Source organism: Fibrobacter sp. UWB3 (assembly GCF_002210405.1).
Taxonomy (GTDB): Bacteria; Fibrobacterota; Fibrobacteria; order Fibrobacterales; family Fibrobacteraceae; genus Fibrobacter.
In genome coordinates this window covers 230,686-288,356 of the sequence record NZ_MWQJ01000001.1, presented here as the reverse complement: position 1 = coordinate 288,356, position 57,671 = coordinate 230,686, and the positions used below count along the sequence as shown (strand labels likewise).

Below are 57,671 nucleotides of genomic sequence, written 5' to 3'. Positions count from 1 at the left end.
TGTCGATAATAGCTGGAATGCCAGCAATTCTGATTTTGAATCTCATGAAGTTTGTAAGAAAAAGGATGATAATGGCTTTTGTGACTTGCTTGGAAATGTGACCGAGTGGGTGAATGACTGGCTTGGATCGTTCCGCGAAGAAATGGTTACGAACTTCATTGGTGCAACCAATGGCGGGAGCCATGATGAACGCGTTATCAAGGGCGGAAGCTTTAATAGTATTCCTCAGACAATCAATCTTTATGCACGTGGTGACGTTTATACGGTCACGGAACAAACGGCTTCTAATTATCTCGGATTCCGCTTGGCGTATGGTAAAATTGAAAATGCCGTTTTGCTGAATACGTCGGGAGATGTCGTTTCTTCGAACGTCTCGGTTGTTGTTGGGAAAAATAAGATTTCGTCTATTTTGGGAACGTCGCGAGCAAAGCTTGCTTTCCGCAATGATGTGACCAAAAAGTTATCCTTTATAGATTTTACGAAAATCACACCGACGGTTGTTGAAATCAAGGATTCGATAGATGTCTATCATCCTGACATTTCGCCAGACGGAAAACGTGTTGCGTTCTGCACAAGCGAAGAAGGTGTCGGCGGAAAATCGGAAGTCTATGTCCGTGACTTGAATGAATCGGGGAGTAATCTTGTAAAGCTTGATGTGAAGTCAGCAGCAATCCCTCGCTGGCGTGTGCTTGACAATGGAGATACGGTTATCGTTTATGTCACCGATGCGGGAAACAACGAAGATAAGTCTTCGTTCTTTGCAAAAAGTACGTGGCAGGTGAAATTTGCAAATGGAAAATTTGATGGAACGCCTGTAAAGCTTTTTGATGGCGCTTATCATGGCGGTATCAGCGATGATTCGAAATTGACGGTGAGTGGAGCCCGTCTGCTCCGTGCTCGTGTTGCTTCGAAAAAATCGACTGTTGAAGAAAACGCTCAAGATACGATTTGGTATGCAAAAGAACAGGCTTGCAATGCTTCTTTGAATAAAACATCCAAGCAGACCTTGTTCCTTGATTTTATGGGTGAACCTGGAATTGAATTTGTTGGTGAAGACTATAACGTGCATGAACGTATGTTTGTTATGGATAGTACTGGCAAATTGCTCAAGTCGGTGAAGGCTCCTAAAAACTGGGCGTTTGACCATAGCGAATGGGTTCTGCATGATGAAAACATGGCTATTGCTACGTTGACTAATGTTGATGGCGCTCACCAGAAAATAGTGCTAGTGAATGTTGACGACAATACGATTACAGAAATTGCTGAAGGCGAAGAACTTTGGCATCCTTGTTTCTGGAAATCTGTTAATAATGCATCAAGTGACCAGAAATGGAGTGCCGATAGTGTTGGTCAATACTTAACTCCTAAAAATCAGACGTATTACTTGCTCGCCAATAAAATGCCGATGTTCTGGCAGTTGAAGGATTCTGTAGAAGTTGTGGGGCTTGGAAATTCACACTTGTGGGTGGGCTTTGCGGCTCCTGAAATGAGCAAGCCTTCGATCAATATGGGGATTATCCCGTGTGATATGCATTGTGCCCATTATCTTTTCTCAAATTATGTTTTGAATCATTGTTCTAAACTTAAATATGTTGTTCTTGGCCTTGGAATTGACTGGTGGTGGAATGGTGATGAGCGCACCGATGTCAATATGAGTATGAATAGTGCGCTTGGCTATGAATACGATAGAAATCACGAGTTCTATCCGGATGGCGTTGACGATGAGTTCTTGAAACTTATTGCAGAAAATGCATCTCCAGAAGCTGATTATGTCAAGTCCAATCTCGGATGGTACCCCACAACGGAAAATAGTGGATGGTATGATGAAAATGGCGTGGCTGGAATGAGCGGCGATTCTACATGGAGTGATTGCTTGTTTAACAAGAGTCTTGCCCAGTGCCTTGTCAATATGGATCAGGAAACTTGTGTTTCTAATTACCATATGGATGTTTGCGTTGCGGATTCGAGCTTGGATAAGTGCCTTGCAAAATCGGAACTGAGCCAGTGCTCTGCACTTTTCTCTGGCGAATTTGAAAAATTGAAGGATGTTGTTCGCCTGGCTAAAGAAAGGGATATTACCGTTGTTGGAGTCTTGTTCCCGATCAGTCCGTATTACAAGAAGACGGGGGCTTATGGCCGCCATGGCTTACGCCGCAGCCATGCCGAAAAGCTGATCGAAGAAATCGAAAATTTGGCTGATATCCATTCGAATTTTTACCTCATGAATGAAAATAATTTTGGCGACCATGATTACCCGACATCAATGGCAAGTGATTTTGACCATTTGAACAAGGATGGCGCCAAGCGTGTCACTGCAAAAATTGATTCTCTGATTAAATCAATAGACGGCAAGTCGAAAAAGTAAATAGTAGGGTAGGTTGCTTGTGCATTTGTCTTTAGTATTGGTTGCTGCTGCGGTCGCGCTTTTTGCGGTATTCCCGTTGACGGATACCGATATTTGGTGGCATCTGGCCTGTGCGCGCGATTGGGTGACGACTTGGACACCTGTGCGCGAACCCGTTGTGAATGTGCACGAGTATTTCCAGCAGATGGTAGCGTTTGTCTATGACATTGGTGAAGCTCCGTTGTTGGTTGCTTTCAAGGCTTTTTTGTGGGGCCTTGTCTTTGTGCTGTTCTTGCTGCCTTCGATGCGCGGTTTTAATTTGAATAAAGAAAACGCAGTTGAGTCTAGTGGAGAGATTTCTCCAGTAACGTTTGCTGGGATTGCGGTCCTTCTCTTTATTTTCCGCTATCAATTTGAAATGCGACCGGTGCTTTTGAGCATGCTCTTCCTTGGCATTTATTGGAACGTGTTGCCTTGGCTCTTTTACGGGTGGCGCGAACGTAAGATGGAACGCAGCTCGGTGTCCAAAAAATTTCATCATGTGTTTCACCTGACATTCCGTGATGTGACGAGCTTGTATAAGTTTTTAGGCGTGCTTTTGGTCCTTTTTATCCAGTGGATTTGGTGCAAATGCCAGGGACTGTATGTCTTGGGATTGGTCTTGGCATTTGGCTTTTTCTCGTATAGCCTCTGGTTTAGGCGCTGGGTGAGGTTTGGAAAGGTAAGGCAATGGAATGGGACTCGAATTCCGCTCAAGACGATTGCGTGGCAGTTGCTTTTTGTCATTTTGCTGTTTGCGATGCCGTTTTTCCATCATGACGGCCTGAATTTGATTCCCTATCCGTTTGAACTGTTGGATCGGTTGCTTGGCCTTTCTCCTTCTGCTATAATTTTTTCGAATGAAATTGCGGAAAACCGTTCGCCGATTACGCTTTTGCTAAATGGTGAAAATGTGTTGCAGTCTGCTTTGATGCTTGTATTTTGCGTGGCCGGAATTGTACTTGCTATAGTCCGGTGGTATTTGCAACCCTCGCCGGATTCTTCGTGGCAGTTGTCTTGGCAGACGAATGAACGTGTCGAGGCCATATTTACCCGCAGGCTGCTTCCATCTTGGCTTTTCATCACTGCGATTCTCGCTCTTGTTGCCGAACGCAACTTTGTGCTCTTTTTGCCGGTTTTTGTGGCTATTGTTGTGCATTTTTCGATGCGCCCGTCGACTTCTAGTTCGAAACTCAGGAATACTAGCCTGAAAATCAAAAATACAGGCTTGAAACTGAAAAAACATCTTGCCGAAAAGTCTCGAAAGATTGGCTCTAAGTTAAAGCTTAAGGGAAAACTGGCTCAAAAAACTCGCAATTGGGGTCATTCGTTTAGCCCGCTTTTGACATCGGAGTTTTTGCTTGCTGCCGTTGTTTTGGCTTTTGTGCTTGGGCATTGGAGCAAGTCGCTCTCATCTTACGATTCCATGATTGCCTACCAGCGTGTGCCTGTGGGGGCTGCGCATTGGATGATGGAAAATCCGCATCCGGGCAGGTTGTTTAACGATGACCGTGCGGGCGGCTATTTGGCGTTTATGAACCCGCTCGATTCGATATACATCGATGGGCGTTTTATCTTGAAAACGGCAGATTTCTTTGAACGTTACCTGACTTATGCGACCATGCCGCGGCTCTTTTTGGTGGATGCCGATTCGCAAGATATCGATCGCGTGGTGCTCCCGCTCCGCTATTATGCCAGATGGGATAAGTTGCTTGCAACCCTTGATTCAAGCGAAAAATGGCACGTAGCGTACCGCGACTCTCTTTTTGTCGTGATGGACCGCACACAGCATTAAAACGTAAGACTAAAAAAATTTAAATTTGGTCGCTAATAATTTATTTTTAGATAGATTTAACGGCCCTGTGTGGGCATTGGAGTTGTGTATGAATCGTTTGGTAAAAATGGGACTTGCCGGTTTGTTCGCTTTCGGGCTTGCCCAGGCTAAGGTCAATTTCCCGTTCCCGCAGATGTCGGATTACGGTGGAAATGCAACGCTTTTGAGCGACAAGGCCAAGGCCTCCGAAGAATTGAAGTCCCAGTTTGCCTACTGGCTCAAAACCATGTACAATGAAAATGGCGATGTTGCTGGTGTCCGTTCTGATCCGGGTTCTGATACGTATTTCTCGGAAGGTGTCGGTTACGGCATGCTTTTGATGGTCTACTTTAGCGATAACACGACGAGCTATCAGCCGCAATTCGACAAGATTTGGAACTTCTACAAGAAGATGATGAACGAAAACGGCCTCATGATTTGGAAGGTTGGTAATCTTTCTCAGTCGTGGGATGCCGGTAACGGTGCAGCACTCGATGGCGATATCGATGCCGCCGCTGCTCTTGCAATGGCTTACTTCCAGTTCGGTGACGAAAAGTACAAGGAAGATGCCAAAAAGCTCATCCAGTCCATGAAAAAGTCCGAGTTCGAATCGAATGGTCTGCATTTGCCGGGCGACAAGTGGGGCGATGCCGCTTTCAACCGCAAGAACCCGGGCTATTTTGACCCTGCCTACATGCCGGTTTTTGCCTTGATCGATACGGACAATGCGGAATTCTGGAACAAGACCGCTTACGATGCCAACATGAAGCTCTACGAAGCTAGCTCTGCAGAAGTTACGACGGGCCTCATTGATGACTGGACTGATAAAAACGGCAAGAGCGAAGATGACTACTATAGTTACGACGCTTCCCGCGCTCCGTGGCGCAATGCCAAGGCTGTTTGCTGGCATGGCGATACGCGAGCTCTCGCTCTCGACAAGAAGATGGCTGAATTTGTTTCTACTGTCAGTGCCGCCAACATGAAGGGCCCAGTCCTCAGATCGTCTGGCAGTCTTGGCAATGATCACAATAGCACGTTCGTGACATCCCTCATGACATCTCTTATCTCTGATGCAAAGTATCAGGCTAAGCTCGATGAATACTGGAAGGAAGCGGTTGCTCTCGGTGACGAAAACTACTTCAATCAGTCCCTCAAGCTTTTGAACGGTTTGCTTGTTTCGGGTAACATGCCGAATCTCGCTGCAGCAACGCCTTCGCAGCCGACTTCTAGCTCTTCGACTCCGGCAAGCTCAAGCTCTGGCGAAGGCACGACGGTTTTGCCGACTCTTGCTGCCAAGGCCCCGGTGATGACGCTTGCTGGCAGAACGCTTCAGCTCGATGTCAAAGGCGATGTCCGCGTAGATTTGATCTCCATGACGGGTAGCGTGTTGAAGTCGTTTGACAAGAATGCAACGGGCTCTGTCTCTGTTTCGCTGAATGGCGTTCCGAGTGGCCTCTATGTTGTGCGTGTCAAGAACGCTGGTGTTACGAGTCTCAAGAAGATTAAGCTCGACTAAGTGGCTTGATTTAGATTTTGAATCATAAAAGTCCGGGAACATGCGTTCTCGGACTTTTTTGTTCCTTCTGTATGAACTAAAGTATTCTTGACGAACTATTTTGTACAATCTTTGCATGTAAAGATTTGTTTGCTTTTTTATGAATAGGTGCTCATAAGTAAACTAAAATTACGTTGTCAAATGGTAAAAATAAAATTACACTTTGTGTGATATTGCTCAAATTTTAAAAATTTAAGCGTTTTGTCCATATAATATATAATTTTTGTATGTTTGGAATTATTTTGTATGATTCATTTACTAAATTTGTACGACCTTAAAAACAAACTAAAAGGTCAAATAAATGAAAACAACCAAAATAACAACCCTCTTCTTGGGCTTTGCCTCTGCAATGGCTTTGGCTCAGGAAGGTTCTGCTTGCATTCCGTTCGTCAACGGAACCGGCGATTATACCAAGAATTGTTATAATGCTGGCCTCCTTGAAATGACTGAAGGCAAGTGCTATGCTCTCAACCCGGATCGTTACCGCGATGTTGAAAACCAGCTTTGGATCAACAACGTTGCTACCCAGGAATGGTGGTGGGTTGAAACTCCTTGCATCGCAGAAGTTTCTAGCTCTAGCGAAGAACCGGAATCCAGCTCCAGCGAAATCGTTGAACCGGAATCTAGCTCTAGTGAAATCGTTGAGCCGGAATCTAGCTCCAGCGAAATCGTCGAACCGGAATCCAGTTCTAGCGAAATTGTTGAACCGGAATCCTCCAGCTCCCACGAAGCGCCGGTTTCTAGCTCCAGTGCTGAACCGATCGTTGTTTCGAACTGCATTGAGTTCGTGAACGGTTCTGGCAACTACACTGAAAACTGCTATAATGCAGGCCTCCTCGAAATGGAAGAAGGCAAGTGCTACGCTATCAACCCGGATCGCTATAACGATGTTAAGAACCAGCTCTGGATCAACAACGTTGCTTCTCAGGTCTGGTGGTGGCAGGAAGTTACGTGCGGTACGGAAATCTCCAGCTCCAGTGCTGAAGAATCTTCCAGCTCTGTCGAAGAATCTAGCTCTAGCGTTGAAGAATCTTCTAGCTCTGTCGAAGAATCCAGCTCTAGCGTTGAAGAATCTTCCAGCTCTGTCGAAGAATCCAGCTCCAGCGAAGAATCCTCTAGCTCTGAAGAAGTTTCTAGCTCTAGCGAAGAATCCTCTAGCTCTGTTGAAGAATCTAGCTCCAGCGTTCAGGTGGAACTCGTTGAACTCTGTGTTGCTTATGGCAAGACAAAGTTGTCTGCCAGTGTTGTTGCTAATAACTGCTACAACGCTGATTTAAGAAACATGAAGGCGGAAACTTGCTACGCCATTAATCCGGAAATCAAGGCTCAATTTGGCTCTTATTCCGGATACACTCGCGATGTTACCGCTTCTAAAACAAGTGGACATGGAAAAAATAAGAAGTCCATCAACTGGTGGATCGAAACTCCGTGCTACGAAGAAATCATCGTCTCTAGCTCCAGCGTCGAAGAATCTTCTAGCTCTGTTGAAGAATCCAGCTCCAGCATCGAAGAATCCTCCAGCTCTGTTGAAGAATCCAGCTCCAGCGAAGAATCTTCTAGCTCTGTTGAAGAATCCAGCTCCAGCGAAGAATCTTCCAGCTCTGTTGAAGAATCTAGCTCCAGCGAAGAATCTTCTAGCTCTGAAGAATCCAGCTCTAGCGAAATCGTTGTCGCTAAGTGCATCGAATTCGTGAACGGCTCTGGCAACTTCACTGAAAACTGCTACAATGCAGGCCTCCTCGAAATGGAAGAAGGCAAGTGCTATGCTCTCAACCCGGATCGCTATAACGATGTCAAGAACCAGCTCTGGATCAACAACGTTGCTTCTCAGGTCTGGTGGTGGCAGGTTGTTCCGTGCGGTGATGTGATTGAATCCAGCTCTAGCGAAGAAAGCTCCAGCTCTGTTGAATCCAGCTCCAGCGAAGAAAGCTCCAGCTCTGTTGAATCCAGCTCTAGTGAAGAATCCTCTAGCTCTGTTGAATCTAGCTCTAGCGAAGAATCCTCTAGCTCCGCAGAATCCAGCTCCAGCGAAGAATCCTCTAGCTCCAGCGAAATCGTCGTGTCTACTTGCATTGAATATGTGAACGGCACTGGCGACTACGATCAGCATTGCTACAACGCTGGCTTGAGAAACATGGCTGAAGGCAAGTGCTACACCATGAATCCGGCTCGTGTTGCTGAAGGTGTCCCGCAGTGGATTAATGACGATGCCACTCAGGATTGGTGGTGGGTCGAAACCTCTTGTGGTGAAGAACCGGTTGTCGAAGAACCGATCGAAATCGTCTGCAAGGGTGATGACTGCGCTGATCTCAAGCCGATTCTCAAGGAACCGAAGCCGGCTCCGTCTTTCTCTGTTGGCCGCGACAACGGTACTTTGGCTATCGCCGAAGCTGTTGCTTCCAAGGCTAGCATGGCTGTTGCCAACAACATGTTGAGCATTGCAACGACCTCCAACGGCGTGAAGTCTGTGAAGGTCTTTAGCGTTCGCGGCGACATGCTCCTCTCTGAAACATTCTCCGGTGCTGCAAAGACCGTTGACATGGCTCAGTTTGCTGGCAAGGGTGCTGTGATTGTTCGCCTCGTCGAAGGCCGCAAGGTCCTCGCCACGAAGCGCATTGCAGTCCGCTAATTCGCTAACGATTTAATGTCAAAGTGAAAAAGGGCTTCCTCGAAAGAGGAAGTCTTTTTTTTATCGTCATGTTGAGGGACAAAGTCCCGATATACGACACTTGCTACTTAAGTAGCTTAGTGGAGTTATGCCCTTTGGGTAAACATCCAGTTAAATCTTGTAATGAGAAAGCTGGATTTAACTGGATCCTTCCGCTTCGCGTCAGGATGACGAGAATGTGGGATGACGATGCAAAAAAAAGGAACCCCGTCGGGGGTTCCTCTTCTAATGTTTAGATCCTTTTACGGAGTTTACCCCGGACTTGTTCCGGGGCTCAGGATGACACTGCTTACTGGCTAGCGACTAACGTTTACCTTATTCGCACGTTCGAGTTCGCGAGCGTTGATGATGAGCATCTGCAAGCGGTTCTCGATGTTAGCAAAGCTGGTATCCGGATCGTAGTCCAAGCTCAGGATTTGCACGTGCGGGCAACGTTCCTTCACAGCCTTCGTGAGGCCACGGCCACTGATGTGGTTCGCGAGGCAGGCGAACGGCTGCACAATGATGAAGCTGTTGATGCCGTGCTTCGAGTTGTAAAGGATTTCTGCCGGGATGAGCCAGCCTTCGCCCGTGTTGTACGTCGGGTCGATAATGCCGTCGATGTAGTTCACGAGTTCGAAGCAGTCGGCGTGGTGTTCGTAGAGCTTGAACGACTGCATGACCTTCTTGGCGGTTTCTGCGGCGTGTGCAAAGAGCTTTGACGTGACGCTTCCTTCGATACGGTCTGCAATCGGGTTTGCCGAGAATCCGCGCTTGATCTTTTCGGCGCGCACAACTTCGTCGACGCGGAAGAAGTCCATCATGCCCGGGAGGTAAACTTCCATGCCGTTGTCCATGAGGTAGTCTTCGACATGTCCGTTTGCGCTCGGGTGGTAGTTCATGAGGATTTCGCCGAGCACGGCAACGCGCGGCTTGCGGATGCCCTTCTGGCGAGCTTCCGTGATTTCGACCTTGTTGAATTCGTCGATGCACTGGCGAAGCATTTCGACAAGGCGCTTAGCAGAGCCGAGTTCCGTCTTCTTGAGCGTGGCTGCCGTCTTCATCAGTTCCGGCATCCACTTGCTGTAAATTTTCTTGGAATCACCCTTGTGGATTTCGTAGGGGCGGAGTGCGCGGTAAGCCGTTTCGATGGCGTCCATGAAGGCGAGGCCCCAGAGCGTATGGAGGCGGAAGTCGAGCCCGAGCTGGAATCCCGGATGCATGCCTTTATAGTCGATGCCGGTCGTGATGATGGAAACGTCCTTGTAACCCGCTTCGTCAAGAGCTTTACGGCCAAGCACGGAGTACTGCACAGCGCGGCAGTTTTCGCAGTTCTTGGCAAGGCACATTGAAACTTCGGTCTGCGGAACGTTCGGGTGTTCTTCGAGCCACTTGAGGCATTCGCCGATGTTGATTTGGCAGGGGAAGCAGATGTCGTTGTGCACGTACTTCTTGCCAAGTTCAATAGCGCGTTTGTCTGCAACCGGGAGGTAATCCGAGAGGTAACCCTTGCCCTGAATGTAGCTACTTGCGAGAATGGCGAAAGCGGGGGAGAGGTTCGGCGTCAAGATGATACGCTTGTTCTTGTCGCTTGCCACGTACGGCGTGTGGAACTGCGGTTCGTTCGAAATCGGCTTTTCCGGGAGGTTTGCCGCACGGCGGGCCTTCACGGTTTCGATAAAGCTCTTGATGCGGATGCCCACCGGGCCTCTTGCGTCGCCTTCGTCGAGCTTGAGCATGAGCATTTCCTTGTTGGAATCGCGGTGCATCATGCGCATCATTTCGTCGGTCAAAACGGAGTCATGTCCGCAGCCGAAGCTCACGATCTGGGCAAGTTCAACATGCGGGTCTCTCGAAGCAATCATCGTTGCGCCGAGCATACGCAAGTGGAACGTGTTCTTGATTTCTACGCGGGTGTGGCTCGGCACATCTTGGTCGTACACGCCCGGGAGCGATTCGGTAGTAAGCACCGGAATGCCCATCGCGGTAAAGTGGCTTGCGATGTTGTGGTTGATGAGCAAGTCGGCATGGTAGGGGCGGCCTGCAATCACAACGGCAAAGCTGTCGTTCGCCTTCACGTCGTCGAGAATCTTTTGGCCTTCTTCGAGGAGTGTGGTGCGGTAATTGTTGAGTGCCTTTTCGCCTTCCGTGACGGCCTTGTCCAAAATCTTCTTGTCGATGTTCCAGTTGTCGTGGAACCAGTCGATCGTCTGGCTTCTGCGGAGCTTGGTGTTTGCCCAGTGGAAAATCGGCTGGTCCATCGGGATGCCGTAATTCTTTTCGGGTTCGTCTGTGTTTTGGCAGATGTTCGGGTAACCTTGCACGACCGGGCAAACGGTTGTTGCGTTAAACTTGGTGTGGTCGCTCGGGAGCGAAATCATCATCGGGAAGAAGATGCGATCGACCTTCTTTTCGATGAGGCTGAGCACGTGGCCGTGGACGAGTTTGGCCGGGAAGCAGACCGTATCCGAAGGCACGCTGTGGAGGCCTGCTTCGAACATCTTGTAGTCGCTCTGGCGGCTCACGACAACGGTATAACCGAGGGCCGTGAAGAATGCTTTCCAGTAGGGGAGGCTGTTCCAGAATTCGAGCACGCGCGGGATACCGATGGTCTTTCCGTTTTGCGGCAAGAGAATCTGCGGAGCGTAGTCCTTGACCAAGAGTTGGTTCGTGCGCTTGATCATGTCCGGCACAGCCTGCATCTTCTTGTTGATTTCGGCAATGAGCTTCTTCGTTGCCGGATCGTTCGGGTCGGCGGTAACTTCGCCACGTTCGCAGCGGTTGCCCGTCACAAAGCTCTGGCCGTCACTGAAGGTGACGATGGTACGGGAGCAATGGTTGGTGCAGTACTGGCAGAGCTGACCCGGCTGGTTGTGCCAGCTGAAAGTCTTCATGGCTTCGAGGCCGATAAACTTACTTTGCACGTTCGGGTCGGCGGCACGCTTTTCTTCCATGAACTTCTTCGTGAGGAGTGCGATACCGATAGCGCCCATTTCGCCCGGTCGTTCCGGACGGATGGCCTTGAGACCCGTGTACTGTTCGAAGGCGCGGAGAACGGCGTTGTTCTTGAACGTACCGCCCTGCACCACAACCTTCTTGCCGAGCGTGTTGAGGTTGCGGATGCGGATGACCTTCGTAAAGACGTTGTTGATGATGGAACGGCAGATGCCAGCGATGATGTCTTCGGGCTGCTTGCCGTCGCGCTGTTCCGTGATGATGGAACTGTTCATGAACACGGTGCAGCGGCTGCCGAGCTGAGACGGGCTCTTGGAGTTGAATGCGAGTTCCGCAATCTTTTCCATCGGGATACCGAGGCTGCGAGCGTACGTTTCGATAAATGAACCGCAACCCGAGGAGCAGGCTTCGTTGAGGATGATGCCCGTGACGACACCGTCTTGCACGGAGATGGCCTTCATGTCCTGACCACCGATGTCCAAGATGAACGAGACGTCGGGGCAGAGGCGCTGGGCGGCATTTGCGTGGGCGACGGTTTCCACAGTGTGGTAGTCGGCGTGCACGGCCTTTGCAAAGAGCTGTTCGCCGTAACCGGTTGTACCCACGCCCAAGATGTTGAGCTTCACGCCGTATTCTTCGTAGCGGTCGGCGAGGTCCACCATGGCACGCTTCAAGACGGCGAGCGGTTCACCGTCGTTACTGGCGTAGAAGCCGTCGATGACCTTTTCGTTTTCGTCGATGAGCACGAACTTCGTGGTGGTAGAACCGGCGTCAATGCCCAAGTAGGCGTTGATGGTCGTGCCGGAAGGCGGCTGCGGGTAATGGTTGTCCGCCATCTTGTGTTCTTCGAGGAACAGCTTGTATTCCGCTTCGCTCTGGAAGAAGAGGTCGGAGGCTGCCTTAGCCTTGTTCTCGGCCTGGCGGATTTCGTTAAAGTGCACGAGAGCGTCGAGAGAACCCTCTTCGCGGTACATGCATTCTTGGTTTGCGAACATGGAGCCGTTAGCGAGAGCGGCGCCCATGGCCACGAGCACTTCGGAATGTTCCGGGACGATCGCCTGTTCGTCGGAGATGCCCAAGCGTTCCTTGAAAGCCTTCACGAGAGTCGGGTTAAATGTGAGCGGGCCACCTTCAAAAATGACAGGCGGCTTGATTTCCATGCCCTGGGCAAGGCCACCGATGGTCTGCTTCGCGATGGCGTGGAAACTTGAAAGGGCGATATCTTCCTTGGCGATGCCGTTGTTGAGCATCGGCTGGATGTCCGTCTTGGCGAACACGCCGCAACGGCCCGAGATTTCATAGACTTTTTGGCCACGCTTGGCGTAGCTTTCGAATACTTCCGTCTTGATGCGGAGGAGCTCCGCGACCTGGTCGATAAATGCACCCGTACCGCCGGCGCAGACACCGTTCATGCGCATGTCGGAGGCGATTAGTTTACCGGTGGTCTTGTCCTTTTCGAAGAAGACGACCTTGGCATCCTGACCGCCGAGTTCGATGGCGACCCTGGAATCGGGGTAGGTGGCACGCACCGCAAGTGCGTTTGCGACTACTTCTTGCACAAAGAAGGCGTGAGTGGCCTCGGCGAACGGCTGACCGCCGCTACCGCAGAACGTGACCCTGAAGTTCTTGCCCGGGAAAAGGGCATGGGCTTCGCGCAGGACCTCGTAGACCTTTTTCGCCTGCATGGCGTTATGACGCTGATATGTATAGTGTAAAAGCTTAGATGTCTCGGGATCGACTACAGCAATTTTCACAGTGGTGGAGCCTACGTCGACACCCACCCATAAATCGTTCATAGAAGTATTCATAGTGAAGCCAAATTTAGTTTTTTTTCATTATTTGAAAATGTTTTTTGGCGTTTAAGGCGATAAAACGCGCAATTTGGCGAATTTTAGGTAATTGCTCGCATGTGCAGATTGTTGTAAGGGACCGCGCAAAACAAAAAGAGGCCTGCAGACCTCTTTTTATATGCACTTCAGGGGTGGATTGAGCTGTTATTTGATAGAAAGCGCCTTGGCAACGCTGTCTTCCGAAACACCTAACGAACGAAGATACTCGGCAATTTTCTTGTCGCGAGCGGCTTTTGCAACTTCATTTTTAGCACGTTCTTGTTCTCGTCCTTTAGCTTCTGCTTTGAGCCAAATTTCGGCTTCGATAGCTTCATCAGCGTGTTTATCGAACATATGTTCCTCCAAGGCTTTAAGCAGTTCAGGGCTTATGCGGCTTACGCGCAAACGGTTGAGCGCATCCCTAAAGATCGGGTCCTTCGATTCGGGAACTTCAAGTGGCCCTTGAGACAAGAGTTTCAGCCAGTAGTCCTCGCGTGAACTGATGCTCTTGCGAATCCTCTTAAAGTTCGGTAAATCAATTACAATATATCTATTTTTACTGAAAATGGGAAGAGCCCGATGTGTTGAGTCGCTGTGGTGAACCTCGTCCTCGCTATAGACGGCCCAAGTATCCTTAAAAATATCCTTTGACTTGAGAATTTGGAAATTACAAAGCCAGATGGAAACCGTTTCGGGAAGTTCATAAAAATGAACCTTACGCTCCTTTTCCTCCATCAATTTGAAATACGTTGACCTGTTATATTCGTACTTGCCACGTAACGTCTGGTAAGAATTGTAGAGTTGGAGACGGTCAAGAAAGAATGGATGGCTCCTATTCTGCATCTCTATGTTGAAATAACGGTGATCCTTTGTAGTTACCCACACGTCAAGTCGCGCGGAATCATCTTCCGGCATGAAAACGTCAATGGGCTTTTCGAACTCGTAGTCGAGATCAATGATTTCATGGTCGCGGTCTAGCCCAAGCAAACAATTGAGAATATCACGAATGGAGTCCTTGTCATCCATCAGCACACGGAACGTTTCGCTGTAATACGGAAGCAAGAATTCTTCTCCCTGCGCGTTCGTGACGATGTAGTAGGCCTTCTTTTCTGAAGTCGTATTATTTTCGGTCATTTACTATTCCTTTAGAGGGTTGGTTATGATTTGCCCCCTATACTATTAACACGCTTCAGCAAGCCTTTTGGTCTAAGAAATCTTTGTAAAATATTTTTAGGCAGGAGCGGGGCATGCGTGGACAATTGCAAATGACGTTACTTTTGTATATTCAACTGTATGAAAAAAATTTTGTTGTTCCTAACGATATGCGTTGCGCTTGCGAATGCACAATTCTATTACGACAAGCATGGAGAATGTCGCGGTGCGTATAAGGACAGCTTGGACTACGCGACGCTTGTTGGGCTTGCAAAAAGATTCCATGGCCCGATTTTGGTGAAAAAGCCGGTTGAAGGTGTCAAGCCGAGAAAGAATTTGGAAAAGATTCCTGAAAGTAAAATTCAAAGAACTTTTGAAGTGAACCGTGATTCGTTGCGCAAGGAACTTTGGCTCGAAGTGGAGAAAAACGAAATCGTCAAAATTTGTGTTGACGCGCCTGTTGTCGCATGGGAAATATCATTAAAGGCGATTATATCTAGCGATTCGTGCCTTGCATTTCAAACGCCGACGCTTATTGGTGTTGAAACACTTAGGGTGCATTTCTATAAAGAATACATGCCTTACTACATCAACTTCTATAACGACATATATTCCTACGATATATCACTAGAAACTACTAACTATTAACTAGTAACTACTTCACAAAATTCTATCTTATCTCCCGTGAATAAGAAATACATTATCCCTGTCGTTATTTTTTCGATTTTGTTGTTGCTCCCGTTTGGCGTGCAGGCGGTTGCCGACCTGCGTGGAGAAAAGCGCTTCCAGCCGTTTGACATTTTCAAGGACGTGGTTTACACTCCGATTGTGCGCGAGAAAAAGGTCGCAGCGGCTGCGGACTCGCTCGATGTGAAGTGGCGTGCGGCCCGTGAGGCGATTGCGGCTGGAACAGAGACGGCTGATGCGTTGGAACCTGTGGTTTCTGCGCTTTCGGACTTGGAAGCGGCGGTGCTTTCGGTGAATACGTATGCTGAACTCGATACGGCTGAAGCTCGTTACAAGAGCCTCAAGTTGGCGGATACGCTCCTCTCGAAGTTGGAGGATGAACCGGAATCTTTCCCGCAAGCGGATTCTTGCATCAAGGCTCTCGTGGCTGACCTTGGTCATGTGTCGCTGTGGCGCGCGTTCTTGGATGTGAAGCATTACGGCGTATGGACGAGCCGCTATTTGCGTGCTTTTGAAAACAAGATTGACGACGAAAGTGCTATTGTGTTGGCGTTGCGTCCGAAGTACCAGCTTGCGGTTTGGAACCTCTTTAGCGATCCAGGCGAGAAGGTCGTTCTCGGCGCTGCAGGCGATTGCATCGGCAAGTCGTGCGGCAGGGAAAATGCCAAGCCCGAAGATAAGTGGCTTTTTTACCGCCAGGATGTGGAATTCCTGGTGCAGCCGTCTCCGCTTGATGTGCGCAGTGCAAAGCTCGACAATCCGGTGAAGGCGATTGAAAAGTTCCGTGATCAGCTCAAGGCGAAGGGCGTGGAACTCTTGGTGGTGATTACTCCGGGCAAGCCGAGCATCTATACCGAACGTTTGACGGGGCTCGATGAAAATGCCGCCGGGCTCCAGTCGCACGGCAAGAATATTTTGGATTCGCTCACGCGTGCTGGCTTTAACACGGTTGATTTGTACACGCCGCTGTTGGCTGCAAAGTCCCGCGATTCCGTTGAAGGTTCGCTCTACCTGAACGATGATACGCACTGGACACCGCGCGGTGCTGAACTTGCGGCGGCTGAAATCGCGGCTGCCGTAAATCGTTTGGAATCCGAGGGTAAAATTAAGTTGAAAAAACTCCAGAAGCATGAGGATGGTAGTTATCCTTTGAGTTTTGTAACAAAGGATTCCGTTGCAGACCGTATGGGCGACGTGGGCGAGATGAGCGGCCTCAATAAGTTTGGTGTGTTCAAGGTGCAGAAGGTGACCGGGCACGTCGTGATGCAACAGAATATCAAGATACGAGATGAGGAACTTCCTGAAGATACCGTATGCATTGATTCTGCATATAAAGAATGTATGAATCGGAAAAAGGCTGATAGAAAGGATGCTGAAACGACTGATGTTTTTTGCCTTTTGACGAGCCAAACTGCTTGTGCGTTTAAAGCTATTAAGTACGACACCACAATCACTCCGTTCAAAGACGATTTCCGCAAGTCCGAAATCTTGATTCTCGGTGACAGCTTCAGCCGCATTTACCAGACCGATTCGCCGGTGAACGCCGGATGGATTGCGCACTTCGCGAAGAACATGAACCGCCCGGTCGCATCCATCGTGAGTGACGGTGGCGCCTCGACGCTCGTCCGTGAAAAGCTCGCCCGCAAAGCAAGCGTGCTCAAAGGCAAGAAACTCTTGATTTGGGAATTCGTGGAACGTGACCTCCGCTTCGGCGCCGAAGGCTGGAAAGACGTAGAATTTTAAAAATCGGACGCAGGAATTAAGATGCTGCTGTACTTAGAATCGATGCATAGTGTCATCCTGAGCGGAATGTAATGGAGTCGAATGATCCAGTAAAATTATTCGCTAGAAATAACTAGATTCTTCGTCCTGACGGACTCAGAATGACATTGTTTGCTTCATTTCTAACTATTAACTATTGACCTTTAACTAGTGACTAAGATATGCCAAGACATGGAACACCGACGCCGGGACAGGCGATTCTCGAAGGTATTGAATGGCTCAAGATCGATAAGCCGGAATTTGCACGCAGGGTGGGCGTTTCTGTAGAAATGCTCGACCAGCTGATTGCGGGTGAAATCAGCATCTCGACCGAGATGGCGAACGCACTTGAATCCGTGACCGGGAGCCCCGCCGCCTACTGGAAAATGCTCGAACGCAAAAGCCGCGCTTCTCGATAAGCCACGCTTCTCGATAAATGGGAGATGCCCGCTCGGAGGCGGGCATGACAAATTAGAGTAGTTTTGCCTGACTATATAATTATTATACTTGCGATATGAATATTAAAGATGCCGTTTCTTTTATGTGTGACCTCGCCAAGGGCGAAGCCGAACAGTTTGATGTCATCGCTTCTAACACCCATTCCGAAGGCTTGTCCGTCTTCCAGGGCCAGGTGCAGAATACCGAAATCTCGGATTCCGTAGGTCTCGGTGTCCGCGTCATCAAGGATGGTCGTCCGGGTTACGCGCATACAGAACGCCTCACTGACGAAGCCTTGCGCCAAACGCTCAAGGACGCTCTTTGCCACACGCAGTGGACCGAAAAAATCGACATTACGCTCCCGCAGGCCGTTGAACTCCCGAAGGGCGAACCGAACTACAATCCGGCGCTCGAATCGCTCGACCTTGCAACGATGAAGGACTTCTGCATCGAGCTTGAAAAGGCGACTTTTGCAAAGTCCAAGGAAATCGAAAATATCCCGTACCTCGGTGGCGATATCGAAAAGGATTATTCCATCGTCGCAAACAACACGGGGCTTTTTTATGAGGCTCGTTCAAACTGCGCTTCTGCGGGTGCCGGTGCAGTCGCAAGCCGGGGTGGCATCAAGAAGCTTGGCAACTTTGTCAAGAATGGCCGCGACTGGAACGAATTCTCTGTTGATGAAATTGCAAGCAAGACTGCCGAATATGCAACGGAACTTTTTGGCGCCCAGAAAATCGAGAGCGGCAAGATTCCGGTGATTCTTTCGGAACGCATTTCCGCACGTTTCCTCGGCATGTACAGCCAGCCGTTCTTTGCCGAGACGATGCAGAAGGGCCAGTCCCGTCTCGACGGCAAGGAAGGCGAAAAAATTGCAAGTGACGTGTTCTCGCTGTGGAACGATCCGACAGGCGAAATGTTTGAACATAAGTTCTATTTCGACTCCGAAGGTTGCCTCACGAAGCGCGTGAAGGTCGTCGAAAACGGTGTCTTCAATTCGGCGCTTTACAACCTTGAAACGGCTGCTAAGGCGGGCCGCGAAACGACAGGCAATGGCGCTCGCAGCTTCGGCAGCAAGATGTCCACGAGCTTCTACAACATGCTCGTGCCGCCTGGAAGCATGACGACCATGGAACTTTTGAAGATCTTCCCGAAGTGCTTGCTTGTTGTACGCCTGGAAGGCAATTCTGGCTGCAATTCCGTGAGCGGTGAACTCAGCATCGGGGCGCACGGCTTCTGGTGCGAGAACGGGGCTATTAAGCATCCGGTCGATGGCGTGACACTCAGCGGAAACTTCTTCGACATCATCAAGAACATTGTTGCTGTCGGTAATGAATACCGTGACCCGTTTGCAAGCTATAAGGTGCCTGCTCTCGCGGTAAGCGAACTCAGCGTAAGCGCTTAAAAATAGAAATGCTGCAAGGTTAAGAATCCGGAGGTGGCCAAATTCGTCCCTTGCAGCACTATGTTTGAGGTGTAAAATCTTTCCCGTATTACGGGGTGTAAACGTCCTCGTAACGGTACAGCATCAGTTTCCCGATAGATTCCGTGTTTGTCGTGTGGCAGTACAAGTCGTTCGGCGTGACGAACATGGCTTGCTGCTTTTTGGCGTTTTCGATTAATTCCTTGACATTCTTGATGGTGATGCCGCAGGCATTCATGAGCGCTTTCAAAAATTCTTCGATGGCGTGGCTCAAGGCATTCCCTTTAACCAGGCTTACGTGTTTTTCTTCTTTGTTCACGAGATTGTCGAGAATTTCGTCGAGCGTTTCCGTAACGGGCTCGTCTTTTTCGGAGGCGAAACTTTCTGTGTTGTAGAGGTATTCTGCGGCGTGTTCTGCGTAAAGGTCGAGTAGCGTTGCTGAACGTTTTGCCTTGTAGTTCGGGTCGAAATCGGCGTCTCCGTTCTTGATGTTGATTTTCAAGTCCGGATTGTTTTTGGAGGCGTCCAGGTAGCACTGGTACACGTAAGACGAGCAGACCATCGTATGCTTGCCGTCATGGAACTTTTCGTCGATGAATTTTTTCAGCTCGGCAGTTACGACCTTCAGCAACTTGATGATGGCCGCCTGTTTGAGGCTTACATCCGAGACGTCCTTGTAAATGAGGATCATCGCAAGGAGGACGAGATCGGAATAGGGGTAGGGAAGGTCTTGGCTGACGTAATCACGGGCAATGTCGAGTACCGGTGATATGGTCTTGTCGAAATCTTCACCGAAGCCGCCTTCTTTTGCGATGCGACGGACATGTACAAAACGAGAGCCATCATGCTCTTCGACCTTGTGCATGTGGATGCCGCCTGTGCCGGCGTCAGCAATGGCAGCTATATCGCCCCCTTGCATGAAGAGAGCGCCGTGGGTGACATTGGAGTGCGTGAATTTTTTGATGAGGAGTGATATGCCGTGATCTTCACCGTCAAAAATCAGGATATCGCCTGGCTTCAAGTCGCTTATTTTAATGGACTTTTCGTTGCTCTCGTCAAAAAAAACACTCTGTTCTATCATTGATCAACCACACTAGAAAATGATAGAACAAAATTATATTTGAATGGAGCTTGAATCAATAGCCCATTTGGGTAGTTTTATGGGTTACTGACAGAAAAAAGATTCTGGAGGTTGTCCATGAACATCTGTTGCATTTGCGGGTTGACGCCCTTCAGGATGTGTTCGACGTAGGGCCTGCCAAAATCCGGGTGTTCTTTGTAGAGTTCCTTGATTTCGGCTTGGCTTTCGGTGAACTTGCCGAGCTTGTTGTAACAGAAAATGATGAACAGGTAGAAAATTGTTGTCTTTGGCGTGTAAAGCAAGATCTGTCTAGAAAGCTTGATGCATTCTTCGTACTTGCCTTGCAAGAGCAATATGAGAGCCTTGCCTTGCTTGATGGAGGCTTGTGCCGCAGTTGCTGGAATCAGGCGCTCGCATTCGTTGATGAGGTTCAACGCGTTTTCGTTCTGGCCAATCAGCATGTAAATCTGGATAAGGATGGTACGTGCGATGATCGTCTGTGGGTTTGCCTCGATGACCTGCTTGAAATAAGCAATTGCTTCGCTCTTGTTGCCGATAACGATGTTGTAAAAGGCCATAATCATTTGCGAGTAAATGGAATATGGCGCATTGAACATGGCCTTGCGGGCGAATTCGGCCAGCTGCAAGGTGTATTCTTTTGTATCGCCCCAGTTGTCTAGAATTGCGATGTAGTAGACAAGTGAAAGTGTATAAAGCGCTTGTTCGCTGTAGATATCGCCAGTGGCAAGAGGCGTGAGCATGTCCTTGCAGTAGTTGAATGTTTCCTTGCTGCGGTTTTCGAACTTGATGTTGCAATGCGCGGTCGCGTACCACCAATAGGGAATGGGACTTTGGGGAGTATACTTTATATTGGCCGTCGCAAGCACGATGTGTCGGAACAAAAGCATTGCCGCTTTCTGGGCAATCTCTAGAATGTTGTCTGAGCTGATTTTGACAGAGGTTGTCCAAAGCATCTCGTGCGTTGAACCGAGCCTTACCGATAAGAATAAAGTTTCGTCTTTGTCTTTGGCCGCCGAAACGTCAATTGAAAAGGCGGGGTCAAAAGAGTTGTCTTCTGTATCTGTAATGCGGAAGATGCGGTATTGGTGAATGGCTTCTACCAGAGAATAGTAGAGACCATTAGCCTTCGGGTATGCGGAAAGGTCTTTCTGTTTGAGAAAAATGATGTTGAGGTCTTTCTTGACGTCGCCTGTGTTGGGGGCTTCTTCGCTATTTCCGTCGATTTTTGCAGATACAGCCTCTGTTCTGTTGGTGACTTCAAGAATTTTGTAGATGTTGGCTAGGTGCGCTTTGACCGTATTTGCCGAAATGTTCAAAGTCTTGCAAATCTCGTTATTCGTTAGCCCCTTGCGCAAAAGGGCTAATATCTCTTTTTGACGAGATGTTAATTCAGACTGACATTTATGCTCAAACATACCTGAAAATTTAATAAAGCATGTTCCATTTATATGGAGAATATTTCTGTTTTTTTTATGTTTTTTTGTGAAAAAATGGCGTTTTTGCGTCTTTTTGGCCGATTTATGTCCTTTTGGGTTGGAAAAAAGAGGTATGATTTGGTGTAACCCTTGAAATGGCGCTTTTTTTTTTACGCTGTATTATAGGGGTGTATCATATCATGATACGTATAGTATTTGCCTATGACTTTTGTCTGTATTGGCAGTTTTTTGTAAGAAAAATAGCATTTTTTGACGTTTTTGGTGTGGAAACTTTTGTTAACGAATTGCTTCCTATTTTATGTACAATGTTTACGAAATTTGTATTTATAAATAAAATTTGCGTAATTTATTCGTCTTTCTACAAACATTTATCTTTAAAAATAACTAAAAATGTGAAAAATAAATTTTACAATTTACAAAATGCTGAACTTATAATTATATTGCCGCGTTGAAAGTTATAATACGAACGAAATAATACATATAAACATATATATGTATTGCAAACAAAGGGTGGGCATCTTTTGTTATGATCGGGGCTTCGTTGCAGTTTTTGGCTATGCAACTAAATCTTCACTTACGACGCACGATGTCGATACGTGAAGATCTTGTTGTCGTGTCTAGAATGCTTGAAAATGACGGGAAAGAATATGAAGGGGCTACGAACAAACTGAACATATTCCTAGTGAATATGGAACGCGATAGTATGGTGCAAAACCATGCTGTTCCAGAATTTAGAGGTGACAGAGCTGTTGTTCCGCAGAAAAAAGTATTCTTGAACTTGTACTTTGTTATTGCTGCCAATTTTAAAGGTGGAAACTACGTAGATTCGTTACGTTATTTGTCCAAAGCTGTCGCTTTTTTCATGGATCATTCGTTCTTTGACCGTTCGACTTCGCCTGACATGCCTGATGGTTTGGAAAAAATTGCCATCGACATGGAAAACTTGAATATGCAGGAACTGAATAATTTGTGGGGGACGATAGGGGCAAAATATGTCCCATCAGTGGTTTATCGTTTAAAGACGGTTGCTCTTGGCGGAAACTACTCGTATTACCAGCCGTATGTTATACGGCTTCCAGAAAACTCAGAATTGGGGTTGCTTTAATGGAATACGCAAGAATTGTAGATGTCTCGCTTTGCCACGAATACTACAACGGGAGTTCTTGTGGCTTTAAGGTCGTACCGTCTGCGGAAACGGCTGAAATCCTGAAGAAAGAAGAAGCTTTATGCCGCATATACGATGGAAAAGTGCGGCTTATGGCGCCTGCGACCTCTTTTGCTCAAGAGGTAACGCTCCTTTTTTATGTCAAGGCGTCAATTGCTGAAGTCTGGAATGTGACAAATTTCGATGGAATTGCCCATGACGAGTTCCCGGTGGCTATAGTTTCCTGTGATGGTGGGGTGCGTTTTGAAGGGCGCAGCAAGGATTCTTTGCCCGAACTGCAGCGTATGTTTGGCGTTGTTTTTGCCCTGGAACTCCATTTGACTCCCAAACAGCCGCTTATGGGCACTGTAAAGGTGCCGACTAAAAAATTGAGGTGGTGCTATTGCGTCTCAGGCATTTATGCTGAACGCGATTTGCAAATTAACGACTCGCTGAAGGTTGATGACCCGGTGCAGTTTGATTGTGTGGAAAAGTCGTCACGTATGTCGCTTTATGTTTCGCGGACCGAAATCCCGATTGTAAGCGGATCGCCTCCTCGTTTCCAACTTTTGGACAGTGCAACTTCAAAGGTGTTGATGAAGTGCCTTCCGAATGCAAGTGCAAAGTCAATTGCCAAGGCGTGTCTGGATGATGGCTCAAGCGCCATTGTCGCTGAATGTTTTATTAATCCATAAAAAATAGGAGAATCATAAATGCCTGCATCATACAAAACCCCAGGCGTCTATCTCGTTGAGAAAGATGCTTTCCCGGGCTCGGTGGTGGAAGTTGCTACTGCTATTCCCGCATTTATCGGCTACACCGAAAAGGCGGAATACAATGGTAAGGACTTGACGAACAAGCCTTTCCGAATCACTTCCTTTGCTGAATACCTGAACATTTTCGGTGGCGCTCCCAGTGTGCGATTCACATATGCGGCTGAATCCGCATCTGCTGCTCCCGCAGAAGGCGAGGACGGTGCCGAAGCAAGTGCCGAAACGAAGTCCGAAGCCAAGGCTTCGCTTAAGGCAAAGACCATGTTCCGTCTCTACGATTCCATGCGCATCTTCTTCCAGAATGGTGGTGCCGCATGCTATATCTGCTCTGTTGGCGGTTACGACAAGAAAATCGAAAAGAAGCCGTTGTTCGAAGGTATTGCCCCGTTCGTAAAGGAACAGGAACCGACGATTATGCTCGTGCCGGATGCCGTTTCGCTTGGCGATGCTCAGGAATGCGCCGATATCCAGAATGAATTGCTTGCGCATTGCAACAAAATGCAGAACCGATTCACCATTCTCGATGTCTACGATGGCTTCAAGGAACCGCTGGAATGCATCAACACGTTCCGCGAAAAGGTGACGGATTTCCTCAAGTATGGTGCCGCTTACTATCCGTGGATCAATACGAGCGTTGTCGCTTCGAGTGAACTCTCGTTTGCAAATATCGAGCCGGAAGCCGAAGGCGAAGGTGCCTATGCGACGCTTGCACTTGACCTTGCAAAGTCCGTGGTTCCGAAGATTGAAAGCCTCGATATCTCGGACGATGATGCTAAAAAGTTGGAACTTACGCCGAAACAGAAGGAACTCGTCAGCTTCTTCAAGGCTTTGAGCAATTTTGATGTCAAGAAGGATCCGACGGATTTGCACAACACGCTTACGGTTGTCTGCCCGAAGTATGCCGCTATGATGAACACCATGAGCGAAATGCTCAACTTGATGCCGCCTTCTGCTGCAATGGCTGGTATTTATGCCCGCGTCGATAATAACGAAGGCGTGTGGAAGGCTCCGGCCAATGTCGGTATCAATGGCGTTGTCTCTCCGGCAGTGAACTTGACCAACGATGAACAGGAAGACTTGAACGTTCCGCTGAACGGTAAGGCCGTGAACGCAATCCGCTACTTTGTTGGCGATGGCATCAAGGTCTGGGGCGCTCGTACGCTTGATGGCAACAGCCTCGATTGGCGCTATGTGAACGTTCGCCGTACCATGATCATGCTCGAAGAATCAATCAAGCAGGCATCTAAGGCTTATGTGTTCGACGCAAACACGTCTACGACTTGGCTCACGATGAAGAACATGATTGGCAACTTCCTCAATAGCGTTTGGAAGCGCGGCGGCCTTGCTGGCGCTACGCCGGAAGATGCTTACGAAGTGCATGTGGGCCTTGGCGATACCATGACTCCGGAAGATATTCTCGAAGGCATTTTGAGAGTGACCGTGAAGGTGGCTTTGATTCGCCCGGCAGAATTCATCGAACTCACATTCCAACAGCAACAGCAGAAGTCGTAATAGGAGGTAAATCAATATGGCTGATGAAAATGGCGCAGCACAAAGTGCAAGTGTATGGCCCATGCCCAAATTCCACTTCAAGGTGATGTGGAATGATGTCCAGATGTCCTTTCAGGAAGTTTCTGGTCTTGATGCTCAGTCCGAAGAAATCAAGTATCGTTCGGGAGACAGTCCGATTTTCTCTCCGGTCAAGATGCCTGGCCTTGTCAAGTACAGCAATGTCACGATGAAGAAGGGTATTTTCAAGGGCGATAACAAGTTCTGGGACTGGTTCAAGAAAATCAAGATGAATACCATTGAACGTACGACCGTTACGATTAGCCTCCTCGATGAAGGTGGCGCTGAAACGATGGTTTGGACGCTCAAGAACGCTTGGCCGACCAAGGTGACGGGGACCGATCTCAAGTCCGAAGGCAACGAAGTTGCAATCGAAACGATTGAAATTGTCCACGAAGGCCTTGAAATCAAGAATGGCTAGTAGGTAGAATATGGCGCCTCCTGAAAAAAAGGTTCCTCCAGAATGGTTTATACCGGTTTCTTTTCATTTCTCAGTATCGATTGGAAAACAGCCGGTATCCTTTAGTGAAGTCAAGGGAATTGACTTTACGTTGGAGACTGAATCTGTAATTTCAGGAGGCGACAGTTTTACGAAGTATTATCTTCCGAAAGGGAAAAAGTTTAGTGATTTGGTTTTGTCGCGTGGCATGCTTAGAACGGATGATGAATTCTTTACTTGGTGCAGCGAAATTATTAATAGTCCGCCCAAAAAAGATTTCATAAAACTAAAGGATGTTCTTGTTTCGTTGTTGGATGAGGAAAATCAACCTATAAAGACATGGACTTTTAATCAAGCTTATCCGGTGCAGTGGACAGTGACTGATTTTAATGCCATGAAAAATGAAATTGTTATTGAAACAGTTCATATCAAATATAATTCGTTTAGTATAAAGTTGGGTTAGTATGTCACTTGAAATAAAAAACTTTGTTGTAAATATCCATGTGACGGGTTCTTCTGAAGATAATAAGCAAGAAGACTTGGAAAATTTGCGTTCTGAAATATTGGATGAATGTCGAGAAATGATTAGTGAATCTATTGAAAAGTCGAGAGAACGATAAATGGGATTAGAAAAGCTTACATTAAAATCTGACGGTGGCGAATTTTCCGCCATGCTGAATCCTAAAACGTTTTCTTTAACGGATACTATTCGTTATTCCAAATCTCGTGAACTGAGAAGCTTAAAGTTTGACAGCTATGGCAAGAAAAAGGTTAATATCCCGAATATTCTTCTAGATACAACGGGAGCTATTCCTAAAGCTTTATGGCCCATGGATGGGACCATAAAGGAGATGATTGAAAAATTAAAGAAGGTTGTTTTTGCGTTTGATGGTGATAAACATGAACCTCCAATAGTTGATATTACTTGGGGGCCTTATAAAACGCAAGGTCGCCTGGGCAAGATCGATGTAAAATACACTTTATTTGATATTGACGGCGCTCCGATTCGTGCTGAAGTTTCACTCGATTTTTTTGAGTTTGAATCTTTCAAGGAAATCGAGGCTAAACAGAATAAGCAATCTCCAGACCTAACCCATATTATCGAAGTTAAATCGGGTGATACGCTCCCGAACCTTTGCAATAAAGTTTATAACGATCCGTCGTATTACATGCAAGTGGCCCGAATTAATGGGCTCTCCAGTTTTTGCCGCTTAAAGCCGGGGACGCGTCTTGTGTTCCCGCCACTTGTCGATTGAGGTGTTTGAATGTCAAGTAAGTCGCCCATATTTAAAGATGAAGGCCCGTTAGAATGTGTCATTCTGGGGAACGGAAATGCTCTCTCGTCTGTTCTCCCGATTGTTTCTGTCGATGTTTATTACGGCATCAACACGATCCCGAAGGCTGTTGTCGTGATTGAAGATGGCGAAATGAGCAATGGCAAGTTCCCGCTGAGCGATGGTTCTGATTTGGAGCCCGGTTCAGAGGTGACGATTAAAGCCGGCTATGCTACAAACTCTTCGCCGATTTTCAAGGGCGTGGTCGTTCGCCATGGCGTTTCGATTTCTAAGCGTGGGCGTAGTTGCGTTAAAATCGAGTGTCGCGACAAGGCGATTGCAATGACATGCGCTCGCAAAAATGCGAATTATCTCGAAAAGACCGATGATGCCATCGTCAAGAAGTTGGCTGGCGATTATGGCGTTTCGATAAAGTCTAGCATGGGTGGCGAAGCGCATAAAGAAATTTTGCAGTATTACTGCACCGATTGGGACTTTATCATGACTCGTGCCGAGGCCAATGGCTGCTGGCTCATTGCCGATGACAAGGGAATGTCCATCGAAAAAATTGCTGCCAAGGGTGGTGCCGATGTGGAACTCACTTGGGGCACGGATATTATCGAGTTTAAGGCCGAGGCAAATGCGCTTTTCCAAGTCAAAAATGTCGAGGCGAAATCTTGGGACATTACAAAGCAACAGGTGATTTCTGGAAAGTCTGGCATGAAATCGCTTGGCGGCCAGACAAATCTTGCTAATAGCAAACTTCAGGGCGTCTTGAAAGTATCATCGAACACGTTGCAGAGCAATTCTCAAGTTTCTAAGGGAATGCTTACATCTTGGGCCGAAGCGGAACAGCTGAAAAATGAACTTTCGAGAATTTGCGGCTCTGTTGTTTGCCTGGGTTCAACAACGGCGAAACTTGGCGGGCTTGTGGGCCTAAAGAATGTGGGCGACCGCTTTAAGGGCGGAGCGCTTGTTTCTGGAATCCATCATCACATTAGCGATGGCTTGTGGACTACGGAATTTACGTTTGGTATGCCCAAGGAGTGGTTCTCGGAAAAGTTTGGAGTCTCTTCGCCGATAGCATCTGGAATCAACTGCGGCGTACATGGGCTCATGACGGGTGTCGTGATGCAGATTCACGAAGATCCGGAAAAACTGAATCGCGTCAAGGTGAAAATCCCGCTGATGCAGAACGAAAAAGAAGATGTCTGGGCGCGTCTCGGTGGCGTTTACGCATCGAATAAGTTTGGTTGCCTGTTCTTCCCGGAAGTGGGTGACGAGGTGATTCTCGGATTCTTTGGCGGTGACCCGTCGAGTCCGGTAATTCTCGGAAGCCTTTATAGCGGCAAGCATGCAACTCCGCAGGCGCTTGAACAAAAGAATAACATCAAGCAGATTCTGACGCGCGAAAAACTGAGCGTCGAATTCAATGAAGAAAAGAAGTCCATCACGGTGACGACTCCGGGCAAGCGCAAGTTTGTGCTGGATGATGATGGCAAAAAGATCACGGTCGAAGACCCGTCCGGCAACAAGCTCGAAATGTCTGATAGCGGCATCAAGGTAGAATCGAAAAAGGATATTTGCTTTGATACCAAGGGCAAGTTCAACGTCTCGGCTGTGGGCGGAATCGCCTTGAGTTCAAAGGGTGACCTTAAAGGAGAGGGAATGAACGTGGAATTTAATGGAAAGGTGGGATTCACCGGTAAAGGGAGTGCCAAGGCCGAAGTTTCTGCTTCAGGACAGACTGTCATCAAGGGCGCTATGGTGATGATCAACTAGGAGTTTTTATGCCGTGTGCTGCAAGACTTACTGATATGCATACATGCCCCATGCAGACTCCTGCATGGCCATCGCCCATCCCTCATGTGGGTGGCCCCGTTGTGGGGCCGGGTGCGCCGACGGTTTTGATTGGCGGGCTGCCTGCTGCTGTGATGGGGGATTCTTGCGTATGCGTTGGCCCTCCGGATTCCATTATTAAAGGTTCTGCAACGGTCATGATTTGCGGAAAACCGGCGGCGCGCATGGGCGATTCTACAGCTCATGGCGGCTCGATTGTTTTGGGTTGCCCGACGGTGATGATTGGAGGCTAGCGTGCTGGATACTTCTTTTTTAGGTCGCGGTTGGTCGTTTCCGGTCTCTTTTTCGAAATCTGGACATGCCAAAATGTCGGAGCACGAAGATGATATTGAAGAAAGCTTGCGCATTCTTTTGAATACGTACCCTGGCGAGCGCACAATGCAGCCGGAATTTGGCTCGCGTTTGCGGGATTATTGCTTTGAAGCGTATTCGTTGAGGACAGAAACTCTTATCAAGGACGAAATTAGCAAGTCGATTCTGCTAAATGAGCCCCGTGTAGATGTTGAGGATATTGTCGTTGAACAGACCGATGCTGTGGGCGTTCTTAGAATCAACATCGTCTATGTTGTACGCTCGACGAACAGCCGCAGGAATCTAGTGTTCCCGTTCTACTTGAATGAAGCGACGGATGCAAGTGTATAGGTAATCGAATAGTTTTATGGCGGATAAGTATCAGATTCAAGATGGATTGAGCCAACGAGCTCGCGAGTTCCCGGAACTTGCGACGGGCTTTTTTGCTGTAGATTCCATGTCTACAGAATCCATTTTGTATTTGATGAAAGAGTATGCCAAAGAACACGGCAAGCCGCATTTCTTCGATGATATAAATTTATCGAAAGTTGTGGCGATGATGGAGGGCGAAGCCGACGGAAAAACCGACCCGGCTGCCGCTCTGTATGCGGTTTGCGCAAAGCTCATGGGACATGTTCAGCAATCGCTCAACACATTCCCAGATAAACGCATTGATTTTTATTACCGCAAAATCCTCAAGCAAGAAAATCGCGAAGCCGAAGGCGACCGTGCTTTTGTCACTCTCGATGTTGATAATGATGATGTTTCGTATGTGCTCCCCAAGGGGACCCGCTTTAGCGCTGGGGAAAATAGCAAGGGCGAAAATATCGAGTTTGAATCCGTCTGTGATTCTCCAATTAACAATGTAAAGGTTGCTAAAATCTTGACGGTCTCGTGCGTGAAGGGGTACCCGATTGCACAGGCCGAAATCCCGGTGTACACGCCTAAGGATGCAAGTGAACAGAAAATGCAACCGTATCCTTTGTTTGGACTGACGCGTTCGAATGAAGTGCCCGAAGGAACGGTTTTCTCGCAAGTGGGGCTTTGCGTTTCTAATCGCATTTTTTACATGTCGAGTGGCGTGCGAAACGTCAAATTGAATTTTGTATTTGCGCGTGAATCCTTGCGTCGTACGGTGGCTGATGTAGATTACGGCTCGGCTAGCGAGTTCTCGGCGGCATTCATGAATGCGTTCAAGCTCTCGCTTACTACGGAAAACGGCTGGCTTGACATTGAAGATTATAAAATCGGTTGCAATATTCTGAATTCGGAATGCCCTAAAAATGAATTGTCGCTTGAATTTACGCTGAAAGATACGGATCCTGCGGTTGTCAATTACGATCCGACAATTCACGGTGAACGCTACCGTTCGAAAAATCCGGTGCTTCGGCTTTTAGTCTCTCCTCGCAAGTCGCGTACGCTTTGGTTTGCTTTGATGAGGATGCATTTACAGAGCGTACGCATTGCGGTTGATGTCTCGAAATGCCGCGATATTGCGGTCTCGAATGAATATGGCCCTGCCTCTACATTGCTGCCAGTGCAGCCGTTTGGCGCTGTCCCGAGTGTCGGGAGTTCGTTCATTGTGGGCTGCAAGGAAATTTGTGGCAAAAAACTGAACTCGTTTGATGTTCGTGGCAAGTGGTGCGGCCTCCCGAACTGTAAAGATTTTTCGGAATGGTATTCGCAATACGATAACCCTCCGAAAACGTCTGATTTTACGGTTTCGTTGAGCGGCCTTTATGGAGGCAATTGGCTCCCGTCCGATGAAAATAGCGTGACAAGCTCGCTGTTTAATGCGATGAACGCTGATTTCAAAATGTCGTTCAATAGCATTGTCTGTTCGCGAACAAGCGAAATGATTCCTGAAGATGAAAACTTCATGTATTCGCCGATGATGAAGGATGGGTTCTTCAAGATGAAACTCATTGCGCCGTCCAAGGCGTTTATGCACCAGGAAATGTCGCGTGCGGTCTGCAATTCGTTCTTGACGCAGATTCTCAAGAAAAAGAGCGCCGATGAAATGCCGAATCAGCCGTACACGCCGAGCATCGAAGACTTGTACGTGAATTACACATCGTTTGCCGAAGTGGCGCTTTCGACGAATGATGCGCAGAATTCCGATAGCATTTTGTTTGTGCATCCGTATGGCTTTAGCGAAAAAGAACCGTATTTTGTGCATAACGGCGAACTTTTCTTAGGACTCCAATTTGCGGGGAAACCGAAAAAAGTAAATCTCTATTTTGTACTCAATCGTGACTCGGCGGCGCGTGGCCTTGAAAAAGGAATGTGCAATTGGTCTTACATGGGGCCGCTTGGCTGGAAGATTTTGCCCGATGAAAATCGATTGGCCGATACGACATCGCATTTTACATCATCAGGCATTGTAACGCTTGATTTGCCGAGCGATATTTCGAGCGAAACGGAATTGATGCCGAGTGGCTATTACTGGATTCGCATAAGCCCGAAGGGCGATTTTTGGCGCGAGTGCTCAAGACTTTTGACGGTCTTTACGCAGTCGCTCGAAGTTAAGCGCGTTTGCGGTTTTGAAGATGGCCTTATTCAAGACCATTGCAAACCGAAATGCATCAAGGAACTCACGAAGAGCGTTGCCGGAATTTCGAGCGTTTACCAGTTCGAAGAATCGTTTGGCGGCAAGGTGCGCGAAACCGATAACAAGATGCGTATGCGCGTGGCGGAGTATCTGTACCACAGGAATCGTGGCGTTTGCACGGAAGATTACGAGCGGTTGATTCTCGAACATTTCCCCGAAGTGCTTAAAGTCAAGTGTTTCCCGCATGTGCGCATTGATGAATCTACGGGCCGTTATGATTGCGCTTGCCCGGGCCACTTGCTTGTCGTGCCGGTTTCGCCGATGTTCTGCGATGGAACATTCCAGTGGGACCCGTGCGTGAGCGGCTCGGTGCTTTTGAATATCCGAGATTACTTGCAAAGTAAAGTTTCTCGCATTGCAAAAGTGCAGGTGGTGAACCCGTTCTTCGATAAGTTGCAAGTCCGTTGCAATGTCAAACTAAAGCATCGCGAAAACGAAGGTGAAATCCTTTTGGACTTGAACGAAAAAATCAATCGCTATTTGTCGCCGTGGTTCCCGCAGGTGGGCGGAATTACTAAGCATTTTGGCTGGAAACTCGATAAAATGGAACTCAAGTCCTATATCGAAAGCCTTGATTACGTGGATCAGGTGATGGACGATTTCACCATCATGAAAATTGCTTCTACGGACGAACAAAGATTCTTGGTGAATTTATTTGAGCAGTCTGAAGAGCGCTTGTTGCATGGCTCATTCCCATGGAGTATTGCGGTGCCAATGCGCAAGCACTTCATCAACGATATTGATTCTGCGAATAATTTGGGTTCACGCCGTGTCAACAACGGATATGGTGGCCTTGAAATTGGTCAAACATTTATCATAAGGAGAAAATGATGGCAGGACAGAGAATGGAATACATCGGGCTTAACCGAAGCGAGTTGAAATATCGCTTTACGGCTGGGCGCATGCCGACAGAAGAAGACTTTATGAGTCTTATCGATTCCATGGTGAACGCTGTGGATGATGGCTTTAGGGTCTCCGAAGAAAACGGCCTCGAAATTAAGCAGAGAAGAGATAACAGCCGCTTGGCGAGCTTTTTCTCGAACTTGGCAGAACGCAAGCCGGAGTGGTTTGCGAGTGTCCGCAAGAACATTGAGCAGGGCGAGACTTGTTTAAATATCAAAACGCCCGAAATGAAAGAAGATGAGACTGCCGTAACGCTTTTGAGCAAACGTTCGGCCGAAAATCCTGAAGGTGCTTCTGAAATCCGCATGGGCGTTGGCTGTGTTGCGCCGCAAAGCGAACTTGACGTTAATGGCGTGATTGCATCGAAGGGCCGTCTCGGTTACGAAAATGAAAATCTCGAAGTCGTTGCCGATGGCGAATGGCACGATGTGACCGAAGTTTTGACCGGTTGCCAGTGCTTTGAAATTGTTGCAGGTGTGGGTGGCAACGAAGGCGATGGCAAGTTTGCGCTTGCGCATGCGATTGCAGTCAATACGTTCAATAAAAATCCGTCTATCAATTTGACGCAGTCGTATAGCGGTGGGCGAGGCTCCAAGATCGACATTCGCTGGAAAACGGCTGCGAACAAGTTTGAATTCACGCTCCAGCTGCGTGTACATCACAAGTACGATGACGAAGGAAAAGTCAAGGTGCGTTATCGCTTGACCAAGCTCTGGTACGATACGCAAATGATTGGATCAATTGGTAAATGAGTGAATTCAACTCCATAACGATATCTCGTCAAGAGGTGAGACCGTTCGATTATGCGACCCTGCGGCAAGAGGCCATAGGGCTTGCGCAGAAGTTGAGCGGAAAAATTTGGACCGACTATAACGTTCACGATCCGGGCGTTACGATTTTGGAACAGATGGTCTTTACGCTCACGGAACTTGGCTACAAGACGGGTTTCGATGTCGAAGATTATCTCGCTTCGTTTGACGGGAATATCGATTATGAATCGCAGGCACTTTGTGCGCCGGCGCTTGTGATGCAGGAATTCCCTGTGACTCAGGATGAATACGCATCATTTTTCAAGTCGCGCATTTACTGCGAAAGGCATTTTACCAAATTGCGCTGTTATCCGCAAAAAGTCCGTTTTACAACGGACGATAACGGGTGCTACCGCGTTGAAATCTATATGGCGGGTAGCGTCAATGACCACGTGAGTGGTGAAATTTTTGAACGCTTTTGGAGACTTTGGCGCAAGTGGCGCTGCATGGGTGATTACGTCTCGGATTTGCGTATCAAGTGGATGGGTGGCGAACCGAATTTTGTAGAAAGTAATGTCCGCGCAAACATTCGCTCGGTTGACGCTGATGACGATGAAGCGGAAGAAATTTTGCCAACTGGAACGCATCACGATGTCACCGATTTTACGCCGATGATTGAACTTTTCCCGACGATTTATAGGGAAGGGGAGAGTGCTGAATCGCTAAAAGGTTATCTCGCTCCGATTGAGTTCGTGTTCAAAAAGTTTTTGGATGTTTTGGACCATTTCCCGGAGCTTTTCTCGATTCGTGGGGCGCGTTCGGCAAAGGTCTTTGAAAATCTGGAACGTTACAATTTGGCGCTTGACCAGATGCTAGCCATGTACGGCGTGCATTTCCCGAAGTTTAGCTTTATTGCGTTGCCGCGTCTCGTAAGTTGCAAGGTCGCATTCTTGCAGCATCTCCCGGAATTGCTCTTGCATCGCGTTGGCTATGCCTGGCGCCGCCGTGTGGAATTGATGCTCGGAATTCTTCGAGACCACCTAGATAAACTTGAAATTTTCAACGTCGATGGATTGCTTGTTGACGAAAAGGTTGGGCGCGTCCACATTGTAATGTTTGCCGATGATGATTTGACTCGCGAATCGCTTGACGATGTTGAACAGTTCATTTGCAATGAAATCCCTGCCCATTTGCTCCCCGTGATTTACTGGGTGCCTAAGCGTGAAAGCCATGCCTTTGCTGAGCTCTATAAGGACTGGAAATTCGACGGCCCGATGAAACTTACGATGTCGCCCCGCATGGTCGATTGGCTCTTGGCGCATAAACAGTTCATTTCAAAGAAGGTTTGGCTATGAGTGAATCGCTGAACATCATTGAAAACATGAACATGAATATTACCGTCGAAGATTCTTCTTTGCCGGTAGCTTCGGAGCGCGAACTGCACAGCTTTGCGCATGGTGCGTTGATTGAAACGCTTGATGACGTGCTCGCTGATGTGAATGTGGACGGTGATGTAGAGCTTGATTCCTTGACGATTGATTTGAACATCGAAGCTTCTGGCGATGTGTTTCAGCAAATTACTGATGCGTTGCGTGATGCGCTGAAATCGAAACTCGGCTCGGCTGTATTCAAGGCACAGAGTAAGCCTGTGACGACGATGCTTGCTGATGTTTACCGCCAGCACATGCCGATAGACAAATCGAGTAATCTCGAACATCGCTTTGATGCTCTTGCCGAAAGCTGGAATGATGAACATCAGGGCCAAAAGTTTAATCCGCTTGCGTTCTCGGAATCTGTAATCAAGAAAATGCAGGCCGAAAATCCGCAAATGGACATTCAGCAGATTGCCTACGTGGTTTACCAGCGTATTTTGCAGATGAAAAATGCGAAACCCGAGCATGCTCCAGATAAAAATGCTCGCACGCCCGAACAAAATTCGGCGCACTTCTCGAATACAACGCATGAGGTTATGGATTCTGGCTTGGTGCTGCTTGCTCCGTACTTGCCTGCACTTTTCGAGCGCACGGGATGCATTGAAAAAGGCGCTTTCGTAAACGATGATTCTCAGCACAAGGCCCTTGCGGTGCTTAAGTATGCGGCTTTCGGTAATTATGCGGAACCGCCCAAAGATGCCGCTGTGATGAACCTCCTTTGCAATTTGCCTGTGACGCCCGTGCTCTACGCCGATGAACTTCCGAAAGTCTCGGATAGCGAAAAGGAACTTGTCGATTCGCTGCTCCAGGCTGTTGTGGCAAACTGGAAGGCGGTGGGCCATATGTCTCCCGATGGGTTGCGCGGTACGTATTTTGTGCGAAACGGAATTGTTGAAACTTCGGGCATGACAGACATGCTGACGGTTGAAACGAAAACGTACGACATTTTGCTCGATAAGCTCCCGTGGGGCTACTCCATGATAAAACACCCGTGGATGAAAAAGGTATTAAATGTTAAATGGAGATGAGGCGCGCGATGAGTCTTGATTTGACAAATGAAATTGATTGGTGCAAGTCGGTGATTGACCTGCGTTTCTCGCAGTATTTTTCGGCTGATGATTCCGAAGATAAAAAGCTCCAGATCGAAATGATCCCGCCGCCGGAACTTGATGACGATTCTCCGTATGGGCAAGTTGTTGCTGATTTTGAACTTGGATTTTATGAGCGTTTGGTTATTGCGCTTGCGCTCCTCCCGCACCTTTGCCCGCAGGCGCTCGATTCTTTCCTGTTGAATAATCGCACTCTTGGCCGTCCGTACACGGAATTTGGCGGTTGGCACGGAAAAAGCCATTCGGGATTCTTGCCCACGTGCGAAACGGCGCTATTTTTGCTTGCGGGGAACGATATCGAAAAACGCTTGCAGATGATGGCTCTGTTCGATACATCTTCTACGCTTTTTGCAGAACGCATTTTGCAGCTCGAATACGGTGAACCGGGTGAACCCGCGAACTCGGCGGCACTTCGTGTGTCATCGGAATACTTGCAGTACTTTACGACTGGCGTTAAAAATAAGCCCGATTTTAGCATGCATTTCCCGGCAAAGCTCATCACGACGAATTTGCAGTGGGATGACCTCGTGCTCGGCGAAGAGACTCTTGACGATATCAATCAGCTTTTGGCGTGGATTGAAAAAAGCGAAGTCGTGCTGGACGATTTTGGACTCCGCAAGAACCTCAAACGTGGCTATAGGGCGCTCTTTTACGGCCCTCCAGGCACCGGCAAGACGCTCACTGCAACGCTCATAGGTTCTAAAGTCGGCATGGACGTGTACCGCGTGGACTTGTCGCAGGTGATTTCGAAGTACATCGGCGAAACTGAGAAGAACCTCTCGAACATCTTTGATCAGGCGGAACACCGCAACTGGATCCTCTTTTTCGATGAGGCTGACTCGCTATTTGGCGCCCGCACACAAACGAACAGCTCGAATGACCGTGCTGCCAATCAGGAAATATCGTATCTCTTACAACGTGTCGAAGATTTCCCGGGCATCGTCATCCTTGCAAGTAACTTAAAATCGAACATAGACGAAGCTTTTTCGCGCCGTTTCCAGAACGCCATTTACTTCCCGCTCCCGGAACCCGAAGAACGTATGAGACTTTGGTCTAACATCTTCTCGAAAAAAACTATACTTGAAGACGATGTCGATTTGAACAAATTTGCCGAAAAGTATGAACTCGCAGGGGGTGCGCTAACAAACGTTGCGCGTTATGCAGCGCTTTGTGCAGCTCAGCAGAATCGCAAGAAAATTTGCAACGAAGACATCGTTAGGGCCTTGGCCAAGGAATTATACAAAGAAGGAAAAATCCTATGAAAATAAATTACCTCCTTGTTACTCTCATTGTGGCTTTATTTGCCATATTCTCATATGCGGATGGCGTGCCTATGAGTTACTATACGATTTCGCCAGAAAAAGTGGAAAAGTATGCAGAACAGGATTTGCTGAAAGATACCGCTGCGGTGTTTGATACGCTTAATCAGCAGAAGGCTTTTAAGTATGAAAGCCGCTCGCAGATGGCCGAAAAAATCAATGAAAAGTTTAAGGTTTATCCTCAGCATCAGAAAATTGTAAATAACTTCATTCAGACTTCGTGGACGGTCCGAGAGGATACTGTTACAGATGTGATGGGAATGCTCAATATGCAGGCCTATTTGGATGATAACTCTATCGATTCGTTGAAATGGTATATCGTTGATGATGCTACAAACCAGATGGTGTTTTCTCAACAGGCGTATGATTTTGTAAAACAGATGGAGGGTACAGAATTTCTGGATTCAACGCAACTTCATCGTTACGCCAAAAATCTCTTGGCATCGAGTTTTAAGCTTTGTAGCGGGAAAGTAAATAATCTGGACAAGTATATTGATGCAACTCTCGAATCTTTTTTTACCAAAAAGAGAAAGAACCTTGTAGATTCCATAAGAAATGTTCAGAGCGAAAAATGCAAAAAAGAAAAAGATTATGGCGCATGTATGGAGAAAAAATGCAACATGCGTCAGATATACAGCAATGTAGGGAAAATATTAATATCTGATATTCATCGAGAAAAGAGATTTATTAAACGCTATAGTGGCCGAATCTGCTCGGATGACCTTTGGAAAAAATCTTTCGATAGACTTGATACCCTTTATTCCCTTTACTTAAGGGATGTTGTAGATTCTTCGCTTGTTAAAATCGATAACTCTGAAGATGCCCCGATAAATTTGAATATTAAAACGTGCGGATGTAGCCATAAAGAGGAACTGAATGGCGGTGTTGTTGGATTTTATCCGTACTGGTATTCCGGCGATACGACCAAATGGGTTGACTTTGAAGGGATTACTCGACTGGCCTATTATGGCCTGCAAATTGATGAAAGCGGAACTCTCCATACCGCATCTGGAGCGCCTGCGTTGGCATATCTGGATAAAGAGGAAAATTATGAATTTGTCAATGAAGTTCACCGCCACAATGTAAAGCTGGATTGGGTCATCTTTAAGGAAGATTGGAAGGGCGTTAAGTTAAAAGAATTTTTTAATAAGCTTTCTTTTGAAATCGATGCCCTCTTGAATACAAAGGTTAATTCTTATTTCCAGCGATTTGTGAATGCATTCACGTTCTACACCGATGAATTTGAAAATCGAGGCGACGGCGTGACATTGTACTTTAAAAATTTCCCAAAGGATGAAGAAAGTAAATTGAGCTTCAATGAATTTTTTAAAGGTTTGAAAGATAGCCTTATCAGTAAAAATGAGTATGTACATGTGAATTTGATGATGGATCGCTCTGATTTGGCAATTGACAAACGTCAGCTGTTTGCGGATAGCCTGATACAGGACTCTCATAGTGGAATTTATAGCTACAACAATTTCTTGGTGTTGCTTAACGCTCAGGATGCTGACCGGAAAATTAGCCGAAAGCAGATCCGTGACGAAGTGAAAAATTACTTGTTCGTTGTGCTGGACGAACCGGCTTCTCGGAATAAGCAGATTCTCTTGAACGATTTGAATTTGCAGCTGGACAGCCTTGATCGCCGCAATATGTTGCATTCTTTGGTCCCTGTTGTTTGGTTTGATAATGTCGGGTGGAGGCAGTTTAGCAAGGATGCTCTGTATTATAACGACACGTATTACAACCTGGGTGTTGGACCGTATGCGACTGCCCTCGATGCCGAAGAAAACTGCGCCACTTCTGGAAACTTGGGTGATTGCATGCTCAAGCATTTCGAGAATGAGGAAGGCGATGGCTTGCGCCAGGGCGCGGTCGCGTCGTTCTTCTGCACGCACCGTTGGGCTTTCCGCTTCTTGAACATTATCACGTTCCTTATCGCGATCGGGGTGCTCGTGGCTTACTTTACCTCGTTCCGCGTCTCGGATTTCTTCAACAGCAACTTGGCGCTATTGCTCGGTATTGTCGTTGCCCCTTCCGCCGTGATGATGACGATAATCTCTCGCCTCGACCCCTCCGTGGCAGCCTACCGCGGCACCTTTGGGCTTCTCCCCATACTCCTATTGCTCCTGACCGTAATCGCCATCATCTTGCTGCAAGTCTACAGGAAAAACGATCTGCCCAAACGCCGAGGAATGTACAAAGGAAAATAACTTCATTGTCATGGCCTCCCTTACGCGGTTTGGCACGTCCACCCGCCCCCAAACCGCCTCCTTGCACCGTCATCCTGACGCCGAAGGCGGAAGGATCCAGTGAAGTCTCGCTTGACAATGTCATGCCGGACTCCGTTCCGGCATCACCTTACACAGTTTAACAAAAGGAATAAATATGAACTCTACATACGCTCAAAAATCCGATTCCATCCAACGCATGGCCTCCCACAACGCCGCAAGCATCATGGACTCCTCCGCACAAGGCGCAAGCCTCCAGCGCAAAGCCGACATGATGGGTGGCGCAATCCAATGCGCATCTCTCGAAGAAGAGGAAGAACCCGTCCAAGGCAAGTTCATCCAGCGCGAAGCCATCCCCGACGAGGAAGAACTCGCGTAATAGAGACCCGCCCACCCGCCCCCAAATCGCCACTTGGTAATGCGTTGTCATTCCCGCCTCCGAGCGGGAACCTCCCTCTCGTCACCCTGTAGCGCCTCGTCATCCTGACGCCGAAGGCGGAAGGATCCAGTCAATTCTCGTACTCGCAATAAAAGGACATCCTTATGAACTCTACATACGCACAAAAGTCTTCTACCGTCCAAAAGGCCACTGACACTAAAGCCGCCTCTGTCCTTGATTCGTCCGCTCAAAACGAATCCCTCCAGCGCAAGGCGGATATGGCGAATAATGCAGCACAGCGTGCTGAGGCTCCGCGACCGAATAATACGGGGATGCCTGACAATTTAAAATCTGGTATCGAGAGCCTTTCTGGTTTTTCGATGGACGATGTGCGAGTTCATTATAACAGTTCTAAACCTGCTACAGTGCAGGCTCTTGCATATACTCAGGGAACGGACATTCATGTTGCCCCTGGTCAAGAAAAATGCCTCCCACACGAAGCTTGGCATGTTGCTCAGCAAATGGCCGGCCGCGTTTCTCCAACTACGAATATCAACGGTATGCCGGTCAATGACAATGCTGCGCTAGAGCATGAAGCCGATGTAATGGGAGTGAAGGCGGTAACGCAGAGAAAAGAAAAAATGTGTATCAAAAGTGATAAATCTTTGAATATATACAGTGTACAAAGAATGCCTAACTTATCCGAATTAAGTGACTATGGCATCTTTACCCCCTCTAGACCACCATCACCATTGACAACTACTCCTGATGGCACTTTGACAAATAATTCAACAATTGAACGAATAACTCCTGTTTGTGGTACGACAAGCTCTGACAATAGTTCTATAAAAAAAGTAAAAGCTTTACAGGAAATAGCTGCGGAAGCGGGTCGCTTAGGGGGGCTATCTTTGAAACCTAATGAACATTTTTACGCTATTATACCTGCTATTTATACAACAAGACGCTCGAATAACAATGTTATTTTAAAATTAAAATATGATTTTAGAGCAAAAGGGGTTTCAAGGAAAGGAACTGCCATGGACGTGGCTGGTGGTCCAGGGTATATTGTAGATGTTTCTAAAACAAAAAAAGGGTCTTCGACAAACTGGCGAAACGCGGTAATGGTTTGGGGAGAAACTACAAATAATAATGAATATAGCAATGAACACGAAAAATTTCCAGAATCTAAACAATCTATTCTTGCAGATACATATAGAAAAGGACCTGATGATAAATATAGATATGGCGAAGATGAATTTAAAGGTTCCATTCCTGATGCTTATACTAAATTGGCCGGAGAAGGCGCTCGTTTTTTATGTGTTAGAAATAATATGCAAAATTTAAATGATAGTACCGTTTTTTGGTTTGGTGATTGTGGAGTGAAATTTTCAGATTTATGTAAATCATGGGGATGGTCTTTTAATAAAAAGTTTGATATTACAAATGACGAAATTAGGAATGCATTGCAAGGGAAAAAGATTAAAGAAAACATACTATGCAAAGTAGTTGTTAATGGAAATAGAAAGCCTGTTTTGGGAAATTATTTTGAAAATTTAGGTACAAAGGTTAATGCCGGTGATAAAGGAGCTCCTGCTCATTTTTCCGCAAATGATTCAACCAAAATAGTAAAAGGGTATTTAGTGATAGATAAAAAATTTCGCAAAGGATATTTAGAATCGATTACTTTAACTGAAAAAATAGCATCAAAACCGAGTGCTAATCTAATAGATTTGGGTGGGGGGACTGTATCTGGCGCTGGTTCATCAACGATTGTCTGACTCTAGTTGTCAATTTGTTCTATTTTTGTATAAAATTGTTATTGGTTTGGGAGAATGAGGCTAGGGTTACGCCAGCAAAGACCGTTAACACACTAAAAATACGGGGCTCTCTGAGGGATTAAGCCTACTCGATAAAATGCACAATGGAAGACTGAAACTGTAGTATTTAAAAACGTTATCGAATGATTAAATTGTAAGAATGAATGGAATCGTTTTAGTGAAAAATCTAGTTTATGATAAATTTGAGTTAATTTAAATTTGGTGCTAGCTACGTATTTATTTCTTTAACCCTAAAAATAGCTTTGTATTATTATGAATAGTATAACGGGTGTTTTTTTATAAAAAACTTAAGCGTGTTGTTCTAGAGAAATGAAACTTTAATAGAATACAAATATAAAAGGAATTCCCCATGTCTACCAAATACGCACAACTTCAGACAACCGTGCAAAAGAATGATGTACCCTCCGTGGCCTCCGTTCTCGATGTGTCCTCGCAAAGCGAAGCCCTCCAGCGTAAGGCTGACTTGGCGAATGCCGCCGCTCAACGTGCTGCGGCTCCGCGACCGAATAATACGGGAATGCCTGACAGTTTAAAATCAGGTATCGAAAGCCTTTCTGGTTTTTCGATGGATGATGTGCGTGTGCATTACAATAGTTCTAAACCTGCTACTGTGCAGGCTCTTGCTTACACGCTGGGAACCGACATTCATGTTGCGCCCGGCCAAGAAAAATGTCTCCCGCACGAAGCGTGGCACGTCGCCCAGCAAATGGCTGGTCGTGTGTCTCCCACAACGAACATCAATGGAATGCCTGTGAATGATAATGCTGCTTTAGAGCATGAAGCCGATGTGATGGGGGAGATGGCTGTGCAATGTAAATATAAACCCAATGTTATATCTGATGTTTATTTAGAAAAAAAATGTCTTCAGAGGGAAGAATTTAATGTAAATGGAAATTATTCAAACCGTTTGGATGCAATTAAAGCAATTTCAGAATTTGCTGGTAATTATGCTGTTGATCAGGAAAAAAAAAGGGATGAGTATGTAAAATCTCAAATGTCTTCAAAATTTGGAAAGCAACAAACGCAAAAAAAACAAAAAAAACAACAAAAGCAACAAAATGTTAAATTGTCTGATTATTTCGGTCCTTTTAAGCATAATTTTAAATCAAATTATGGAGAGAATCCAAAATTTGATTTAATTTTGAAGTATAATTTTGATTTTCGTATTAATGAAAAAAATATTAACAAATATGTAGATGAAATTCTAAATAGTTTAAATGATAAACCGAAAAACGCTAAAGATGAAATAATAAATATAATTCATAATGTAAATGGAAAAGATGAAAAAGTTGGTGATGCACATGGCTATGTTATAGAAATAAAAGATAATGATTTTAGTGCTGGTATGAAAGAATATTCAGAACAAAGTAATATATTTGCTCAGAATCATGTCACTCATTTGAATTATAATCGTTATAGTGATGATTCGAGAATAGTTGAAGAAAATTTGAAAAGCAAAATTATGGATGTTAAAGGCGATGCTTATACAAAGTTGGCAGGTGAAGGTGCTCGCTTTCAATGTGTAAGAAATAATATGTCTCTTTTAACCAATAATACAAATTTTTATTGCCGAATTCTTGGTGATGGATTTGTTGCTTGTAAATTTAAAGATTTGTGGAATGATTGGGCTTCATCTTTTGATAAAAAGTTTAATATTTCAGATGATGAGGTTGCAAATAAAATGCGTAATGGTGATATAAGTGTTCAAAATGATTGTACCCCCTCTTTAAATGATGTTAACCTTGATTTGGAATCAGATTGTGGTAAATTTGATTGTATTAAAAGAATGAAAAATTCTGTAACTCCTTACTCAAGTTTTGGAACGGCTGAATATTGTGTTACGTATGATGTAATGGGTCATTTGTTAGATGTTTCTCAAAATAGCCCTTTGCAATTTCCCATACATGATAAAGATCTTTACGGATGGATTTTGGAAAATATTAATAAACCCTTTATAAAAAAAGAACAAGCTGAAAATTTAATAGATGATCCCGATAGTAATTAATAATTATTATCAGAAGCCTTTGTTAGACCCTATTAGTAACGTATAAAAATTTTTGCTGTGTTTTGAAAACCCTGTATTTTTAGTATCTTTTACCCTGTGTGTAACAATAACATTGCGCGAAGAAGGAGCTTATGGCTAACTTAAAGATGTTTATCGACAAGATGACGAGTCGAAAGAATTTTCAGCAAGATCGCAATTCCATCACCGTGGAATCTGTCGAGATTGATTATCCGCTTGTATTCGAAGGTAACGGCAAGATGTATTTCTTCAAGTTGGACCGTTACGTGTATGTCAAGGGTTCGCGCTATACCAAGGCCGATAAAAAGTTCCGTGACTTTATGCTGACCGTTCGCTTCAAGAGAGGCTTCATGTCTGACGGCGCGTCTTCGCCTTCGTTTGCCCAGAGCTTTGTTCCCGATATCAAAAAGGGCGACGACGTCTACAACGCTGCACCGTTTATTCACGATGGTCTGTACATGCACCGTGGCGAGACGAATGGCTGCAAGCTGAGCCGTGAGGAATGCGATGACATTCTTCGTGGCATCTGGCGCATTGCTGGCATGAGCCGCTTGGTGGCCGGGGCCGCAGACCTCGGCATCCAGATTTTTGCCGGTTCGTCTGAGCATTGGGGTAACGACAGCAATAACTGCAAGCACCTCTTCGAAGCCAAGTTCGAATACCGCTAATCCTCTCCGTCATCCTGAACGGCGCAAGCCGTGAAAGATCCAGTCAAGTCTTGATAGCCCGCCTCCGCGCGGGCTTCTTGCATTGTCATGCCCGCCTTGAGCGGGCATCTCCTTTTTATATGATCTTTTTATAGCAAATCCGTGTTGGCTACCCATTTTTTATTTATCTTATGTAAGTTAAAAGGAAGAATCTGGGCATGAGAAAGTACGTTTTGAAATTGAAGCAAAACCTAAAAAAATTGTGGGACTTGGTCCGTGTTTTTTTCTCGCGTTCGAGGAATGCTTTGCTACTGATGCTTGTGGGGTTGCTCCTGAACGTTATCCCCGCTAAGCTTGCAATTTTCTTCGGAATTCCCTTGTTCTTGGACTGCCTGGGCACCGTGCTTACGGCTATGCTCGGCGGTTACCTGCCTGCGGTCATCGTTGGCTTTAGCGTGAATGCCATCAATGGAATTTCCGAGCCGGTCGCGACTTACTATGGCGTCCTGAGCATTTTAATTGCGACGCTTGCGACATTCCTTTTCCGACGCGGGTTCTTCCACAGCATTTGGAAGTTGCTTGTTGTCATTTTGCTGTTCGCACTGATTGGCGGTGGCATTGGCTCCATCTTTACTTACGCTTTGTACGGGTTCAATTTTGGCGAGGGCATCTCTGCGCCGTTCGCGATTGCGTTCCACGACGTTTTTCACTGGAACCGCTTCAATGCGCAGCTCGTTGCCGATTTCGTGATTGACATTTTCGACAAGAGCGCAATTGTTCTGTTGTCTGCGCTTATTTACAGGTTTATTCCGCGCCGTGTCAAGGACGAACTGAAGGATGTCCAGCTCTTCCATCTTAAAGGATCTGAAAAGGGATTTTCTTCGGACAAAATGTCGATTCGCCATTCCTTGCTGAACAAGGTTGTAATCATGGTGATTATTGCGGAAGTCCTTTTGGGCGGGCTTGCGAGCATGATTGGATTTTTCTTGTACCGTGACAACTGCATCAATAATTTTGTCAGTATCGCCAATGGCGTGACCGAAGCGGCGTCTATTGCCGTCGATGCCGAAAAGGTGGATGATTACCTGGCTCGGGGTTACGAGGTCGAAGGCTACCAGCGCACGCGCGAAGTTCTTTCTGGCATCCGAGAAAGTTTCTCGCAGACAAAGTATATATATGTGTACAAAATTTTGCCTGATGGCTGCCATGTGGTTTTTGACCTCGATACCGAAGGCGTGCCGGCTAACGCACCGGGCGAAGTCTTTGCCATTGAACCTTCGTTTAAAGAATATCTGCCGAAGCTTTTGAACGGCGAGGAAGTTGAACCCATTATTTCGGATGACCAGTTTGGCTGGCTCCTCACGGTGTATAGGCCCCTCAAAAATGCCGCCGGGAAGACAGTTGCTTACGTGGGCGCGGACATTTCCATGGAATCCATCATCCGCGACGAGGCGATGTTCTTTATCAAGCTCCTTTCGCTGTTCTTTGGGCTTTCGCTAATTATCATGATGGTGATTATCGAAGTTATGAAGTATGGCTTTGTTGCGCCCGTGAACAAGATGTCTTATGCGGCCATGAAAATTTCTGGTGCCACGATGCGTGCAAACTACGCTTTGGATATGGGTGCAAATTTGGACTTGTCCAATATGCGCAAGGCCGTGAATGATGTGGCAAGCCTCGGGATTAATGCCAAAGATGAAATTGGACATTTGTACGAATCGCTCTATACAATGGCAGAGACTGCTTTTGGCCTTATTAAAAACGTGCATGAGCAAAGCGTGAGCATCCAGGAACAAAATCGACGTATTCAGCGGATGCAAGAAGTCCTCATTATGGAATTCGCCGAGATGGTTGAAGCCCGCGATAAGAATACGGGGGACCATATTAAAAAGACGGCCGAATATGTGGAAGCTATCGCGCAAGAACTTAGAGCCGAAGGCCAATTTAAGGACAAACTTACGGATGGCTATGTTCGCAAGCTCAAGCAGGCTGCGCCGCTCCACGATATCGGTAAGATTGCAGTCTCTGACTTGATCTTGAATAAGAATGGCAAGTTGACCGACGAAGAGTTTGCAATCATGAAGAGCCATACGACCGAAGGCGGCAAGATTCTCCAGAAGATTGTCGATGATGGCAAGGGCGCGTTTGATGCCGATTACCTGACGGAATCTATCGAAATGGCGAGCTACCACCACGAAAAATGGGATGGCTCCGGTTACCCGAACCACCTCAAGGGCGAAGAAATCCCGCTCTCCGCGCGAATCATGGCTGTTGCCGACGTGTTCGATGCACTCATTGCCGAACGCGTGTACAAGAAAGGCTTTAGCTACGAAAAGGCGATGTCGATTATCACCGAAGGGGCGGGCAAGCATTTTGACCCCGTCATTGTCGAAGCGTTCACGCGTATTTCTAAAGCGCTCTACGATGCTCGCACAAAGCTGACGCCGGAAAATGCTGAACCTGCGGGCGACGAGAAACCCGCTTGATGAAATGCGCATTTTTTACTATATTCGCATGCGCTTACTCGCCTGGTTAGTTCAGATGGATAGAACGAGTCCCTCCTAAGGATTAAACTCGCGTTCGACTCGCGAACCGGGTATAGCAAAAGGGCCGCATCGTGCGACCCTTTTCTCATATCTTGTCATGCCCGACTTGATCGGGCATCTCCCTCTTTAGACGAGTTCTCCGCGGATCACTTCCACGCTGTCGCCGACGAGGCTCACAACGTTTGTCGGATTGATTTCGATATTGCCGCAGTCCACCATCATGTCTACGGAATGCTGGAACGTTTTCCAGAGTTCGTCTGTCTCGTAGATGTCTTCGTCGCTCAGCTTGGCGGCGGTGCTCAAGATGGGCTTGTCAAAGTGCTGGAAAAGTTCCTTGAAAAACGGGTGCGTCGGAATGCGGATGCCGATTTCCGGGCGCTTGACGTCGAGCTTGCGCGCAATGTGCGGATCGGCGGGGAGGATGAATGTGTACGGGCCGGGCACGCGCTGCTTGATGATGTTGAATGCAAAATTGCTCACGTGGGCGTAACCGGTGGCAAAGCGGATATCGGGGACGATGAGCGCCATGAAGAACTTTTTCATGGGCTTCTTGAGTGCATAAAGCTTGTGGATCGCCTTGGAAGATTCGGCGTTGCAGCCAATCGCGTAGCCGGATTCAGTAGGGTAGAGGACGAGACCGTCGTCTTCGAGAATTTCGGCCGCTTGCTTGACGATACGGGCTTGCGGATTTTCTGGATGTACTTCGAGTCGCATATTATTCTTTATCTGTATTTTCGCTTTTTGAGGAAATAATATACAAAAAAAGTCGGGAAAAAGCTGTGACGAAAATCGCGTTAATCGCGATGATGCTTCCGTTAAATCCGCGGGAGGACTTCGCGCCCTTCGAAGGCGTTTTTAAGGTGCATAAACTGGACCGGTTCCTGGTAGGCGCGGGCGCTCAGAACGTCGAAACGGCAAGGCTCTTCGAAGCTTTTGGGCGCGATTGCTTTTTGCGTTGCCAAGAAGTGGCAAGCGGTTTGCCAAATTTTCTTTTGCTTGAGAGCGTTCACGCGGGCGGCTGGGTTCCCTTCCTGACTGTTCCAAACGGATTTGACTTCGACAAAAACGAGCGTTCCGTTATCGCGAGCGACAATGTCGAGTTCCCCGCCATGGTAAGCGTAATTGCGGGCGACAACTTGATAGCCTTCGCGCATCAAGTACGCGACAGCATGCGTCTCGATAAAATTTCCCTTCGACCTGTTTTGCGATTTCTTCAAAACCATTCGCTCCCCTTTTTACAAGACTTTACTGGCCCCTTCACTTCGTTCAGGGTGACATTTCATGTTTTCATCACGTCATTCTGAGGCTATTCCAACTGCGTCATTCTGAGGGCGAAGCCCGAAGAATCCAGTTAAGTTTATATCAAGACTTTACTAGACCCTTCACTTCGTTCAGGGTGACGGTGATGCTATTTCAATTCCATCCCAAGCAGGCGAATTTCCGAAATAGCGTAGTCGTCGTTGTCGGCTTCGTAAACGTCTTCGAGGTAGAAGCGGAGCTCCGTCGTTTCTACCGCCTGAATGTTCGGGTACTGCATCCCCCTGATATTCTCAAGCTTAACGCGTTGCTTGAACCCATCCTTCGTCTCGATAGTGAGCGCGTGCGGCTTCTTGAAAATGCGGAAGCGGTCGCCAAATGCATCGTCCACAGACTTTTGGTAGCCAACAGCAATGCCTATGTTCGTGATGAGCGTGTTCTGGTCGAAGTACATGGCGAGTACAGGGTTCAACGGCTTGAGCGGCATCTTGTTGAGCCATGCCGTGGTGAGGTCGCCATCGGTCAAGTTCTCGATCGGGTAGCCCTTTTTCATTTCGGGCTCGATGGCTCTCGTTTCGTAGTTCGCAATGACCTCGTTCCACTCGATTTCGTGCAACATATTCTGCGGCTTGTGCGTGAACATGAGCAGCATGAGCAAAATCACGATAAGCGGGAACAGCACCGAGAATGCCACTAACATGAGCTTGTGCGGAGTGAGGTTGCTGCCGAATCGCTTGGCTGCTTCTGCAATGGAAGGAACGCTGCGGTGGCTTCCGGTCTTGCGGCCGAGAGTCGAATTCTGGTGCGGCGTATCGTGCTGCGGGAACACCTGGTCGCATTCGTCCAAAAATTCCTGCATGTCGTGGAAGCGTTCGTTCAGCTTTTTCTTGAGGCACTTGAGGATGAGCGCCGAAAGTCCATCCGGAATATCTTCGCGGAAAAGTTCTGGAGCCGGAGGCGGTTCCTGCACATGCTTGAGCGCAATTTCCACAGGACGGCTGCCTTCGAACGGCAAACGTCCGCAAGTCATTTCGTAAAGGATCACGCCCATGCTGTAAATGTCGGACTGGAGCGTGACTTCGTCACCGTGGCACTGCTCGGGCGACATGTATTCGGGCGTACCCATGGTCATGCCGGTGCGGGTGAGACGTTCCTTTTCCATCTCCTGGATGTATGAAATGCCAAAGTCCATGATGTAGACGCGGTTGTCGCGCGTGAGCATGATGTTCGAGGGCTTCACGTCACGGTGGACGATGCCCTTGCTGTGCGCGTAAAGGAGACCGCGTGCAATTTGCCTGATGATGACTTCAATCGCTTCGAACGAAAGCTTGCTCTTGTTCTGCAAAATTTCGGCGAGCGAAATCCCTTGCACGTAAGTCATCGCGATAAAGAGCTGCTTGCCCTGCTGGCCAAAGTCGAACACGTGAACGATGTTCTGGTGGTCGAGTTCCTTCATCGCCTGTGCTTCAAGGTAAAAGCGCTTGATGGCCTCTTCATCGGAGGTCGAGTCGAGAATCTTGAAGGCTACTTCGCGGTTTAGCCTTTTATCGAGAGCCTTGTAGACATAGCCCATTCCACCTTTGCCGAGCGTTCCCAATAGTTCGTAGTTTTCGTTAAAGGGGTACGGAAAAGTTAGCGGTTGTTCTGGACGTATCATCTTGGCTTCTTTAATTTGTGTAGTAAAATTGCAGTAACAATATAGAAACTAAGTGCGATGGCGATGGCGAAAATCGCGTTGAAAATGTCGTCTTTTCGTTCTAGCAAAATGTTGAGGAGCGATGCTTGGTTGTAGCGCGACCAGATGACGCTGGAAAGGGCGCGGCCAATGGGCTGCATTTGGTCGAGCGGCACGAGGGCTCCGGCGAGGGCGACTTGCGGAATAATGAGCAGTGGCAAGAAGGCATTTGCCTGGCTCGTGTTCTTGGCGAGCGTACTCGTGAAAAGCCCGACGGTGGTTGCAGGGATGGCAATGCAGGCGAAAACGCAGGCGATAAGCGCAATTTGGGGGTGGGGGGTAATGCGGGTACTGATAAACGCATATACAATGGCGGTCTGCATCATCGTGAAAATAATGGGGAGCGTGCATTTGGCGGTTAGCGTCGAGAGTGCAGAAACGCCTCGGCGGAACTTGTCACGGAGAATGTCTTTCTCCTGCACGATTTCACGGATGGAAAGTGAAAGCGCAAACCAGTTTGCACAAAGGATAATCGCGAAGGCAACGGTCCAGAGTGAACTTTGGTTGGAGAATATCTGCGAGAGTAAAAATCCGATAATCGCGGGTTGCACAAAAAGTGCTGCAATGCGGCCTTTGTCGCGGAACCACTGCTTGGCGGTGATGCGCACGGTGTAGGCAAAATTGCGGGGGAGCTTGGTGCGTTCAAAGTAATACTTGCTATCGCGTACTTTTTGCTCGTGCTTGTAGCTCTCGTGGAATTCCGCTGCCTTGCTTTGTGTGATGCTCGTGAGGAGCGCTTGCGGGTCGTTCGTATTGAAGTGCGTGTATGCCGCCTGAACGGTCCCGAAGAAAGCTTCTTCTCCTTGGTGCAGTACGAGAACTTTATTTGCAATCTGCAATGCTTCGTAGCTGTGAGTCGTGAGGATGATTGTATGACCGAGGAATGCTAGCTGCTTCAAGTGCGTGCAAAGGATTCTCGAATTGTACGGGTCAAGACCCGAGAGCGGTTCGTCGAGAATCACGAGGCCCGGATTGCCCATGAGCTCACGTGCGAGCGCGACGCGGCGCATTTCGCCGCCGCTGAGCGTCTTCACGAGGTTATGCTTGCGTCCGCTCAGCCCGAAAAGTTCGCAGAACTTTTCGAGTCGCGCCACAGCATCTTGCTTGAAGTTCTGCACGTCCATCGACGAACGCGCACCGTCGAGAATGGTTTCCTCGACGGTCAGCTCCGGGCGGAGCGGCAGGTCTTGCGGCAATATTGCAATGCGCCTGCGAATCTCGTTTTTGCGGTAATCGACTCCACCAATGCGCACAAAGCTTTGCTTGTCGCAACTGTTGATGCCTTGAATCATCTTCAGAAGCGAGGACTTTCCTTGTCCGGAACGCCCGATAATCGCAAGAATCTCGCCGGCGGGGAGTTCGAAATCAATCCCCTTTAATAATTGCTTTTTACCGGCAAAGACATTCACGTTTTGCGCGAAAACATCAAAGCCAGAATTTTGCGCTTCAATCAGCAAATCGTTATTGCGGAACCCGATCACGGCGGATTCGAAACGGCAGGCGTCACCGCTTGCAATTGTAATCGTGCGTGTGCGCTTGCCGCCCTCGTCTACAATCGCTTTCGCGAACTTGATCTCGGCACGATTTTCGCGGGCATTACCAGAATTCCCGCCAGCATTCCCTGCATCTCGCGCATCTCGGCTCACAATCCTGCGGCACTTTGCTTTCCCGATTCCAGGAATTTCAATTTCTCTCCATTCCGTCGAGAGCGTTACGGTCTGCATATCGCTTTCCGTTTCGCGCTCCATAATCAAAAGCGTCAAATCCGCGCCACGGAGCGTCGCTCGCAACTGCCTTGGCCCAATGAGAATCACGTCGCCATCGTTTATCACGGCGGTCGTCACGTCTTTTCCGTTCAGCATCGTGATGCTGTTCTGGGTCAAGCTTTGCAAAATCCATTTGCCGTCCGTAAAATTCAGAACCGCATGATACCTCGAAACCATCAGGTTGTCAAATTGCAAAACGTTATCCGATTTGCGCCCGATGGTAAACGGTTTCGATGGGTCTGGATTGACGAGGCGGAATGGAAACATCGCGTTTGTCCGTTATTGTAATTCTTTCACGAACGCTTCAAAGCGGTCGCAAGCCTTCGCGAGATTTTCGTCGCTTGCTGCATACGAGAATCGAACGCAAGTGTCGTCGCCAAAGGCAGCGCCAGGCACAATCGCAAGTCCCTTGCTTTCCAAAAGTGCGCTGCAAAAATCAATCGAGCCTGCAATCACCTTGCCGTCCGGAGTCTTTTTGTCGTAGTAATCGCTCACCGGTGCAAACAGGTAGAATGCTCCTTCGGGTGCGCGCGGCTTTGTCTTTAAGAACGAAGTGCGTTCGAGCATGTAGGCTCTGCGCTTGCGGAAGGCGGCTTGCATGGCGTGCACATTGCTCTTGTCCATGTTGAGTGCGCCGAGGGCGGCGTACTGCGCGACATTGCTCGGGTGGTGCGTGGCTTGTCCCTGGATTTTGCCGATGATCTTTGCAATCGGAGCGGGGGCAGCGTCGTAACCGATTCTCCAGCCGGTCATGCAATGCGATTTCGAGAAACCGTTAATCACAATCGTGCGTTCTGCCATGCCGGGGAACACTGCGGCACTTGTAAATTCTGTATCGTAGACAAAGTATTCGTAAACTTCGTCCGAGATACAGTAGATGTCCTGTGCGACAATTTCTTTGGCGAGTGCTTCAAGTTCGCTCTTGCTGTAAACGGCGCCAGTAGGGTTGCACGGGTTGTTCAAAAGAATTGCCTTCGTGCGCGGCGTGCATGCCTTGCGCAAATCTTCAGCGTCAATCTTGAAGTTCTTTTCAATGCCTGCTTCAACAAACACCGGCGTACCGCCGAGCCATTTCACAAGTTCCGGATACGTGACCCAGTACGGGGCGGGGATAATCACTTCGTCGCCCGGGTTAATCAATGCGGCGAGCGCGTTGAATACGGCGTGCTTTGCTCCGCTTGTCATGATGATTTGCGATGCGTCGTAATGGAGCCCGTTTTCGTCTTCCAGTTTCTTTGCTACGGCCTTGCGCACATCGAGAATCCCGACAGGTGCGGTATAGCGCGTCTTGCCTGCGCGGATGGCTTCGATTGCCGCATCTTGAATGGGTGTGGGCGTTCCAAAGTCGGGTTCGCCTGCGCCGAGACTCACGACGTCCTTGCCGTCTGCGATCATCTGTTTTGCCATCGTGTCGATGGCGACGGTGAGCGATGCTGCAATATTTTGCGTTCTATCGGAAAGCGATTTCATTTTTTTGCTTCCTTTTTCCTGTGCTGTCTCAGACGGTATTGGTCGAGCGATCCTGCAATGAGGGGAAAGATGGTGAACTGGGAGATGAATATGCAGATAAGCCCTGTCAACGAGACGTAACCCATGCTGCGAAGCCCCGGGTGGGACGAAACGAGCATGCCGTATGTACCGATGAACGCGGCCATCTGCGAAAGGAAAATTGTAAAGAACTTGTCCCTGAGGATTGTAAGCGCGGTCCCAGTTTGTTTCTCGTAATAAGCCGAGAAAAATTGGAGGGAACCATCGACGCTTGCGCCAATCAAAATCGGGAAGGTCAGCGCGCTGTAAGCCGAAATCTGTACGTCAAATGCGTTGAGCGCTGCAAGGAACCAGCATGCCGCAAACACTGACGGAAGTGCCGTGAAGAAAGCCCTGCTCAAGCGGTTGTAATACACGAGCAAGAACAGGAACACGAGAATGGCGCCAATCTGTAACGGCCTGCTAATGTTGTTTGTAATTCTTTCGAGGAATATGGCGCGAGTAATGGGTGTCCCTGCGATTTGATAGGTGCCCTTGGCAATCCCTTCAATCTGGTGGAGTTCCTTGAACAGCTTTGTGCATTCGCTACCATAATTTTCTTCGATGTCGGTAAAGATGAACGCAAAGCGCCCTTGCTTGCCCTGCTTGTCACGGAATTTTTTTGCGATGTACTCCGGCGGTTCGAAATCGTCACTCTCGTCAAATTCGAGTGCCTGTTCGACCTTTTCCAGATTGTCGAGTTCGCTTTTAGAAAGCGCTTCGCGGAATTCCTGTGTCACCATGTTGTGCAAGTGGCGGAGCTTTTCCATTTTCCTCTGCTGCAAGTTCGGCGAGAACTGTGCAAGCGTAAAGATGGAATTGACCGTAGAAAGCTTGCCCTTGTTCTTGAGCTCGTTGAATCGCATCTGCAATGTTTCGCTTTCGGTATTGTCCGGGAGCATGACGATGACAGGCGTCTTGTTCATGAATCCTGTTTGTGCAATCAGCGAATCAATAGTTGCATCTTTGTGGTTGATTTCTGTTGCCGAGAAATCGTTGCGGATGTGGATCTTTGTTCCGCCGATGTAGAGCCCGACAAGGCTTGCTGCAATGATAATCGAGAAAATAATCCAGTTGACCTGATTCGATAACATGTAAATTCTGTGCTTGTGATGAATTTGCGCATGCGTTACCGAGAAAGGCTTTTTGTGCTGTGTCACTTGCAGAAGTGCCGTCGAGAAAAGGAGCGTAATGGCCCAGTTCAAAATGCAGCCCGTAGAACCGAGAACGCCAAGTTCCTGGAGGCCCGGCAGCGGAATCAGAATAAGACTGGCAAACAAGGTCGCAAAAGTGAAACTCGAAACTGCGGTCGAGGGGCCAATGCCGAGGAGTGCGCTTTCGATGCAAAGTTGCGGGCTCAATTTCTGTTCGCGTTCAAGGAAGTAACGGTTGAGCACGTGGTTGATAATCTGCAATGCCTGTCCGGGGAGCACAATGGCAAGCAAAAGCGTAAACAGGTTGATGCGCCCGTAGAACATGTACGAGCATGCCATCGTCGTGAAAATTGGCGTTGCAATTGGCAGTGCCGAAATAAAAATCAATTGCGGCTGCTTATAGAAATTGAGGATGAGCAAAAGCAGAATAAGCGTTGCCGTGACAATCCCGACCATTTTCGCTTCGGGCAAAAGGCGCTTGCCCGTCTGGATGGATTCGTAAACCTTGCCTGCATAATGGATGCTCAAGTCGCTTGGCTTTTCTTCTTTTTCAAGAGTCCTTTTGACTTTGGAATAAAGGTTCCTGTTGGCCTGTAATTCCGAAATGGAATGCGACGGGTAAATCTCGACGATACGGATAGTTCCGTTTTTGTTGGAATGGCTGGTAGAAAGCTTGTCGAAATATTTCTTTTCGAGATCGCTTAAAAGCTGTTCGCGCTCTTCCGAGGTCGTTTGCGTGATGGAATCTATCGCGCTCTTGAGGTCTATGAACAGCGGGTTGTTCTTTAAAATGTAGTCGTGCCTGAGCTTGCGAATGCGATGCACCATGATGTCGATGTCGCTTTCGCTTGCATAAAGGAACTTGTTCTTTTTGTAAAATTCAATGTCGGTTTCGAAGTCCGCAAAGTGGACCTCTGGACTCTGCTGCATTGTTTGCGCGAGATTCTTAGCAATGCGGTAGTTCGCGCTCGAATCGCCCGATTGCAGAATGACGATGAGGCTCCCGAGGCCGCCAAAGGCGTCTTCGATTTGCTGAACATTGCTGGGCTCACGCGCGCTTGTGATGGTATCTTGCAATTGCAAATCCCAGCGCAAGTGCATGATAGGGTAAATACTTAGGATACCAATCGCCAAGAAAACCGTAAGGATAATCTTGGGGTAGGTTGCTAATTTTTTGATTATTTTTGCAAACAGAGAAAACATCACTCTCAATATAACTATATATTTGGGTGGAAATGATACGTTTGGTGACATTACTGGTGCTTGTAGGTGTATTGAGTTTGCCTGCGCACGCGAAGGAGTCGCGCGAGACCGTGCAGGACACTTCTTCGAGTTCTATGTCATTTTTCGAAATTATTTCGTGGCCCTTTATCCATGTTATCCAGCCGTTCTTTGGCTCGCTCGTCTATCCGATTTCGGCCCCGTTGCATTACGCTGTTGATAATGGCGTTGCAGACAAGGCGGTGGACCTGATTACCTTTGGCGAAAAAAGGAACATCCTCATTTATCCGGTGTTCAACCTGAAGCCCGGGAGCTCCACGATGATCGGCGTGAGTTACCGACACCGGAACTTGTTCCAGAAAGGCGACTATTGGGTTTTTGAAGGCCATTTCTATGCCAATAGCGACGTGGATTTGCAATTACGTTATTCAAAACAAGCGCTGTTCGGGAAGCGGATGTACGGGTCTATGGGGTTCAACTTCTATATGGACCGCGACGATAGCTTTATCATTCCGGGAACGAGGGAATCTTTTCAGCAGGCCGATACGACAATCAACCTCACGGGGCGAATTGGGTTCCCGCTTACGGAATCGAGAAACCTGAACCTCAGTTTTGGTACTGGTTTTGAATACCATATTACCGATTTTACGGATACTAAGGATTCGGTGCTGGATGACCCGAAATTCCCGATTGAAGATCGTGCCCTTTACCAGAACCATTTTGAAATCCCGTTTTACGCGAACCTTGTCTTTGATAACCTGGATTTCCCTTATGCACCGTCAAGGGGCCAGCGCCTGAGCCTCAAGACAACTTATAATTTGGTAGGGAAGTACGGCGGTATTGATGCCGATGACTTTATTGCTTCCGGTATAAATCGCAAGGAAGATTTGAAAGATGGCGGCATGAATCACGATTATGTGAGTGTTGAAGCGTTTTACCAGATATACTTCTATATAGGGAATGCCGACAAGTACGTGCTTACTGCAAAAGAAGGCCGAAAGACAAGAAGGTTCTATACGGACTTTTCCTTGAACGAAGCGCTTCGCGTGTGGCGCCCGGAAAACTTGGTAGAAACGCTTTTTGAACGTCGCGTCTTTGCGTTCCAGTTCCGATTCCAGGGAATGTGGGAAATGGAGAAGGGCGGAGCCCCTTATTCGGCGTTCCCAACGTTGAATGCCAGGTTCCCTTTGCGTGGGTACACGAGTTCCTGGACGTCTCCGTTTATGATGGGCTTGTCAACGGAATACCGCTGGCCGGTGGACCGCCTGGTCGATGGCGTCGTGTTTGACGAATACGCCATCATCAGCGATAAGATTAACCATTGGTCAACGAAAAATCTGTATAACTCATGGGGCTTTGGCGTTCGCGTGCGCAAGCCCGATATGTACCTGTTCCGTGTGCAGTTCGCCTTTCACAGTTGGCATGGCATAAGCCTCGTCATTACGATTGCCCCAGAATTCAGATAATTCCTTACAGCAACAGTTCTGAGGGCTTGCGCATTTCATCATTCTGAGGGCTTGCGCATTTCGTCATTCTGAGGGCGCAGCCCGAAGAATCCAGTGACTTTTTACAGCAATAGTTCTGTTTGCTCGCTGTTGAATGTTTTGGGAATGGGCTTGTGCAGCATCTTGTAGGCGTTTGCTGTGGCGACGCGCCCGCGCGGAGTGCGTGAAATAAGCCCCTTCTGGAGCAGGTACGGCTCGTAGACTTCTTCGAGCGTGTCCGGCTCTTCGCCCATGGCGGCGCTGATTGTTCCGAGACCCACCGGGCCTCCGTTGAACTTGTCGATCATCATCGCGAGAATCTTGCGGTCGGTCGGGTCGAGGCCTTCGCTGTCGATGCCGAGCATTTCGAGCGTCTTGAGGGCAGCGCGCTCGTCGATGATTCCTGTACCGCGCACTTGAGCCACGTCTCGGCAACGCCTGAGAACTCGGTTTGCCACACGAGGTGTCCCGCGGCAGCGCCCGCCGAGAATCTTGGCGGCTTCTTCCGAGAGTTCCACGCCCAAAATGCGGGCGCTACGCATTAAAATCTTGACGATATCTTTTTCGTTGTACAGTTCCAGGCGGTACTGCAACCCAAAACGGTCGCGGAGCGGCCCGGTCAAAAGCCCACTGCGAGTGGTCGCGCCCACAAGCGTAAAATGCTTGAGCGGGAGATTCACGCTCCTTGCCGCAGGGCCAGAATCCAGCATGATGTCGAGGCGAAAATCTTCCATGGCGGGGTAGAGGTATTCCTCGACCACGCGGTTCAAACGGTGGATTTCGTCGATGAAAAGAATGTCGTTCTCTTGCAGGCTTGTAAGGAGCCCCGCTAAATCGCTAGCCTTTTCGAGCACGGGACCGCTTGTAATGTGGATGTTGACGCCCATTTCCTTGGCTATGATGCTCGAAAGCGTTGTCTTGCCAAGTCCCGGAGGGCCTGCAAACAGGCAATGGTCCAGCGCATCGCCGCGCTGCCTTGCGGCTTCAATCGCAATCGAGAGACTTTCCTTGATGTCGTCCTGGCCTGTAAATTCGCTCAGGCTGGGCGGTCGCAGATTGCGGTCGGAATCGCCCTCGTCAAAAGAGCACTTCTGTGGAGAAATTATACGCTGATCTTCCATTTTTGTTTGTCATGCCCGGCTTGACCGGGCGTCTCCATTTACAAATATTTTAACGCCTCTGGGATAAGTGCGGCGGCATCGGCGCCATCC

At 47.8% G+C, this 57,671-nt stretch carries 41 protein-coding genes, 1 tRNA gene and 2 pseudogenes (2 of these 44 only partly in view); 32 read left to right on the top strand and 12 right to left on the bottom strand.

Annotated elements, in window-relative coordinates; all coding sequences use genetic code 11:
- From B7991_RS01225 to B7991_RS01210, 4 genes are all read left to right on the top strand, one after another.
- Positions 1–2,365 carry the 3' portion of a TIGR02171 family protein gene (locus tag B7991_RS01225; protein WP_088629227.1) on the top strand. The gene continues 587 nt to the left of window position 1, outside the view, so 2,365 of the gene's 2,952 nt are visible here — the last part of the coding sequence; its start codon lies off the left edge, out of view; the stop codon is at positions 2,363–2,365.
- A gap of 19 nt (positions 2,366–2,384) precedes the next feature.
- Positions 2,385–4,178 (top strand): hypothetical protein, encoded by a 1,794-nt coding sequence (locus tag B7991_RS01220; protein WP_088629448.1) that lies wholly within the window; start codon positions 2,385–2,387, stop codon positions 4,176–4,178.
- 88 nt (positions 4,179–4,266) lie between these two features.
- Positions 4,267–5,712 (top strand): glycosyl hydrolase family 8, encoded by a 1,446-nt coding sequence (locus B7991_RS01215; RefSeq protein ID WP_088629226.1) that lies wholly within the window; start codon positions 4,267–4,269, stop codon positions 5,710–5,712.
- 340 nt (positions 5,713–6,052) lie between these two features.
- Positions 6,053–8,380 carry a hypothetical protein gene (locus B7991_RS01210; protein WP_088629225.1) on the top strand — a complete coding sequence of 776 codons (2,328 nt, stop codon included), beginning with the start codon at positions 6,053–6,055 and terminating at the stop codon, positions 8,378–8,380.
- Between the two features lie 335 nt (positions 8,381–8,715).
- Here the strand turns inward: B7991_RS01210 and B7991_RS01205 are convergent, their stop codons facing one another.
- Positions 8,716–13,149 (bottom strand): acyl-CoA dehydratase activase, encoded by a 4,434-nt coding sequence (locus B7991_RS01205; RefSeq protein WP_254917795.1) that lies wholly within the window; start codon positions 13,147–13,149, stop codon positions 8,716–8,718.
- Between the two features lie 198 nt (positions 13,150–13,347).
- Entirely contained in the window at positions 13,348–14,316 is a 969-nt protein-coding gene (locus B7991_RS01200) for an Rpn family recombination-promoting nuclease/putative transposase (protein ID WP_235002936.1), read from the bottom strand.
- Positions 14,317–14,475: 159 nt separating this feature from the next.
- Between B7991_RS01200 and B7991_RS01195 the strand changes: the two genes are divergently transcribed.
- From B7991_RS01195 to B7991_RS01180, 4 genes are all read left to right on the top strand, one after another.
- Complete coding sequence (locus tag B7991_RS01195) at positions 14,476–14,982, top strand: hypothetical protein (protein WP_235002937.1); 507 nt, start codon at positions 14,476–14,478, stop codon at positions 14,980–14,982.
- 36 nt (positions 14,983–15,018) lie between these two features.
- A complete protein-coding gene (locus tag B7991_RS01190) occupies positions 15,019–16,764 on the top strand; it encodes a hypothetical protein (RefSeq protein WP_088629223.1) in 1,746 nt (581 codons plus the stop codon).
- A 200-nt stretch (positions 16,765–16,964) separates the two neighbouring features.
- On the top strand, positions 16,965–17,201 hold the full coding sequence (locus B7991_RS01185) for an XRE family transcriptional regulator (protein WP_088629222.1): 237 nt from the start codon (positions 16,965–16,967) through the stop codon (positions 17,199–17,201).
- A 95-nt stretch (positions 17,202–17,296) separates the two neighbouring features.
- Positions 17,297–18,625, top strand: a complete 1,329-nt coding sequence (locus B7991_RS01180) for a TldD/PmbA family protein (RefSeq protein ID WP_088629221.1) — start codon at positions 17,297–17,299, stop codon at positions 18,623–18,625.
- An 88-nt stretch (positions 18,626–18,713) separates the two neighbouring features.
- Here the strand turns inward: B7991_RS01180 and B7991_RS14740 are convergent, their stop codons facing one another.
- Together B7991_RS14740 and B7991_RS01170 are read right to left on the bottom strand one after the other, a co-directional pair.
- Positions 18,714–19,724 (bottom strand): hypothetical protein, encoded by a 1,011-nt coding sequence (locus B7991_RS14740; protein WP_176421734.1) that lies wholly within the window; start codon positions 19,722–19,724, stop codon positions 18,714–18,716.
- Positions 19,725–19,801: 77 nt separating this feature from the next.
- Entirely contained in the window at positions 19,802–21,160 is a 1,359-nt protein-coding gene (locus B7991_RS01170) for a helix-turn-helix transcriptional regulator (RefSeq protein ID WP_088629220.1), read from the bottom strand.
- A 547-nt stretch (positions 21,161–21,707) separates the two neighbouring features.
- Between B7991_RS01170 and B7991_RS01160 the strand changes: the two genes are divergently transcribed.
- From B7991_RS01160 to B7991_RS01060, 23 genes and pseudogenes are all read left to right on the top strand, one after another.
- Positions 21,708–22,286 (top strand): DUF4255 domain-containing protein, encoded by a 579-nt coding sequence (locus B7991_RS01160; RefSeq protein WP_088629218.1) that lies wholly within the window; start codon positions 21,708–21,710, stop codon positions 22,284–22,286.
- Positions 22,286–23,020 (top strand): hypothetical protein, encoded by a 735-nt coding sequence (locus B7991_RS01155; protein ID WP_088629217.1) that lies wholly within the window; start codon positions 22,286–22,288, stop codon positions 23,018–23,020. Before B7991_RS01160 ends, B7991_RS01155 begins: the two co-directional genes overlap by 1 nt.
- Positions 23,021–23,038: 18 nt before the next feature.
- Entirely contained in the window at positions 23,039–24,610 is a 1,572-nt protein-coding gene (locus tag B7991_RS01150; RefSeq protein WP_088629216.1) for a phage tail sheath subtilisin-like domain-containing protein, read from the top strand.
- 16 nt (positions 24,611–24,626) lie between these two features.
- The gene (locus B7991_RS01145; RefSeq protein ID WP_088629215.1) at positions 24,627–25,088 is read left to right on the top strand and encodes a phage tail protein; all 462 of its coding nucleotides are present in this window, start codon (positions 24,627–24,629) and stop codon (positions 25,086–25,088) included.
- A 10-nt stretch (positions 25,089–25,098) separates the two neighbouring features.
- Positions 25,099–25,569, top strand: a complete 471-nt coding sequence (locus tag B7991_RS01140) for a phage tail protein (RefSeq protein ID WP_088629214.1) — start codon at positions 25,099–25,101, stop codon at positions 25,567–25,569.
- 1 nt (position 25,570) lies between these two features.
- Positions 25,571–25,726: a DUF5908 family protein gene (locus B7991_RS14735; RefSeq protein ID WP_163443988.1), complete on the top strand. Its 156-nt coding sequence runs from the start codon at positions 25,571–25,573 to the stop codon at positions 25,724–25,726.
- Positions 25,727–26,362, top strand: coding sequence for a peptidoglycan-binding protein (locus B7991_RS01135; protein ID WP_088629213.1), 636 nt, complete (start codon positions 25,727–25,729; stop codon positions 26,360–26,362).
- A 9-nt stretch (positions 26,363–26,371) separates the two neighbouring features.
- Positions 26,372–28,162, top strand: a complete 1,791-nt coding sequence (gene vgrG / locus B7991_RS01130; protein ID WP_088629212.1) for a type VI secretion system tip protein VgrG — start codon at positions 26,372–26,374, stop codon at positions 28,160–28,162.
- 8 nt (positions 28,163–28,170) lie between these two features.
- On the top strand, positions 28,171–28,473 hold the full coding sequence (locus B7991_RS01125; RefSeq protein ID WP_088629211.1) for a PAAR domain-containing protein: 303 nt from the start codon (positions 28,171–28,173) through the stop codon (positions 28,471–28,473).
- A gap of 1 nt (position 28,474) precedes the next feature.
- The gene (locus B7991_RS01120) at positions 28,475–28,882 is read left to right on the top strand and encodes a GPW/gp25 family protein (RefSeq protein WP_205490758.1); all 408 of its coding nucleotides are present in this window, start codon (positions 28,475–28,477) and stop codon (positions 28,880–28,882) included.
- Between the two features lie 16 nt (positions 28,883–28,898).
- Positions 28,899–31,973, top strand: coding sequence for a baseplate J/gp47 family protein (locus B7991_RS01115; RefSeq protein WP_088629210.1), 3,075 nt, complete (start codon positions 28,899–28,901; stop codon positions 31,971–31,973).
- Positions 31,970–32,797, top strand: a complete 828-nt coding sequence (locus B7991_RS01110) for a hypothetical protein (RefSeq protein ID WP_217898024.1) — start codon at positions 31,970–31,972, stop codon at positions 32,795–32,797. The genes B7991_RS01115 and B7991_RS01110 overlap by 4 nt, the downstream gene beginning before the upstream one ends.
- The gene (locus tag B7991_RS01105) at positions 32,794–34,149 is read left to right on the top strand and encodes a hypothetical protein (protein ID WP_141099817.1); all 1,356 of its coding nucleotides are present in this window, start codon (positions 32,794–32,796) and stop codon (positions 34,147–34,149) included. Before B7991_RS01110 ends, B7991_RS01105 begins: the two co-directional genes overlap by 4 nt.
- Complete coding sequence (locus tag B7991_RS01100) at positions 34,146–35,255, top strand: contractile injection system tape measure protein (protein WP_088629207.1); 1,110 nt, start codon at positions 34,146–34,148, stop codon at positions 35,253–35,255. Before B7991_RS01105 ends, B7991_RS01100 begins: the two co-directional genes overlap by 4 nt.
- Before the next feature lie 8 nt (positions 35,256–35,263).
- Positions 35,264–36,598, top strand: coding sequence for an ATP-binding protein (locus B7991_RS01095; RefSeq protein ID WP_217898023.1), 1,335 nt, complete (start codon positions 35,264–35,266; stop codon positions 36,596–36,598).
- Positions 36,599–36,669: 71 nt separating this feature from the next.
- Positions 36,670–38,865 carry a hypothetical protein gene (locus B7991_RS01090; protein WP_254917794.1) on the top strand — a complete coding sequence of 732 codons (2,196 nt, stop codon included), beginning with the start codon at positions 36,670–36,672 and terminating at the stop codon, positions 38,863–38,865.
- 29 nt (positions 38,866–38,894) lie between these two features.
- On the top strand, positions 38,895–39,026 hold the full coding sequence (locus B7991_RS15040; protein WP_254917793.1) for a hypothetical protein: 132 nt from the start codon (positions 38,895–38,897) through the stop codon (positions 39,024–39,026).
- A gap of 14 nt (positions 39,027–39,040) precedes the next feature.
- Positions 39,041–39,262 carry a hypothetical protein gene (locus B7991_RS01085; RefSeq protein WP_088629205.1) on the top strand — a complete coding sequence of 74 codons (222 nt, stop codon included), beginning with the start codon at positions 39,041–39,043 and terminating at the stop codon, positions 39,260–39,262.
- 314 nt (positions 39,263–39,576) lie between these two features.
- Positions 39,577–39,882: pseudogene (locus B7991_RS15215) on the top strand (DUF4157 domain-containing protein); the annotation flags it as partial.
- Positions 39,883–41,599: 1,717 nt separating this feature from the next.
- Positions 41,600–41,896, top strand: a pseudogene (locus B7991_RS15210) (DUF4157 domain-containing protein); the annotation flags it as partial.
- Positions 41,897–43,236: 1,340 nt separating this feature from the next.
- Positions 43,237–43,791: a DUF1353 domain-containing protein gene (locus B7991_RS01070; protein WP_088629204.1), complete on the top strand. Its 555-nt coding sequence runs from the start codon at positions 43,237–43,239 to the stop codon at positions 43,789–43,791.
- A gap of 293 nt (positions 43,792–44,084) precedes the next feature.
- Positions 44,085–46,256: an HD-GYP domain-containing protein gene (locus B7991_RS01065; RefSeq protein ID WP_254917819.1), complete on the top strand. Its 2,172-nt coding sequence runs from the start codon at positions 44,085–44,087 to the stop codon at positions 46,254–46,256.
- Between the two features lie 40 nt (positions 46,257–46,296).
- A tRNA-Arg gene (locus B7991_RS01060) sits at positions 46,297–46,369 on the top strand.
- 73 nt (positions 46,370–46,442) lie between these two features.
- Here the strand turns inward: B7991_RS01060 and B7991_RS01055 are convergent.
- The 6 genes from B7991_RS01055 to B7991_RS01030 form a co-directional block, all read right to left on the bottom strand.
- Positions 46,443–47,030: an L-threonylcarbamoyladenylate synthase gene (locus B7991_RS01055; RefSeq protein ID WP_088629202.1), complete on the bottom strand. Its 588-nt coding sequence runs from the start codon at positions 47,028–47,030 to the stop codon at positions 46,443–46,445.
- 101 nt (positions 47,031–47,131) lie between these two features.
- Positions 47,132–47,539: a YraN family protein gene (locus tag B7991_RS01050; RefSeq protein WP_088629201.1), complete on the bottom strand. Its 408-nt coding sequence runs from the start codon at positions 47,537–47,539 to the stop codon at positions 47,132–47,134.
- A gap of 185 nt (positions 47,540–47,724) precedes the next feature.
- Positions 47,725–49,230 (bottom strand): serine/threonine-protein kinase, encoded by a 1,506-nt coding sequence (locus B7991_RS01045; RefSeq protein WP_088629200.1) that lies wholly within the window; start codon positions 49,228–49,230, stop codon positions 47,725–47,727.
- Positions 49,227–51,341, bottom strand: a complete 2,115-nt coding sequence (locus B7991_RS01040; protein WP_088629199.1) for an ATP-binding cassette domain-containing protein — start codon at positions 51,339–51,341, stop codon at positions 49,227–49,229. Before B7991_RS01040 ends, B7991_RS01045 begins: the two co-directional genes overlap by 4 nt.
- 12 nt (positions 51,342–51,353) lie before the next feature.
- Entirely contained in the window at positions 51,354–52,544 is a 1,191-nt protein-coding gene (locus B7991_RS01035) for a pyridoxal phosphate-dependent aminotransferase (RefSeq protein WP_088629198.1), read from the bottom strand.
- Positions 52,541–54,958, bottom strand: a complete 2,418-nt coding sequence (locus B7991_RS01030; RefSeq protein ID WP_088629197.1) for an MMPL family transporter — start codon at positions 54,956–54,958, stop codon at positions 52,541–52,543. Before B7991_RS01030 ends, B7991_RS01035 begins: the two co-directional genes overlap by 4 nt.
- 32 nt (positions 54,959–54,990) lie before the next feature.
- On the opposite strand from B7991_RS01030, the gene B7991_RS01025 reads away from it, so the two are divergent.
- Positions 54,991–56,442 carry a BamA/TamA family outer membrane protein gene (locus B7991_RS01025; RefSeq protein ID WP_254917792.1) on the top strand — a complete coding sequence of 484 codons (1,452 nt, stop codon included), beginning with the start codon at positions 54,991–54,993 and terminating at the stop codon, positions 56,440–56,442.
- A 101-nt stretch (positions 56,443–56,543) separates the two neighbouring features.
- On the opposite strand, the gene ruvB is transcribed toward B7991_RS01025, so the two are convergent.
- Together ruvB and ruvA are read right to left on the bottom strand one after the other, a co-directional pair.
- Positions 56,544–57,581, bottom strand: a complete 1,038-nt coding sequence (gene ruvB, locus B7991_RS01020; RefSeq protein WP_088629195.1) for a Holliday junction branch migration DNA helicase RuvB — start codon at positions 57,579–57,581, stop codon at positions 56,544–56,546.
- Positions 57,582–57,619: 38 nt separating this feature from the next.
- Positions 57,620–57,671, bottom strand: partial view of a Holliday junction branch migration protein RuvA gene (ruvA, locus tag B7991_RS01015; protein ID WP_088629194.1) — the 3' portion only. 557 nt of this gene lie beyond the right edge of the window; only the last 52 of its 609 coding nucleotides appear in the window; the start codon falls outside the window, past its right edge — the gene reads right to left on this strand; its stop codon occupies positions 57,620–57,622.

Excerpts from the sequence above, each read along its gene's own strand:
- B7991_RS01215 (WP_088629226.1), top strand. The coding sequence starts at position 4,267 with ATGAATCGTTTGGTAAAAATGGGACTTGCCGGTTTGTTCGCTTTCGGG.
- B7991_RS01210 (WP_088629225.1), top strand. The coding sequence starts at position 6,053 with ATGAAAACAACCAAAATAACAACCCTCTTCTTGGGCTTTGCCTCTGCA.
- B7991_RS01205 (WP_254917795.1), bottom strand. The coding sequence starts at position 13,149 with ATGAACGATTTATGGGTGGGTGTCGACGTAGGCTCCACCACTGTGAAA.
- B7991_RS01200 (WP_235002936.1), bottom strand. The coding sequence starts at position 14,316 with ATGACCGAAAATAATACGACTTCAGAAAAGAAGGCCTACTACATCGTC.
- B7991_RS01195 (WP_235002937.1), top strand. The coding sequence starts at position 14,476 with ATGAAAAAAATTTTGTTGTTCCTAACGATATGCGTTGCGCTTGCGAAT.
- B7991_RS01185 (WP_088629222.1), top strand. The coding sequence starts at position 16,965 with ATGCCAAGACATGGAACACCGACGCCGGGACAGGCGATTCTCGAAGGT.
- B7991_RS01180 (WP_088629221.1), top strand. The coding sequence starts at position 17,297 with ATGAATATTAAAGATGCCGTTTCTTTTATGTGTGACCTCGCCAAGGGC.
- B7991_RS14740 (WP_176421734.1), bottom strand. The coding sequence starts at position 19,724 with ATGATAGAACAGAGTGTTTTTTTTGACGAGAGCAACGAAAAGTCCATT.
- B7991_RS01170 (WP_088629220.1), bottom strand. The coding sequence starts at position 21,160 with ATGTTTGAGCATAAATGTCAGTCTGAATTAACATCTCGTCAAAAAGAG.
- B7991_RS01160 (WP_088629218.1), top strand. The coding sequence starts at position 21,708 with ATGATCGGGGCTTCGTTGCAGTTTTTGGCTATGCAACTAAATCTTCAC.
- B7991_RS01155 (WP_088629217.1), top strand. The coding sequence starts at position 22,286 with ATGGAATACGCAAGAATTGTAGATGTCTCGCTTTGCCACGAATACTAC.
- B7991_RS01150 (WP_088629216.1), top strand. The coding sequence starts at position 23,039 with ATGCCTGCATCATACAAAACCCCAGGCGTCTATCTCGTTGAGAAAGAT.
- B7991_RS01145 (WP_088629215.1), top strand. The coding sequence starts at position 24,627 with ATGGCTGATGAAAATGGCGCAGCACAAAGTGCAAGTGTATGGCCCATG.
- B7991_RS01140 (WP_088629214.1), top strand. The coding sequence starts at position 25,099 with ATGGCGCCTCCTGAAAAAAAGGTTCCTCCAGAATGGTTTATACCGGTT.
- B7991_RS14735 (WP_163443988.1), top strand. The coding sequence starts at position 25,571 with ATGTCACTTGAAATAAAAAACTTTGTTGTAAATATCCATGTGACGGGT.
- B7991_RS01135 (WP_088629213.1), top strand. The coding sequence starts at position 25,727 with ATGGGATTAGAAAAGCTTACATTAAAATCTGACGGTGGCGAATTTTCC.
- vgrG (WP_088629212.1), top strand. The coding sequence starts at position 26,372 with ATGTCAAGTAAGTCGCCCATATTTAAAGATGAAGGCCCGTTAGAATGT.
- B7991_RS01125 (WP_088629211.1), top strand. The coding sequence starts at position 28,171 with ATGCCGTGTGCTGCAAGACTTACTGATATGCATACATGCCCCATGCAG.
- B7991_RS01115 (WP_088629210.1), top strand. The coding sequence starts at position 28,899 with ATGGCGGATAAGTATCAGATTCAAGATGGATTGAGCCAACGAGCTCGC.
- B7991_RS01110 (WP_217898024.1), top strand. The coding sequence starts at position 31,970 with ATGATGGCAGGACAGAGAATGGAATACATCGGGCTTAACCGAAGCGAG.
- B7991_RS01105 (WP_141099817.1), top strand. The coding sequence starts at position 32,794 with ATGAGTGAATTCAACTCCATAACGATATCTCGTCAAGAGGTGAGACCG.
- B7991_RS01100 (WP_088629207.1), top strand. The coding sequence starts at position 34,146 with ATGAGTGAATCGCTGAACATCATTGAAAACATGAACATGAATATTACC.
- B7991_RS01095 (WP_217898023.1), top strand. The coding sequence starts at position 35,264 with ATGAGTCTTGATTTGACAAATGAAATTGATTGGTGCAAGTCGGTGATT.
- B7991_RS01090 (WP_254917794.1), top strand. The coding sequence starts at position 36,670 with ATGAGTTACTATACGATTTCGCCAGAAAAAGTGGAAAAGTATGCAGAA.
- B7991_RS01085 (WP_088629205.1), top strand. The coding sequence starts at position 39,041 with ATGAACTCTACATACGCTCAAAAATCCGATTCCATCCAACGCATGGCC.
- B7991_RS01070 (WP_088629204.1), top strand. The coding sequence starts at position 43,237 with ATGGCTAACTTAAAGATGTTTATCGACAAGATGACGAGTCGAAAGAAT.
- B7991_RS01065 (WP_254917819.1), top strand. The coding sequence starts at position 44,085 with ATGCTTGTGGGGTTGCTCCTGAACGTTATCCCCGCTAAGCTTGCAATT.
- B7991_RS01055 (WP_088629202.1), bottom strand. The coding sequence starts at position 47,030 with ATGCGACTCGAAGTACATCCAGAAAATCCGCAAGCCCGTATCGTCAAG.
- B7991_RS01050 (WP_088629201.1), bottom strand. The coding sequence starts at position 47,539 with ATGGTTTTGAAGAAATCGCAAAACAGGTCGAAGGGAAATTTTATCGAG.
- B7991_RS01045 (WP_088629200.1), bottom strand. The coding sequence starts at position 49,230 with ATGATACGTCCAGAACAACCGCTAACTTTTCCGTACCCCTTTAACGAA.
- B7991_RS01040 (WP_088629199.1), bottom strand. The coding sequence starts at position 51,341 with ATGTTTCCATTCCGCCTCGTCAATCCAGACCCATCGAAACCGTTTACC.
- B7991_RS01035 (WP_088629198.1), bottom strand. The coding sequence starts at position 52,544 with ATGAAATCGCTTTCCGATAGAACGCAAAATATTGCAGCATCGCTCACC.
- B7991_RS01030 (WP_088629197.1), bottom strand. The coding sequence starts at position 54,958 with ATGTTTTCTCTGTTTGCAAAAATAATCAAAAAATTAGCAACCTACCCC.
- B7991_RS01025 (WP_254917792.1), top strand. The coding sequence starts at position 54,991 with ATGATACGTTTGGTGACATTACTGGTGCTTGTAGGTGTATTGAGTTTG.
- ruvB (WP_088629195.1), bottom strand. The coding sequence starts at position 57,581 with ATGGAAGATCAGCGTATAATTTCTCCACAGAAGTGCTCTTTTGACGAG.